Annotated in this window: 50 protein-coding genes and 1 pseudogene (2 of these 51 cut by a window edge); 23 read left to right on the plus strand and 28 right to left on the minus strand. The window is 58.9% G+C overall.

Annotated elements, in window-relative coordinates:
• The 8 genes and pseudogenes from ATI02_RS30595 to ATI02_RS30630 all read right to left on the minus strand — a co-directional run.
• Window positions 1–879 carry the 5' portion of a cryptochrome/photolyase family protein gene (locus tag ATI02_RS30595; RefSeq protein WP_100848248.1) on the minus strand. 660 nt of this gene lie to the left of the window's left edge, so the window shows 879 of its 1539 coding nt (coding positions 1–879); it begins with the start codon at window positions 877–879; its stop codon lies off the left edge, out of view.
• A 28-nt stretch (window positions 880–907) separates the two neighbouring features.
• Window positions 908–1210: a DUF6482 family protein gene (locus tag ATI02_RS30600; protein ID WP_095190122.1), complete on the minus strand. Its 303-nt coding sequence runs from the start codon at window positions 1208–1210 to the stop codon at window positions 908–910.
• A 14-nt stretch (window positions 1211–1224) separates the two neighbouring features.
• Entirely contained in the window at window positions 1225–1935 is a 711-nt protein-coding gene (locus tag ATI02_RS30605; RefSeq protein WP_100848249.1) for an SDR family oxidoreductase, read from the minus strand.
• Window positions 1932–2474 carry a DUF3833 domain-containing protein gene (locus tag ATI02_RS30610; RefSeq protein WP_100848250.1) on the minus strand — a complete coding sequence of 181 codons (543 nt, stop codon included), beginning with the start codon at window positions 2472–2474 and terminating at the stop codon, window positions 1932–1934. Before ATI02_RS30610 ends, ATI02_RS30605 begins: the two co-directional genes overlap by 4 nt.
• Window positions 2475–2599: 125 nt before the next feature.
• Window positions 2600–3154, minus strand: coding sequence for a GTP cyclohydrolase I FolE (gene folE, locus ATI02_RS30615; protein WP_100848251.1), 555 nt, complete (start codon window positions 3152–3154; stop codon window positions 2600–2602).
• A gap of 84 nt (window positions 3155–3238) precedes the next feature.
• A pseudogene (locus tag ATI02_RS32995) lies at window positions 3239–3355 on the minus strand (DUF393 domain-containing protein); the annotation flags it as partial.
• Window positions 3356–3506: 151 nt separating this feature from the next.
• Window positions 3507–4631 carry an alkene reductase gene (locus tag ATI02_RS30625; protein WP_100848252.1) on the minus strand — a complete coding sequence of 375 codons (1125 nt, stop codon included), beginning with the start codon at window positions 4629–4631 and terminating at the stop codon, window positions 3507–3509.
• A gap of 117 nt (window positions 4632–4748) precedes the next feature.
• Window positions 4749–5426 (minus strand): type 1 glutamine amidotransferase domain-containing protein, encoded by a 678-nt coding sequence (locus tag ATI02_RS30630; protein ID WP_095190118.1) that lies wholly within the window; start codon window positions 5424–5426, stop codon window positions 4749–4751.
• Between the two features lie 210 nt (window positions 5427–5636).
• On the opposite strand from ATI02_RS30630, the gene ATI02_RS30635 reads away from it, so the two are divergent.
• Window positions 5637–6221, plus strand: coding sequence for a TetR family transcriptional repressor CurR (locus ATI02_RS30635; protein ID WP_095190117.1), 585 nt, complete (start codon window positions 5637–5639; stop codon window positions 6219–6221).
• Between the two features lie 57 nt (window positions 6222–6278).
• Here the strand turns inward: ATI02_RS30635 and ATI02_RS30640 are convergent, their stop codons facing one another.
• From ATI02_RS30640 to ATI02_RS30665, 6 genes are all read right to left on the minus strand, one after another.
• On the minus strand, window positions 6279–8717 hold the full coding sequence (locus tag ATI02_RS30640; RefSeq protein ID WP_100848253.1) for a TonB-dependent siderophore receptor: 2439 nt from the start codon (window positions 8715–8717) through the stop codon (window positions 6279–6281).
• 99 nt (window positions 8718–8816) lie between these two features.
• Window positions 8817–9785: a FecR domain-containing protein gene (locus ATI02_RS30645; protein WP_100848254.1), complete on the minus strand. Its 969-nt coding sequence runs from the start codon at window positions 9783–9785 to the stop codon at window positions 8817–8819.
• Entirely contained in the window at window positions 9782–10288 is a 507-nt protein-coding gene (locus ATI02_RS30650) for a sigma-70 family RNA polymerase sigma factor (RefSeq protein ID WP_095190114.1), read from the minus strand. The genes ATI02_RS30645 and ATI02_RS30650 overlap by 4 nt, the downstream gene beginning before the upstream one ends.
• A gap of 96 nt (window positions 10289–10384) precedes the next feature.
• Window positions 10385–11308 carry a LysR family transcriptional regulator gene (locus tag ATI02_RS30655; protein ID WP_095190113.1) on the minus strand — a complete coding sequence of 308 codons (924 nt, stop codon included), beginning with the start codon at window positions 11306–11308 and terminating at the stop codon, window positions 10385–10387.
• 113 nt (window positions 11309–11421) lie between these two features.
• Window positions 11422–12132, minus strand: coding sequence for an SDR family NAD(P)-dependent oxidoreductase (locus ATI02_RS30660; RefSeq protein ID WP_100848255.1), 711 nt, complete (start codon window positions 12130–12132; stop codon window positions 11422–11424).
• A gap of 93 nt (window positions 12133–12225) precedes the next feature.
• Entirely contained in the window at window positions 12226–12432 is a 207-nt protein-coding gene (locus tag ATI02_RS30665; protein WP_095190111.1) for a tautomerase family protein, read from the minus strand.
• Window positions 12433–12854: 422 nt separating this feature from the next.
• On the opposite strand from ATI02_RS30665, the gene ATI02_RS30670 reads away from it, so the two are divergent.
• The 9 genes from ATI02_RS30670 to ATI02_RS30710 all read left to right on the plus strand — a co-directional run bounded on the left by ATI02_RS30670 (window position 12855) and on the right by ATI02_RS30710 (window position 29107).
• Window positions 12855–14102, plus strand: coding sequence for an IS256 family transposase (locus ATI02_RS30670; protein WP_095191982.1), 1248 nt, complete (start codon window positions 12855–12857; stop codon window positions 14100–14102).
• Between the two features lie 129 nt (window positions 14103–14231).
• Window positions 14232–14747 (plus strand): Hcp family type VI secretion system effector, encoded by a 516-nt coding sequence (locus ATI02_RS30675; RefSeq protein WP_100848256.1) that lies wholly within the window; start codon window positions 14232–14234, stop codon window positions 14745–14747.
• 127 nt (window positions 14748–14874) lie between these two features.
• Window positions 14875–17799 (plus strand): type VI secretion system Vgr family protein, encoded by a 2925-nt coding sequence (locus ATI02_RS30680; RefSeq protein WP_100848257.1) that lies wholly within the window; start codon window positions 14875–14877, stop codon window positions 17797–17799.
• On the plus strand, window positions 17796–22478 hold the full coding sequence (locus ATI02_RS30685) for an RHS repeat-associated core domain-containing protein (RefSeq protein WP_100848258.1): 4683 nt from the start codon (window positions 17796–17798) through the stop codon (window positions 22476–22478). The genes ATI02_RS30680 and ATI02_RS30685 overlap by 4 nt, the downstream gene beginning before the upstream one ends.
• On the plus strand, window positions 22475–22903 hold the full coding sequence (locus ATI02_RS30690) for an SMI1/KNR4 family protein (protein WP_095188730.1): 429 nt from the start codon (window positions 22475–22477) through the stop codon (window positions 22901–22903). Before ATI02_RS30685 ends, ATI02_RS30690 begins: the two co-directional genes overlap by 4 nt.
• A 100-nt stretch (window positions 22904–23003) precedes the next feature.
• The gene (locus tag ATI02_RS30695) at window positions 23004–23267 is read left to right on the plus strand and encodes a PAAR domain-containing protein (protein WP_095188731.1); all 264 of its coding nucleotides are present in this window, start codon (window positions 23004–23006) and stop codon (window positions 23265–23267) included.
• A 117-nt stretch (window positions 23268–23384) separates the two neighbouring features.
• Complete coding sequence (locus ATI02_RS30700) at window positions 23385–28046, plus strand: RHS repeat-associated core domain-containing protein (RefSeq protein WP_100848259.1); 4662 nt, start codon at window positions 23385–23387, stop codon at window positions 28044–28046.
• The gene (locus ATI02_RS30705) at window positions 28043–28654 is read left to right on the plus strand and encodes an ankyrin repeat domain-containing protein (protein ID WP_100848260.1); all 612 of its coding nucleotides are present in this window, start codon (window positions 28043–28045) and stop codon (window positions 28652–28654) included. Before ATI02_RS30700 ends, ATI02_RS30705 begins: the two co-directional genes overlap by 4 nt.
• A gap of 57 nt (window positions 28655–28711) precedes the next feature.
• Window positions 28712–29107 carry a hypothetical protein gene (locus tag ATI02_RS30710; protein WP_095188734.1) on the plus strand — a complete coding sequence of 132 codons (396 nt, stop codon included), beginning with the start codon at window positions 28712–28714 and terminating at the stop codon, window positions 29105–29107.
• An 86-nt stretch (window positions 29108–29193) separates the two neighbouring features.
• Here ATI02_RS30710 and ATI02_RS30715 read toward each other — a convergent pair whose 3' ends face one another.
• Window positions 29194–29889, minus strand: a complete 696-nt coding sequence (locus ATI02_RS30715; protein WP_238156225.1) for a tRNA (adenine(22)-N(1))-methyltransferase — start codon at window positions 29887–29889, stop codon at window positions 29194–29196.
• Between the two features lie 115 nt (window positions 29890–30004).
• Window positions 30005–31054: an NAD(P)-dependent alcohol dehydrogenase gene (locus ATI02_RS30720; RefSeq protein WP_100848262.1), complete on the minus strand. Its 1050-nt coding sequence runs from the start codon at window positions 31052–31054 to the stop codon at window positions 30005–30007.
• 184 nt (window positions 31055–31238) lie between these two features.
• Here ATI02_RS30720 and ATI02_RS30725 point away from each other — a divergent pair, with 184 nt between their 5' ends.
• A complete protein-coding gene (locus ATI02_RS30725; RefSeq protein ID WP_100848263.1) occupies window positions 31239–32168 on the plus strand; it encodes a Gfo/Idh/MocA family protein in 930 nt (309 codons plus the stop codon).
• A gap of 134 nt (window positions 32169–32302) precedes the next feature.
• On the opposite strand, the gene ATI02_RS30730 is transcribed toward ATI02_RS30725, so the two are convergent.
• From ATI02_RS30730 to ATI02_RS30740, 3 genes are all read right to left on the minus strand, one after another.
• Entirely contained in the window at window positions 32303–32668 is a 366-nt protein-coding gene (locus ATI02_RS30730; protein WP_100848264.1) for a DUF6124 family protein, read from the minus strand.
• 484 nt (window positions 32669–33152) lie between these two features.
• Entirely contained in the window at window positions 33153–33818 is a 666-nt protein-coding gene (locus ATI02_RS30735) for a TIGR02466 family protein (RefSeq protein WP_100848265.1), read from the minus strand.
• Between the two features lie 380 nt (window positions 33819–34198).
• Complete coding sequence (locus ATI02_RS30740) at window positions 34199–35695, minus strand: ApeA N-terminal domain 1-containing protein (RefSeq protein WP_146166098.1); 1497 nt, start codon at window positions 35693–35695, stop codon at window positions 34199–34201.
• A 498-nt stretch (window positions 35696–36193) separates the two neighbouring features.
• Between ATI02_RS30740 and ATI02_RS30745 the strand changes: the two genes are divergently transcribed.
• The 9 genes from ATI02_RS30745 to ATI02_RS30785 all read left to right on the plus strand — a co-directional run bounded on the left by ATI02_RS30745 (window position 36194) and on the right by ATI02_RS30785 (window position 46750).
• The gene (locus ATI02_RS30745; protein ID WP_100848267.1) at window positions 36194–37240 is read left to right on the plus strand and encodes an isopenicillin N synthase family dioxygenase; all 1047 of its coding nucleotides are present in this window, start codon (window positions 36194–36196) and stop codon (window positions 37238–37240) included.
• A gap of 27 nt (window positions 37241–37267) precedes the next feature.
• Window positions 37268–38077, plus strand: coding sequence for a MetQ/NlpA family ABC transporter substrate-binding protein (locus ATI02_RS30750; RefSeq protein ID WP_095188742.1), 810 nt, complete (start codon window positions 37268–37270; stop codon window positions 38075–38077).
• Window positions 38074–38874 carry a methionine ABC transporter ATP-binding protein gene (locus ATI02_RS30755; RefSeq protein ID WP_100848268.1) on the plus strand — a complete coding sequence of 267 codons (801 nt, stop codon included), beginning with the start codon at window positions 38074–38076 and terminating at the stop codon, window positions 38872–38874. The genes ATI02_RS30750 and ATI02_RS30755 overlap by 4 nt, the downstream gene beginning before the upstream one ends.
• Window positions 38871–39542 carry a methionine ABC transporter permease gene (locus ATI02_RS30760; RefSeq protein ID WP_100848269.1) on the plus strand — a complete coding sequence of 224 codons (672 nt, stop codon included), beginning with the start codon at window positions 38871–38873 and terminating at the stop codon, window positions 39540–39542. The genes ATI02_RS30755 and ATI02_RS30760 overlap by 4 nt, the downstream gene beginning before the upstream one ends.
• Before the next feature lie 8 nt (window positions 39543–39550).
• Window positions 39551–41107, plus strand: a complete 1557-nt coding sequence (locus ATI02_RS30765; RefSeq protein ID WP_100848270.1) for a sugar ABC transporter ATP-binding protein — start codon at window positions 39551–39553, stop codon at window positions 41105–41107.
• Window positions 41100–42125 (plus strand): ABC transporter permease, encoded by a 1026-nt coding sequence (locus tag ATI02_RS30770; protein ID WP_100848271.1) that lies wholly within the window; start codon window positions 41100–41102, stop codon window positions 42123–42125. Before ATI02_RS30765 ends, ATI02_RS30770 begins: the two co-directional genes overlap by 8 nt.
• Window positions 42126–42149: 24 nt before the next feature.
• A complete protein-coding gene (locus ATI02_RS30775) occupies window positions 42150–43205 on the plus strand; it encodes a substrate-binding domain-containing protein (protein ID WP_100848272.1) in 1056 nt (351 codons plus the stop codon).
• Window positions 43206–43286: 81 nt separating this feature from the next.
• Window positions 43287–43952 carry a sulfite oxidase-like oxidoreductase gene (locus tag ATI02_RS30780; protein WP_100848538.1) on the plus strand — a complete coding sequence of 222 codons (666 nt, stop codon included), beginning with the start codon at window positions 43287–43289 and terminating at the stop codon, window positions 43950–43952.
• 410 nt (window positions 43953–44362) lie between these two features.
• On the plus strand, window positions 44363–46750 hold the full coding sequence (locus ATI02_RS30785) for a TonB-dependent receptor plug domain-containing protein (protein WP_100848273.1): 2388 nt from the start codon (window positions 44363–44365) through the stop codon (window positions 46748–46750).
• Window positions 46751–46904: 154 nt separating this feature from the next.
• On the opposite strand, the gene ATI02_RS30790 is transcribed toward ATI02_RS30785, so the two are convergent.
• The 6 genes from ATI02_RS30790 to ATI02_RS30815 form a co-directional block, all read right to left on the minus strand.
• A complete protein-coding gene (locus tag ATI02_RS30790) occupies window positions 46905–47366 on the minus strand; it encodes a DUF3574 domain-containing protein (RefSeq protein WP_100848274.1) in 462 nt (153 codons plus the stop codon).
• Window positions 47367–47474: 108 nt separating this feature from the next.
• Window positions 47475–49856 carry a DUF3772 domain-containing protein gene (locus tag ATI02_RS30795; protein WP_100848275.1) on the minus strand — a complete coding sequence of 794 codons (2382 nt, stop codon included), beginning with the start codon at window positions 49854–49856 and terminating at the stop codon, window positions 47475–47477.
• Window positions 49857–49927: 71 nt separating this feature from the next.
• Complete coding sequence (locus ATI02_RS30800; RefSeq protein WP_100848276.1) at window positions 49928–50386, minus strand: metallophosphoesterase family protein; 459 nt, start codon at window positions 50384–50386, stop codon at window positions 49928–49930.
• A gap of 191 nt (window positions 50387–50577) precedes the next feature.
• Window positions 50578–51825 (minus strand): IS256 family transposase, encoded by a 1248-nt coding sequence (locus ATI02_RS30805; protein ID WP_095191982.1) that lies wholly within the window; start codon window positions 51823–51825, stop codon window positions 50578–50580.
• Window positions 51826–51883: 58 nt separating this feature from the next.
• Window positions 51884–52156 carry a hypothetical protein gene (locus ATI02_RS30810; protein ID WP_100848277.1) on the minus strand — a complete coding sequence of 91 codons (273 nt, stop codon included), beginning with the start codon at window positions 52154–52156 and terminating at the stop codon, window positions 51884–51886.
• 84 nt (window positions 52157–52240) lie between these two features.
• A protein-coding gene (locus tag ATI02_RS30815) for an IS3 family transposase (RefSeq protein WP_100846148.1) occupies window positions 52241–53403 on the minus strand; the annotation gives its coding sequence in 2 pieces (ribosomal slippage) (window positions 52241–53148 and window positions 53148–53403; 1164 coding nt in all).
• Between the two features lie 245 nt (window positions 53404–53648).
• Here ATI02_RS30815 and ATI02_RS32210 point away from each other — a divergent pair.
• A complete protein-coding gene (locus ATI02_RS32210; protein WP_157815160.1) occupies window positions 53649–53837 on the plus strand; it encodes a hypothetical protein in 189 nt (62 codons plus the stop codon).
• Window positions 53838–53867: 30 nt separating this feature from the next.
• On the opposite strand, the gene ATI02_RS30820 is transcribed toward ATI02_RS32210, so the two are convergent.
• Entirely contained in the window at window positions 53868–55241 is a 1374-nt protein-coding gene (locus ATI02_RS30820) for a transposase (RefSeq protein ID WP_100845584.1), read from the minus strand.
• 160 nt (window positions 55242–55401) lie between these two features.
• The gene (locus ATI02_RS30825; RefSeq protein WP_100848278.1) at window positions 55402–55764 is read right to left on the minus strand and encodes a DUF6124 family protein; all 363 of its coding nucleotides are present in this window, start codon (window positions 55762–55764) and stop codon (window positions 55402–55404) included.
• A 514-nt stretch (window positions 55765–56278) separates the two neighbouring features.
• On the opposite strand from ATI02_RS30825, the gene ATI02_RS30830 reads away from it, so the two are divergent.
• Entirely contained in the window at window positions 56279–56995 is a 717-nt protein-coding gene (locus tag ATI02_RS30830; RefSeq protein ID WP_100848279.1) for an SAM-dependent methyltransferase, read from the plus strand.
• Window positions 56996–57090: 95 nt separating this feature from the next.
• On the plus strand, window positions 57091–57513 hold the full coding sequence (locus ATI02_RS30835; protein ID WP_238156239.1) for a hypothetical protein: 423 nt from the start codon (window positions 57091–57093) through the stop codon (window positions 57511–57513).
• Between the two features lie 42 nt (window positions 57514–57555).
• Here the strand turns inward: ATI02_RS30835 and ATI02_RS30840 are convergent, their stop codons facing one another.
• A protein-coding gene (locus ATI02_RS30840) for a VOC family protein (RefSeq protein ID WP_100848280.1) crosses the window boundary here: on the minus strand, window positions 57556–57671 show its 3' portion. 340 nt of this gene lie beyond the right edge of the window; only the last 116 of its 456 coding nucleotides appear in the window; its start codon lies off the right edge, out of view; it ends in the stop codon at window positions 57556–57558.

Consider the following 57671-nt stretch of genomic DNA (forward strand, 5'->3'; position numbering starts at 1 on the left):
GCCTGACCAGTAAGCCGACTCCACGTCACTGCACAACTGGCGCAAATCCAGCAGACCGATATTGAGCGCCGCGCTGATCCGCGCATGGAACAGAAAGGGTTCATCGCTGGCCATGGCGTCCTGGTAATCGCCGAACCCGGCCAGGCCATAATCGAGGAAGTAATGCCACAGCGATTGAGCGTCGGCACGGGTCACGGGATAGTTGAAGTCATCCAGAGAACCGTAGTGTTGGCTGAAGCGTTCCTTGACCAGTGCGAGGACTTCGAGGGTGATGGCGTCGTTGGCGAAACCAGTCGGATAGGGGGCTTTCACCCCTTTGGGCAAGGCTTTGCGGTTTTCGGCATCAAAGTTCCAGGCGCCGCCGACCGGCGTGCCGTCGCCATTGATCAACAGGCCGCTCTTGCGGCGCATCTCGCGGTAGAAGTACTCCATGCGCAGCTGTTTTTTACCCGCCGCCCACGTGCTGAATTCGCTGCGACTGCACAGAAAACGCGTATCGGCATGCCAATGAATGGCTAGCTCACAGTCCTGCAGAGACTGCTCCAGGCGCCAGTCGCCGCATTCAGTGACGTGCAGTTCTTCCGGTTGCAGGCGTGTCTGCCAGCGACCTAATTCGCCTGGCACTGATCCGCTATTGAGCGGGTCATCAAGCGTGACGTACTCCACACGCATGCCTCGGGCTTGCAGCGCCTTGGCAAAGTGACGCATGGCACTGAAGATCAGGGCGATCTTTTGCGGGTGATGAGGCACATGGCTGGCTTCCTCCATTACCTCGACCATAAGCACCGCATCCTGTTCGGGGTCGAGCCCCTGCAGTGAAGCCAGGTCAAACGACAGCTGATCACCGAGGATCAGGCACAAGCGATTGACCTTGCTCATTGGCAACATTCCGGCAGCGTGCGGTTCATCAAGTTGCTGTCAGCGAAAAAGGCAGCCGCAACTCTTCGACCGGGCCTGAATCCCGACCGCACATTTCGTCGTGGACACATTGCTGCACCAACACGCAGGGAAATGCCGGAACGGTTTGCAGCAAGTCCCGCAGATGACTGATTGAACGCAGACGCATGGGTTTGGCGGCATCGTCGAGCAAGGTGAACTGGCCGTCATCCATGCGGATGCGCGCCAGATAAAAACCACCTTCCAGCGACAGCAGTTCCAGTTCACGTATTTCGCTGTTGGCGGCGCGTTCGGTGAGCGTTTGCAGATTCATCGATAACTCCTTGCCTACCAGGGTAGGCGTTCTCCGTCGTAGGCAAAGAAATGGCCGCTGTCGGCTGGCGTCAGCCGGTCGATCAGGGTCAAGAGTTCATGGCTGGCAACGCTGGCCGGGCGGGCCGCCGATGCACCGCGAAAAGGTTGCGACAGCGCCGAAACGACCGTGCCAGGATGCAGGCTCAGCAAGCGGCTGTGCGGACGAGTGCGGGCCAGTTCGATGGCCGCGGTTTTGATCAGCATGTTCAGCGCAGCCTTGGAGGCGCGATAGGCGTACCAGCCGCCCAAACGGTTATCGCCGATGCTGCCGACCTTGGCCGAGAGCATCGCCATCGCACCTTGGGGATCAAGCAGTGGCAGGAAGTGGCGCAAGACCATCGCCGGCCCCAGCGTGTTCACTTGAAAGACGGCCTGGAGCGCTGCGTCTTCCAGCGCGCTGTAGCTTTTTTCCGGTTTGATCGCGTCGCGATGGAGCAGCCCGGCGGCATGCACGATCAACTGATACGGCGCTTCTGTCGCCAATTCGGCGGCGGCGCTGGCGATCGTCTCCGGGTGTTCGAGATCAAGTGCGGGAATTGTTTTACGCCCCAGCTCGCGAACTGCTGCGCACCGAGGGTCCTGCTTCAGCCAGTCACAGAATGCCGTGCCGAGCGCACCGCTGGCGCCGATCACCAAGGCGCGGTAGCCGTCGCCCAGGGAGTTCATGCTGAGCGAATCAGTCATTGATTGTCTCCCGCACTCTGGCGACGGAAGAACAAGGTCACCTGGCCGATCTCGACACCGAACTTGGACATGGTGGTGCGGTTGATCAAGGTGTCCTCGTCCATCAGGTACATCCAGTCGTCCATGCTCACCTCATAAACGGAGCCATCGACCGGCAGGCTCAGGATGTAGCGCCAACGCAAGGCGTTGCCGGCCACTTGACCTTCTGCCTCGCCGACCACATCGCCAGCGCGACCGCGCCATTTGCCCGCACCCTCCGGGGTCAGGGTCCAGACGCGGCGTTCGCGAGTGCCATCGCTGTAGAGGAAACGCTCGTCGAGAATCAGGTTATTGCCCTCGCGGCGACTCTCGATGTTGACCTCGAAGCGCTTGACGACTTCGCCAGAGCGTTTTTGAAACATTCCCCAGGCTTTCACCGGTTTGCTGAAGAACTTCTCCAGGTTGAAGGCTGGTTGCTGGTCGGCATAGTGGTCGACATCGACGCTGCCACAGCTCGAAAGGCTGAGTACCAGAGCCAGTAAAACCAAAAAACGGGTCATTGTTTTTACTCCCTGAATACACAAGTCAAGGTGGAGGACATTCCACAAAATTGCTTGTACAGCTATCTATGCTTGTATAGGTTTATCGGTGTATTTGACTCGACAAGCCCGCAACGAAATCAACTTCATCGGCTGATCAGTTGGAGAAACTCCTGACGCGTGCTGGAGGACTCTCGAAAGGCACCGAGCATGACCGATGACGTCATGATCGAATTCTGCTTTTCCACACCGCGCATCATCATGCACATGTGCCTGGCTTCAATGACCACGGCCACACCGGCGGCATCGGTAATTTGCTGGATCGCGTCGGCGATCTGTCTGGTCAGGTTTTCCTGGATCTGCAAACGGCGCGCGAACATGTCGACCACCCGGGCCACTTTCGACAGTCCCAACACCCGGCCAGTGGGGATGTAGGCCACATGGGCCTTGCCGATGAAGGGCAGCATGTGGTGTTCGCACAATGAATAAAGTTCGATGTCGCGAACGATGACCATTTCATCGTTCTGTGACTCGAACAACGCGCCATTGATGATGCCTTCCAGGTTCATCGTGTAGCCGTCGCACAGGAACTGCATGGCTTTGGCGGCACGCTTGGGCGTGTCCCGCAGTCCTTCGTGGTCGGGGTTTTCACCGACGCCGAGAAGAATTTCACGGTACTGATTGGCTAATGATTGAGTCATTCGGATTTCTCGCGGCGTTGCGACAGGACAGGAGTGCGACAACAGTTGTGGCTGGCGTGACAACGACGGCTGCCGTCAGGGTTGGCGCAACTGCTTGATTTCTCGCGCACAGAGCGGGCATTCACCGTCAAAATAAAGCGTCAGCGGCCACGGCTCTGAGTTGTACATTGCGGCGTGCCTTGTATAGGTTTTTGTAAAGATAGGCCGAAAAAATCGAGCTGACAATGGCGCGTCATTTTTTTTGTGAAGAGGGGAAGGCGTTACTTCCAGTCGCCTCTCAGAACGGGGGACGGATGGGCGACGTAAAGCAGTGCTCCCACAGGAGCGGGAGCACTTTGTCGAGATCTTTGCGTCAGGCGGGGTAAGCAGGGTAATCCACGTAACCCTCGGCATTGCCGCCATACACCGTGGCCGGGTTCAGTGCGTTCAGCGGCCAGTCATTGGCGATTCGCGCGGGCAGGTCCGGGTTGGCCATGAACGGTCGTCCGAAGGCGACAAAGTCAGCGAGGCCGGAATCGAGCAACTGCGCGCCAGACTCAGCGTTGTAGCGCCCGGCGTAAATGATCGCGCCGCTGAAGGTGGCGCGCACCGCCTGGCGAAATGACTTTGGCATCGCGGGCGCATTCTCCCAGTCAGCTTCGGCAATCGACAGATAGGCAATGCCCACCTCTTCCAGCACTTTGATCGCTTCGATGTAAGTGGTGTGCGGATCTTCCTCGACCATGCCCAGGTAAGTCCGCGCTTCATCGGTGGTGCTGAACAGCGGCGCGAAACGCACGCCGACTTTTTCCTTGCCGATGCACTCGGCGACACCGCCTACCACTTCGCGCAGAAAACGCAGGCGGTTGTGCAGCGAACCACCGTACTGATCGGTGCGCAGGTTGCTGTGGGCGGAAATGAACTGGTTCACCAGGTAGCCATTGGCGCAGTGCAGTTCGATGCCGTCGAATCCGGCCTCCATCGCGTTGCGCGCAGCCTGGATATACAGCTGAATGAGTGCCTGAACCTCATCGGTGCTCAGTGCGCGAGGAGCGGACGGCGGTACCAGTTCGCCGGTGCCAGGTGCGGTTTCGATGAACACGCTGACTCGATCAGTGGCCACGGCGGAAGCCGACACCGGCGCTGCGCCGTCAGGTTGCAGCGCGGTGTGGGACACACGGCCGACGTGCCACAGTTGAGCGAAGATCACGCCATCGACAGCATGCACGGCCTTGGTGACTTTGCGCCAACCGGCAATTTGCTCGGGCGTGTGAATGCCTGGTGTCCAGGCGTAACCCTGGCCACGGGGTTCGATCTGTGTGCCTTCGGTGACGAGCAAACCTGCGCCGGCCCGCTGCTGGTAATACTCGGCCATCAGCTCATTGGCAATGTTGCCCGGTTGAGTACTGCGCTGGCGGGTGAGGGGCGGCAGGACGATGCGGTTTTTCAGGGTGTGCAGACCCAGTTTGGCGGGATTGAAGTAAACGCTGTTGTTCATGAATGACCTTGTGATGGTTTATTAGACCAGTCGACTATTAATCGGATAAAAAAAACGCCGTGTGACACGCACACGGCGTTCGGGCAGCTCTTTATGAGCAGAGCAGGGCGGCTGGAATCAGCCGAGCATTTTCAACAGTTTCTCGGCAACGGCGGCGGAGCTGGCCGGGTTCTGGCCGGTAACGAGTTGCCCATCGGCCACCACATGCACCTGCCAGTCAGCGACTTTTGAGTAACGGCCACCGAGGCGCTGGAACTCGTCCTCGATCAGGAAAGGCACCACATCCGTCAGGCCGACAGCCGCTTCTTCGGAATTGGTGAAACCGGTGACTTCGCGACCCTGAACCAGCGGCTTGCCGTCTGCCTTGACGACGTGACGCAACACGCCCGGCGCATGGCAGACAAAACCGTGGGGCTTGTTGGCGCGGTCGAAGGCTTCGATCAACGCGATCGACTGCTGGTCTTCGGCCAGATCCCACAGTGGGCCGTGGCCACCTGGGTAGAACACGGCATCGAAATCGTCTGCGTTGACATCCGCCAGGCGACCGGTGTTGGCCAGCGCCTGTTGCGCCGCCGGGTCATTGCGAAAGCGATCGGTTTCGGCGGTCTGCGCGTCGGGCTCGTCGCTTTTCGGATCCAGCGGCGGCTGGCCACCGGCCGGGGACACCAGCGTGACGTCGGCACCGGCGTCCTTGAAGGCGAAGTAGGGGGCGGCGAACTCTTCCAGCCAAAAACCGGTTTTCTTGCCGGTGCTGCCGAGTTGATCGTGCGAAGTCAGAACCATCAAGATTTTCATAGAGCACCCTGGGGTTGATCGGGTGGCGTCGCTGCACAACGGATTTGCGCAGTGGCGACACCGGAAGATGAGTTGTCGGAGCGCAGCATAGAGTCCAATTAGACCAGTCGTCTAGTAATTTTTTATCCGAAGCTTTTTCAGTGACAGGTGTGGCAAACTTGCGTTCCTTTGAAATATACGACTGGTCTATTGTCTGGTACTTTGCGCCCCATGAAACCGACCTACGACGATACCCGCCAACACTTGCTCGACACCGGCCACCGGATGATGGCCGAGAAGGGCTTCACCAGTGTCGGCCTCAATGAAATCCTGCAAACCGCCGGCGTGCCCAAGGGCTCGTTCTATCACTACTTCAAGTCCAAGGAGCTTTACGGCCAGGCCTTGCTCGAGGATTACTTTGTCGGTTATCTGGCTGACATGGAGCGGCGTCTGACGTTGCCCGGGCTGACGGCTTATGAGCGGCTGATGAATTACTGGCAGGGCTGGCAGAACCGTTGCACCCTTGAAGGGCATGGCGATGAGTGTCTGGTGGTGAAACTCAGCGCCGAAGTGGCCGACCTGTCCGAGTCCATGCGCCTCACCTTGCGTGATGGCGCCGAACGAGTGGTGGCTCGCATCACCTTGTGCATCGAGCAGGGCCAGGCTGAACAGAGTCTGCCTGCGGGGGACGCGCGGCACTTGGCGGAAACCCTGTATCAGCTGTGGCTGGGTGCCAGCTTGTTGAACAAGCTGCAACGCACGGGGCAGTCGCTCAATACGTCGATGGCGACCACTCGGCAACTGCTGGCTGTCTGATGTTCAGGTTGATCCGCCGAAGACCAACATCCGGCGGATCGATGTGGCAAAAAGGCCTCAGAACTGCGGCGTGTACTTCACGCTGAACATCACATTGCGCGGGTCGCCGAAGTTGTTGTTGCCGTTGAGCTGGTTGTAGGCAGCGGTGTAGTAGCGCTTGTCGAACAGGTTGTTGGCGTTCACTGCCAGACCGATTTCCTTGCTCAACTGGTAACCGAGCCGCGCACTCCACACGGTGTAACCGGCGACGTCGTAGGTGTGTTCATAACCCAGCGTATGGCTTTGGGTGGTGAAACCCAGGCCGGTGCTGACACGCTCCCAGTCGCCGCTGAACTGGTAGGCACCCCAGACCCGCAGCATGTGTTTCGGCGTCCAGGTACTGAAGACTTTGCCCTCGTTATCGGGATCATCCAGGTACTTGGTAGTGTTGTAGGTATAGCCGGCAAACAGTTGCAGATTGGTCAGGACTTCGCCGCTGATCTCGGCTTCGATCCCCTGGCTGCGGACTTTGCCGGCCGGCGAGGAGCAATACCAGCCGTCGCAGATCATCCCTGACGCGAGGTCGTTGACGGCACGGTTCTCCTGGTCATAGCGGAACAGCGCCAACGACGTGTTGACCCGGCCATCCATCAATTCGCCCTTGAGGCCGACCTCGTAGTTGCTGCCCACCACCGGTTTGAGCGTCTGGCCACTGGCGTCGCGGTTGGTTTGCGGTTCGAACACATCGGTGTAGCTGGCATACACCGCCCATTCGCGGCTCAGGTCGTAAATGATGCCGGCGTAGGGCGTGACGACACCGGTTTCCTTGGCGGTGCTATCCGGCAAGGGCGTAACGACGTCGCTGAAAGCCACTTGGGTCGCGGACTGGTAGTTGTAGTCATACCAGCTCACCCGCGAGCCAAGCACCAGGGTCAACGGTTCGATCGGTTTGACTCGCCAACTGCCATACAGACCTTTTTGGCTGATCTCGTATTTGCTCGGCGTGGCACGGCCGCCCGGCGTATTGAGCAAGCCTTCGTAGCTGATTTGCTGACGGTCGTGGTCGATGCCGAAGATCGTGTCGGTGGCATTGTTGTTGAAGGTTCGGGCGATTTTATCGTCGGAGGTGTACTTGGCGTAATTGCCGCCCAGCATGACTTCGTGCTCCATCGACAAGGCTTCGAAGTGGCCGGTGATGTTGGTATCCAGACCGAGCTTGGTCGCGTCGAAATCGGTCACGAAGTCGGCGTATTGAATACCACTGCCATCGGGCTTGATTCCGTCGCCACTGGTTTGCAGCCGCTGACTTTTGCCTTTGTTGGTTTCACTCATGCGCACGGCGCCGGCCTTGAACGCCCAGTCGTCGTTGAAGCGGTGCTCCAGATCGGTATAAAGCGTGGTGACGTCGATGTCCAAATGGTTCCAGCGTGCGCCCCCGTAGGTGGAACGCGGCACATTCAGCGGTTTGCCGTCGGTGTAGCGCGGCAGGCCGCGGATCATCGGTCGCGACTCGCCGTCGGAGTGGCTGACCGCCACGCCCAGCGTGGTGTCGTCGCTCAGGTCGAAATCCAGTGCGCCGTACAGCGAGTGAGTCTTGCTCCATTCGTAATCGACGAACGACTGGCTCTGGTCTTCGTCGGCGACGAAACGCCCACGCACCGTGCCGGTGGCATTCAGTGGCCCACCGGCATCCAGTTGCAAACCATAGTGATCCCAAGAGCCGGCCTTGCCAGTGATGGTCACGGTCGGGGCGTTCTGGCCGCGTTTGCGCACCAGGTTGACCGCGCCGCCGGGGCTGCCGGCGCCTTGCAGCAGGCCGGATGCGCCGCGCAGCACTTCCAGACGATCGAAGAAGATCAGGTCCTGGGTCGCCCAGTTGCCCAGCGCGTAGGTGTTGCGCGGGATCGGCACGCCGTCGTACTGCCAGTCGTCAATCTGAAATCCACGTGAGGTGAGGATCATGCCTTTGCCGACGCCCTGGACGCCGACCAGACCGGTGGTCTTGTTGGCGGCGTCTTTGAGGTCGGTGAGACCCTGATCATCCATTTGCTTGCGGGTCATTACAGTGACCGACTGCGGGATTTCCTTGAGCGTGTGCGTGCCTTTGCCGATGGTCACAGCCCGTGCGGCATAGGAACCGGAACCTTCAGTGGTGGCATCGAAGCTGCGCTCAACGATGTTGGTGGCTCCCAGTTGCAGCACCGCGTTGCTGGCGCTGGCCGGCTCGACGCTGAAGTTGCCATGCCCCGTGACGCGTAGCTGCAAACCACTGCCCGACAGCGCCTTTTGCAGCGCTTGTTCGGCCGGCATCTGGCCGATCACCGCCGGTGCCTGTTTGCCCTGTACCAGCGATGGTTCCAGCGAAATGATTTGCCCGCTCTGGCCGGCAATCGCATTGAGCGTATTGGCGAGGGGGCCAGCCGGCAGGTTGAAGCTCAGGTCTTGCGCCAGTGCTGAGCTCGCCAGCGTTGTCAGAGCAACGGCGACGGAAAGGGTACGGGGCCACGTGTTGAGCACAACAATCTCCTGTTTTTATGAAAGTGTCAGGAGATAGGAGGGATGAGAAATGAAAACCGGACACAAACAAGAACGATTTTCAAAAAAACTTTTCATCCCTCACTTTTTACTGATCAAGGTCAGCCACGGGCTGTAGCGATTGACGCGAATCGGCAGGGTTTCGGCCAGCGCGCTCAAGGTGCGATCGGCGTCATCCAGCGGGAACACGCCCTGAACACGCAAGCTCCGAACCTCGGGGGCCACGCGCACGAAGCCGCGACTGTAAGGGCGCAGCGCATCGACCACGCGCTCCAGTGATTCATCCAGCACATTCAACTTTCCGTTCAACCAGTCGGCGCGCCGGCGTTCGTCGTCGCTGGCAAAAGTGATCGTGCGCGAGGTAAGGACGACCGCCTGACCTTCACGAACCACTTGCGTGGTGTCATCGAACAAGCGCGCCTGGACCGAATGCTGCAACACCACGAGGCGGCTGGCGTCCGGTTCCTGGGCGACCAGAAAACGTGTGCCCAGTGCTCGCATTTCGCCTTCGGCAGTACGCACGATCAGCGGGCGGCGCGAGTCAGGCGCGACCTCTATCACCAATTCGCCGTGACGCAGGATGACCACGCGTTGTGCATCATCGAAACGCAAATCCACCGCGCTGTCGGCGTTCAGGCTCAGGCGGCTGCCATCGGCCAGATTGAACGTCTGCCGCTGGCCGCGCCGGGTGTGCAGATCAGCCAGCAGCGTTTCACCCAAGCGGGTTTTGCTACCCAGAAACAGACTGCCACCCAGCAGACCGAGGCCTGCAATCACCCGCAAGGCGTCGCGGCGCGAAGCCTGTGGCTGCAATAACACCTGACGAGCCTCACCCGCCTGACCGGGCAAGCGTCGATCCAGCGCGCGAACCGTGTTGAACGAGCCGCCGAGGCGCTCCTGCAAGGTTTCCCACGCCTGGCTGTGCGCCCGATCCTTGGCCAGCCAGGCGTCGAAGCGCTGTTGCAATGCAGCGTCGGGCGTGCCGGCGCGAAGCTTGACCATCCAGTCGATGGCCTGTTCGCTGACCGGGTCCAGGCGTGGCGGGCTCATGGCGCCACTTCGCACAAATAACACTGGCGCAAGGCCTGTTTCATGTAGCGACTGACGGTGCGTTCCGACAGCCCCAGTTTCTGCGCAATCGCCACGTAGCTCAGCCCATCCAGCTGGCTGTAGAGGAACGTGGCCTTGACGATCAACGGCAAGCCGTCGATGGCGCGGTCGATGGCCACCAGCGCTTCGATCAATTGCAGTTGTTCTTCAGGGGAGGGCGCCAATGCTTCGGGCAGGGCCGACAGACGCTCAAGATAAGCCAGTTCCAGCTTGCGCCGGCGATGGCGGTCGAAGATCAATCGGCGCGCAATGGTCGACAGATAAGCGCGGGGTTGCTCGATGCTGTCGGGGTCGACACGCGTCGCCAGCAACTGGCAAAACGTATCGGCGGCGGTGTCTTCGGCATCCGCGTGATTGCGCACCTGCCGGTTGATGTGCTGCAGCAGCCATCGATGATGATCGCTGAAAAAGAATCCCAGCTTGCTGGACGAAGAAGGGTGCACTGGTGGGCTTTCCAGATGTTAGTGAGAATCCCTCTCAATACTACCTGCGTGGCCAGAGCCAGTGCAATCGCTCTCTGGTGTCCGGCGTATTTGTTGCTAAAGCGCCGCCCATTGATCCCGGTATTGCAGGAGGAAATCGACGAAGGCCCGTACGTGTTGCGGCACATAGCGACCGTGCGGGTAGAGCAAGGTGTAAGGCCTTGAGCGACCGCCATAGGGCTGAAGCACCTCGACGAGGCGGCCGTCCGCCAGTTCCTGTTCGACAATGAATCGGTAGGTCTGGAACAGCCCCGCACCATGCTTGGCCAGCGTTACGCCGCCGAGCACATCGTCTGAGCAGGCGTAACCACCGTTGGAAAACACCTCACGATCCTGACCCTTTTCCTGAAACAGCCAGGAGATCCGTCGCCCGCTGCTGGGCAGTTCGAACTGGATGCACTCATGCTGATCCAGGTCTTCGAGCGTCAGCGGCGTACCCGCCTTGTGCAGATAGTCCGGGGAGGCAACCACCACCAGTTGCGCGTCCTCCAGCAGGCGCGCAATCATCGTCGAGTCTGGTTGTGCCCGGACGCGGATCGCCAGATCGTAGCCCTCCGCGACGAAGTCGATGTTGCGATTACCCAAGTGAATATCCACGGTCACTTCGGGATACAGCGCGCGAAACTTCGGCAGCAGCGGCAGGATGCGGTGATGCCCGTAAGTGGTCGGAAGGCTGATGCGCAACCGCCCTGACGCGGTGGTCTGCGCGCCCATGACTTGCTGTTGGGCTTCGACCAATTGCGTCAGCGCCTGGCTGCACTGGACGAAAAAGTTTCGACCTGCATCGGTCAAGCGGATGCTGCGCGTGGTTCTGGTAAACAGCCGAGAGCCTAACCGTTGTTCCAGACGCAAAATCGACCGACTCACCGCTGCCGGCGTCACTCCGGCAAGCTGCGCGGCCGCGGTGAAGCTACCCGCTTCAGCGGCGAGGCAAAACAGTTCGATACTGCCCAATTGCAAGTCATCAAAGTGGCGTTTCATAAGGGAGGACACCGAGGCTCAACAGACATTTCATCCCGGTGTTTACTACATGAAACGGCGCCGCCGGTATACACCGACGGCGCCGTTTCCTTGTTGCAGGGGCAATCGCGCAATCAATGCCCCGCGCTCTGACCGCCATCGACGTGCAGAATCTCACCGGTGACGAAATTCGCACTGTCCAGATAGAGGATCGCTTGCACGATGTCATCGATCTCACCCATATGGCCAACCGGGTGCAGGCTGCCGAGCGCTGCGTGAGTCTCCACGCCATGCATCGGCGTCTTGATGATGCCGGGCGACACGGCGTTGACCCGAATGCCGCGCTTGGCGTACTCGATGGCCAGCGATTTGGTTGCCGCATTGATGCCCCCCTTGGTCAGTGAGGCCAGCACCGACGGTACGCCGTCGATGGCATGATCCACCAGGCTGGTGGTCACGCTGACAATGTGGCCGCTGCTGTGCTTTTCCATCTCGGCAATCGCCCGTTGCGAGATGTGGAAGAAGCCGCTCATGTTGGTGGCCACGACCTGGGCGTAATCTTCTTTGCTGTAAGCGGTAAATGGCTTCGCGACAAAGATGCCCGCATTGTTGACCAGCGTGTCGATCCGACCGAAGCGGGCGACAGCTTCGCGGATAACACGCTCGGCGGTTTCAGGATCAGCGATGTCGCCAGCCACCGTCAGGATATCCGGGTCGGTAGAGGGCTGGATTGAACGGGAGGTCGCGACGACCTGATAGCCGCGCTCACGAAAGCCTTTGACCAGGCCAGCGCCGATGCCTTGCGATGCGCCGGTAACCACTACCACTTTATTGGACGTGCTCATGATGATTCCTCATGTAATCGAAAGAATTGAGGGAACAGATTTTCGAACGCCAGACGTGGTCGATAACGCTGCTGCCTGACGTAACGGCTGGCGTTAATCGATGCGGGTTTTGCGGTACTCCGTGGTGGTCATGCCGGCATAACCCCAGTTGTCCGTGTCGACTTCCTCGATGACGATGTGCGTGAGTTGCGGATCCTTGTTGAGCACCCGCTGCATCGTCTCGGTGATTTCCTTGATCACCTGGGCTTTCTGCTCCCGAGTGACACCGTCACGGGTGATGCGCACGCTGATGAAAGGCATTGGGATATCTCCAGTCGCAAGCCTGTCGGGATGATGGGCTGCTGTTGGAGAGAACTTTAAGAAGTGGCTGACGATTGATAAATAAGGCTTGAGGTACTTCATTTGTGATGCGGTGTATCAAATCGAAGTATTCGGCGAAGTGCGCAAGAAGTTGCGCAGTGCCTTCGGTGTTTTTATCAGTCAAAATCGTTGCAGGCCTTGTGATGCGTGGCTTCCAGCCAAGTGCGCAACTTCTTGCACAGTACTGCGCAAGAAGTTGCGCACTTTTCGTGGTTTGACGTGGTTGAATTTTGGCGATCGCGGCAGACGTTTGTTTAACACTTTGATGGGAAAGGGCTTTTGAGAGTCTGGCACGGAGTTTGATACCTGAGGGGGTGTCAGAAATTTTGTGTTCGGGCATAACATGAGTAAGAGGTGCATGTATGCCAACCAAAAAGAAACCCCTGCGTGACCTACCAAAAATCCCCAAGGAGCTGCTCGAAGAGTTCGGTGAGGGGCTGATTACCGCAGAGGCTATTGAAGACGCTTCTGCGGCCTTCAAGAAGGCCTTGATTGAGCGAGCATTGAGTGCCGAGCTCGGTCACCACCTGGGGTATCCGCCGGGCGCGCAGCGCCCAGAGGATGAAACCAACCAGCGCAATGGCAAAACGGGCAAGACGATTTTGACGGGGGATGGCCCGCTGCGGCTGGAGATTCCCCGTGATCGGGATGGCAGTTTTGCCCCCATTCTGATCCCCAAGCATGAGCGGCGTTACACCGGTTTTGATGACAAGATCATCGCCATGTATGCCCGAGGCATGACCGTTCGAGAAATCCGCGCTTTCCTCTCTGAGCAATACGGGACGGACGTTTCCCATGACTTCATCAGCTCAGTCACGCACGAGGTGATGGAGGAAATTGGTGCGTGGCAACAGCGACCGCTTGAGCCGATGTACCCAGTCATTTTCTTCGATGCGCTGCGGGTCAAGATCCGAGAAGAAGGCCTTGTCCGCAACAAGGCGATTTACTTGGCGCTGGGTGTTTTACCCGATGGAACGCGCGATATTCTTGGTATCTGGATCGAAAACACCGAGGGTGCGAAGTTCTGGATGAAGGTCTTCAACGACCTCAAGACCCGCGGCGTAGAGGACGTGCTGATCGCCGTGACTGACGGTCTCAAAGGCATGCCAGAGGCGCTAAGCGCAGTATTTCCGGCAACAACGCTGCAAACATGCATCGTCCACTTGATCCGCAACAGCCTCGATTACGCGGCGTGGGACAAGCGCCGTGAGCTGGCCAAGGCGCTAAAACCGATCTATCAAGCCATCAACGCAGAAGCGGCTGAGGAAGCACTGGATGCCTTTGAAAATGGCCCTTGGGGTAAGCAATACCCAACGGTGGTGGCGGCCTGGAGACGAGCCTGGGATCGAGTGATTCCATTTTTTGTCTTCCCGCCTGCCATTCGAAAAGTGATCTATACGACCAACGCTATCGAAAGCATCAACGCTCAGCTACGCAAGATCATCAAGACCCGGGGCCACTTCCCGACGGATGACGCAGCGACCAAGCTGATCTGGCTTGGGCTGCGTAACATCACGGCAAACTGGGGCTCGGCGGCTCATGACTGGAAGAGTGCGATGAACCAATTTGCGATTCTGTACGGAGATCGATTTATCAGGCCGACCTGGTAAAACCCGGCCTGCCTGACGGCAGGCCATTACCGGCCCGCACACAAAAAATCTGACACTCTCATACCTGAAGCCCACCCGGACAGGCAATGGTGCCTGTCGGTCATGCGTTTCAAGCAAGGAGAGCACCCCATGGCAACACCAGCGTACATGTCGGTTACCGGCGAAAAACAAGGCCTGATCACTGCCGGCGCATTCACCGCTGACTCCGTTGGCAACACCTACCAGGAAGGCCACGAAGACCAGGTCATGGTTCAGGCTTTCAGCCACGACGTGATCATCCCGCGTGACCCGCAATCCGGTCAGCCAACCGGTCAGCGCGTTCACAAGCCAGTTGTGATCACCAAGGTCTACGACAAGGCTTCGCCTCTGCTGCAAGCTGCTCTGACTTCGGGCGAGCGCATGAGCGAAATCGTTATCCAGTGGTTCCGTACTTCGGCTCAAGGTACCCAAGAGCACTACTACACCACCAAACTGGAAGACGCGATCATCGTCGCCATCAACAACAAAATGCACAACTGCCAGGATCCAGGCAACGCGCACTTCACCCACCTGGAAGAAGTGCAGTTCACCTACCGCAAAATCACCTGGACCCACGAAGTATCCGGTACTTCGGGTTCCGATGACTGGCGTGCTCCAGTCGTTTAATCATGGCTGATGGTTGTCCCGCCCCGGCCAGTGCGGCTGGCCGGGGCGGCTTTGACCTACAGAATTTTTTCGTGCGCCACGCTCCACGGAACCGGCGCCCGTCGCAGCATTGCGCGAGGAACAAGGGATGTTCTCACCGGCCAATCAGCCTCATTTCAACCTGACCGTCGATGGCGTGGAAAACGATTTCCAGGTCTTGTCGTTTACCGGCCGGGAGTCACTCAATACCCCCTTCGAGTTCGAGCTGGAACTGGTCAGCGAAAAGGCCTCGATCAACCTCGAAAGCGTGCTGCACAAACTGGCGTTTCTGCAGCTGTCGCCGAGCGGTAGCGGCATTCACGGGCTGATCTACAGCATCGCCCAGGGCGAGTCGGGCAAGCGTCTGACGCGCTACAAAATCTCCCTGCGTCCGCAACTGGCGTACCTCGCGCATCGCGTGAACCAGCGCATCTTCCAGCAGATGACCGTGCAGCAGATCATCAGCCAGGTGCTGGAAGAGCACGGCATTCTCGCCAGCGATTACCACTTCCAGCTCAGCGCGATTTACCCCGAGCGCATTTACTGCGTGCAGTACGACGAGTCAGATCTCGATTTTATCCAGCGCCTGTGCGAAGAGGAGGGCATTCACTACCACTTCCAGCACACCGCCAGCGGCCACAAACTGACCTTCGGCGATGACCAGACGGTGTTCCCGAAACTCGCGCCAGTGGCCTATCAGCAGGACTCCGGACTGGTCGCCGACAAACCGGTAGTCAAGCGTTTCGGCTTGCGTCTGGCCACCCGCACCAGCCGCACCACGCGGCGCGATTACGACTTCGTCAAACCGAAGATCGAACTGGAAAGCGACGCCAAAAGCAGTGCCCAACCGGACCTGGAAGATTACGACTACCCGGGCCGTTTCGTCGATCGCGACCGTGGCAAGCATCTGGCCAATCGGGCATTGGAACGTCATCGCAGCGACTACCGTCTGGCCGAGGGCAGCAGCGACCAGCCGATCCTGGTCAGCGGGCATTTCCTCGCCCTCACCGAGCATGCCAACCCGACCTGGAATGACCTGTGGCTGCTCACCGAGATCTACCACGAAGGCAAGCAGCCGCAGGTGCTGGAAGAGTCGCTGACCAGCGACACCACAGAGCTCAAGGACGATTTCCATCAGGGCTATCGCAACCGCTTCAGCGCGATTCCGTGGGATGTGCCATACCGTCCGCCGCTCGATCACCCGAAACCGAAAGTCCTCGGCACGCAAAGCGCTGTGGTCTGCGGCCCCGAAGGCGAAGAGATCTACTGCGACCAGTACGGTCGGGTGAAGGTGCAGTTCTTCTGGGACCGCGAAGGCAAGCACGACGACATGACCAGTTGCTGGATGCGTGTGGCGTCGAGCTGGGCAGCGGAAACCTTTGGTTCGATCAATATTCCACGGGTCGGCATGGAAGTGCTGATCACCTTCCTTGAGGGGGATCCCGACCAGCCGCTGATCACCGGTTGTCTGTACCACGGCGCGAATTTGCCGCCGTACAAACTGCCGGATTTCAAGACCCTTGCCACGGTCAAGAGCAAGGAATACAAGGGCAGCCGTGCCAACGAACTGCGCATCGACGACACCACCAGCGAGATCAGCATCGCGCTGCGCAGTGACCACGGTGCGAGTGCGATCAACCTTGGTTATTTGACCCATCCGCGCCCGAGCGGTGGTCAGCCGCGGGGCGAAGGTTTTGAATTGCGCACCGACCGCCACGGCGCAGTGCGTGCCGGTGCCGGCTTGCTGATCACCACCGAGCCGCGCCCGAACGAATCGAAACACCACAAAGACCTGCCGGAAACTGCCGAGCGCCTCGCCACTGCGAGCGATCAGCAAGACGGTTTTGCCGTGCAGGCCAAAGAGCTGCAAGCGCAGGAAGCCGGTGATCAGGATGACGTCGCCAAGGCGCTGCACGCCCAGCACCAAGGCGTACTCGGCTCGGGCCCTGCGAACCTCACCGCCAACGAATTCCCCGAGTTCACCGAACCGCATCTGGTCCTTGCCAGCCCGGCCGGCATCGCCCTGACCACCCCGCGTTCCAGCCACATCGCCACCGGCGAACACCTGGCGCTGAGCAGCACCGGCCACACCAGCCTGTCGATCGGCAAACGCCTGCTCGCCAGCGCCAGTCGTGGCATGCGCCTGTTCGTGCAAAGCATGGGCTGGCGCCTGGTCGCAGCCTCCGGTGACATCGACGTGCGGGCGCTCAAGGACAGTATCAACCTGCTGGCCAAACTCAACATCACCGCCAACGCCGACCGCATCACCATCACCGCGAAAACCGAACTGGTGATCCAGGGCGGCGGCAGTGCAACAACGTACAACGCGGGCGGCATCACCCACGCCACCACCGGCCCGTACACGGCGCATGCGGCGAATTTTGCCTATACCGGGGCGAAATCCCTGGCCGGTGTATTCCCGGAACCGCCGAAACCGGGCAAGGGCAATCTGGAACTGTTCAACCAGTACGCCGGGCGCCAGGGCATCAAGGAAGGCGATTACGAAGTCATCGACGCCTTGGGCAAAAGCATCAAGGGCAAGCTCGACGCCAAGGGTTTCGCCAGCGTCTCTGGCGCCGCACCGGGGCCAGCGCGCGTGTTGTTCGGCAAGGATCCGGCAGACACCTGGAGCGATGGCAGCTACATCGGCAAACCCGAATGGCCGTTGAATCCGCCAGGCGCTGCAGAGGTGCCAAGCCAGGTGCAAGCGATGGTCGCTCAAGTGTTGCCAACCAAGAACTGGGACATGCTGGAGAAGGGCAAGGCAATGGCACAAACAGGGATGAGTGCGATGCAGACCGCGCAGGGCGCAATGCAAACGGCTCAGCAGGTGAAAGGCGCAGTGCAGGGCGGAGTAGCCGGACTGCCGAAACTGGCGAGCGCGGCGATGCCGAGTGCGTCGAGCATCCTCGGCGCGGCGAGCAAGGCAGGCAAGTTGCCGAGCCTGCCGGCGGTATCGCTTCCTGAAACATCAGTAAAAAAACTCGCCCCTGGCTCCGTTTCCAGTCTGCTGCCCGGTGAGGTGCTGTCATGACTACGCCGACATCCGCTGAAAAAAAACGTGAAGCGCAAGTGGCAGTGGTTCCGCTCAACACCATCGACATCAAAGACGTCGGGCGCGGGGCCGCCAAATTTGATGCATGGCTGCAATCCATCAGCGGCGGGGTGGTAACGCTTGAGCGCGTCAAGAACGTTGCCGGTGCGTTGCCTGTGGTCGGCAACATCATGGCCTTGGTTGACGCCCTTGGCGACATCGTCACGCTGGCCAAGAGCAAGCAGCGGCAAATCCTCGACTGGGTCAGCCTGGGCATCAACCTTATTGGTGTGTTGCCGGCGCCGCCAACGATGGCCTCGGCGCGGATGACGTTGCGCCCGACCTTGGGTCTGGTGCGTCAGGAGCTGCGCAACAGTGCAAAGATGTTGCTGGGTGACTCTTTGATCGAGGTACTGATCGGGCATTTGAATGCCAACATCGTCGGGACGATCGACAATTTTGTCGAGCAGGCCAAACCCAAGCTGGCAAGCATTCTTGACGATGCGGGTGAGCTCGGCCAAAAAGCCGTGAACGAGATTGCCAAGGGTCTGGAAACCGTGGTCAATGGCAAGCTCGACGCCAAAGGCGACCTCAGTGCAGCGGGCTCGAAAATGAGTGCGGCCGGAGGGCAGCTGTTACATAACCCCAAGGCGGCCATTGGCAATATTTTCGGCGCGGCCTTCAGTGCTTATAAAGCAGCAGGTAAAGGCGTAGCCAACAGCGCGGCGCAACATCTTCTGCCGGACCGCGCCAAGGCCCTGGTGCTCAGCAACACGTCGATGTTGCGCACATTGGGTGTTGAGCTGCGAACCCAGTTGAAAAAGCTTGGCGACCCCTCTGTGCAGCATTCCATCGGTTGGCTGTTGCAGATGCTCGCCGGAGCCGTCGTGACGTGGCGCAAGCGCCGCAAGCATGGCCAGAGTGCCAGTGTCAAACCCGGGGCCACCAGCAAGGCAGAGCAGCGCGCCGGCAAAGGTCAGTTGGAGCTGCAGAGTAACCAGGCGCCGGCGCGGGCGGACGCCAGTGGCTGCAAGAATGGTGTGCCGACGGGGACGACCCGGGACATCAGTTTTGCACGGGGAACGGAAACCCTGACGCACACGGATTTCAGTCTTCCGGGGGTTTTTCCAATCAAATGGAACCGCACCTATTACTCAAGTCTGGGGGCTTATGACCACAGCGAACTGGGTGCCCGCTGGTTAACGGAGTTCACCACGCGCTTCGATTGCGTGGACGATGGTTTGTTGTTTCATGCCGCGGATGGACGCAGTCATGCGTACGCCTTGCCGAACATTGGCAAAGCCCACTACGACCCTGTTGAAAACCTGACACTGATTCGTTCCGGTGAACATCAGTTACTGCTCTGCAGCGGTCTCGGGCGCAAGGAGTCTTACGTTCGCCGCGGATCGCGCTACGTACTCAGCGGGATCGAGTTGCGCAGCGGTGCCGGGATCATGCTCCACTACGAACACCGCCATGCTGATGAACCGGTACTCTCGGACCTGATCACTTACCAGGGCGATGTCAGCAAGGTTCACTTGCATCTGGGGACTTTGATTGATGATTGCGGGCGCGTGATCGGTCTCTGGGAAATCCGTGACGGCGCGCCCCAGCGACAGCTTTGCGCTTATCGTTATGACGCGGCGGGTGATCTGGTTCAGGCACAGGACGAATTCGGTTCGGCTTGGGATTATCAATATTCGCGCCACTTGATTACGCGTTACACCGACCGGACGGGACGCGGCATGAACCTGCAGTGGCAGGGGGACGGAACCGACGCCAGAGCGGTGCGCGAGTGGGCAGACGACGGTAGTTTCGATACCCGCCTGGAGTGGGATGAAAACATTCGTCTGACCTACGTGACAGATGCTCACGGCAATGAGACCTGGCACTACTACGATATTCTTGGCTACACCTATCGTATCCGTCATCCGGATGAGCGCTCGGAATGGTTGTTCCGTGACGAAGCGAAGAACCTCGTGCGTCACGTGCATGCCGATGGCAGCGTTGACCGCTTCAGTTACGACGAGCGCAGCAATCTTGTCGAACACCTGCGCGCCGATGGTTCGACCGTGCATTACGCCTATGACGATCAGGACCAGTTGATCAAAATCAGCGATGCCGAGGGTGGGCTGTGGTCAAGGGACTATGACGACTGCGGCAATCTGGTGGAGGCTGTCGATCCGCTCGGCAACGTGACCGAGTACGCCTATTCCCCAGCCGGCTTGCTCGAAGCGGTCACAGATGCCAACGGTGCGCAAAACCGGCTCGAATACAACGAAGCCGGTCAACTGACCAAATACATTGACTGCTCTGGCAAGGCGAGCGAGTGGGCGTACAACAGTCTTGGGCAGATCATCAGTTTCACCGACGCACTTGGGTACAGTACCGAATATCGGTACGGCAGCGGTGAACTGGAACTGATCATTCACCCGGACAAGACCGAAGAACGCTTCACTCGAGATGCCGAAGGCCGTTTGCTCGCGTACGTCGATCAACTGGGTCGCTGCACGACCTGGTGCTACAGCGCTGCCGGACTGATCAGTGAGCGGGTGGATGCAGCCGAGCAGACCTTGCGCTTTCGTTGGGACCGTCTCGGCAGACTGACCGCCCTGGAGAACGAAAACGAGCAGCGCGCACAGTTCGACTATGACCCTGTAGGTCGCTTGCTTCAGGAAAGCGGCTTCGACGGGCAGGTCACACGTTATCGCTACGATGCCGACAGCGGCAAGCTGGCCTCGGTCATCGACGGGCAAAGGATTACCCAGGTCGAATTCGACCCGATGAATCGCTTGATTACCCGTCGCGCGAGTCAGGCAGGCCAGACGCAGGAGGAAACCTTTTCCTACGATGGAAACGGCAATCTGATTTCAGCCTGCAACGCCGACAGTCGCTTGCAGTGGTTTCATGACGCGGCGGGCAATCTGCTGCGTGAGCACCAACATTATCTGCACCTCGAACAGGCCAACGTTGCAGTCTGGCAACACGAATATGATGTGCTCAACAGGCGTGTGGCGACGCGGCGTCCTGATGGTCATCGGGTCAGTTGGTTGACCTACGGCAGCGGCCATGTCCTCGGTATTCGGGTCGATGAACATGAGTTGGTCAGTTACGAGCGAGATGACTTGCACCGTGAGGTCACCCGCTATCAAGGCAACCACCTGCAGCAAACCCAGAAATGGACGCCGGTCGGCTACTTGCAGGAGCAGGTACTCGGCCGAGCAGACGACAAGCGCACGTTGCTCAAGCGTGAGTACCGATACGACGCCGCAGGACAGTTGATTCACATCGATGATACGCGGCGCGGTCCACTGGACTACCAATATGATCCCGTGGGACGTTTGCTCAAAGCGCAGAGCCGGTTGGCTGTCGAGACTTTCGCCTTCGATCCGGCTGGCAACCTGCTCGACGAAAGAGCCCAGCAGGTCCGACGTCCCCTTGATCAGGATCCGTTGCAGGGCAGGCTGGCGGGCAATCTGTTACGTCATTGCGCAGGCAGCCATTATGAATACGACGAACGTGGCAATCTGATTCAGCGTTGGTGCAACGAAAGCATCAGTCGTTTGCGCTGGGATCTATTCGACCGCCTGGTGCATTTCGACGATGCACGCCTGGAGGTCGATTTTGCTTACGATGCGTTGGGACGACGTCTGTACAAACACTCCAGAGCGCACTTCAAGGAGCATGCCGAAGCCGGTTCGCTGTGGAATCTGAACGAATATGCACGCCGCCAGCGCGACTTGCGCTGCGGGTTCACGCTCTATGGCTGGGATGGGGATAACCTGGCCTGGGAAAGCAGTCCAGGTCAAGGCGACGGTGACGCGGGTCGCACCGTTCATTACGTTTATGAGCCAGGTTTGTTTGTACCCGTGGCGCAAGCCAGGCGACACCAGTACATCGCGTTGTCCAGCCTGGCTGATCCATCGGGCGACTACCGTCTGGAAGACGATCCGCTGTGGAGCCGCACGCCAAAGGCACCGCCAGTAGACGGGCTTGCCTGGTACCAGTGCGACCATCTGGGAACTCCGCAGGAATTGACTGACGAAAATGGCGACATCGCCTGGAGTGCCCAATACAGTGCGTGGGGCGAGATCCGGGAGCAGAGCCAGGCGTCAGGGCGACAACCCGGGCTGAGTAACCCGATCCGATTCCAGGGGCAGTACCATGACCATGAAACCGGCCTTTATTACAACCGTTTCCGCTATTACGATCCGGCGGTGGGACGCTTTATCTCCAAAGACCCGGCGGGTTACGAAGGTGGGCTGAATCTTTTCGTTTATGCGCCCAACCCCCTGGGCTGGATCGATCCACTGGGACTGGCGCGATGCCCTTGTCTGGACGGGGGAAGTTTCCGTGATATGGACGCCAAACGGCAGGCTGACGAAGTCGGCCACCACATGCCTCAGAATGCCTATAACAAAACCATCGGCGTATCGCGCAACGATGGGCCGGCCGTTTTGATGACAACGCAAGCGCATGCGCAAACACGCACGTTCTCGGGAAGAGGCAAAGCCTCGATGAGAAAGGACGGTGAGGATAATCTATTGGCTCGCCAGCGCCTGGCACAGGACGTAAGAGACCTCAGAGCGCTTTATGGCACCAAGTGCAACAGCGCCTCGTTGAAGGCGATTGCCTACGCGAAAACAAGACCCGAATATCAAAAGAGAAAGCCATTATGAATGTCAAAGATCTGGTCCTTCCGAAGGCTTACAGCGCCTTCGCTTCCAAGTATCAAACGGTAGACGGCTTTTGTAATCTCAGGCTGAAAAACCAGCAAGATGCGTTCGACGAGACGCTGGAGACCGAGCTCGCGCAGGTGTATGTGAGCGAGTCACAGTTGCGGGAAAAATCCGAGGCGCTCAATAAAGATTTTGTCTGTGATGGTTATTACGGTGAACCTGGCGATGTCAGTGATGAGCCGGGTGCCATTGCCGACATCACCGACTTCTCAAACATTATCTGTTTTGGCATGGCGGGTGACGGCAGTGCGTTTTGTTTCGACTACAGGGGCGATCGCAAGCATCCGAGCGTCATCTGGTGGGAAGATGATCATTGGCGAAAAATCGCCGACAGCTTCGAAGATTTTATCGCCCTGTTTTCGTGATTCAAAGTTGAGCAACTGAAAACTCGCAGCGGCGGTCTCGCTGCCTGTCGGGTTTGAAGTCGAGATCGGCGACCCGTTCGACCGTCAAAGGAGTGACAACATGAAAGATGCAATCCGCTTGGGCGACTCCACTACGCACGGTGGCAAAGTCCTCGAAGCGTTCTCCCGGACCGACCTCAACGGCAAACCGATTGCCGGGCTCGGTCACAAGGTCAGTTGCCCTTTGTGCAAGGGAATTTTCCCGATTGCCGAGGGCAGCAGCACCTACACCGTCGATGGCACTCCCATCGCGCTGGACGGCATGAAAACCGCTTGCGGGGCCGCGCTGATTGCCAGTGGCCCGAAAGGTGCGGTCATTAGCTGAACCGGTGAAATTCAATAGGGAACCAGATCTGCGCTCCGGGACGTGTGTCCCCCGGTTGCCGCAGGTCTGCGTCTTCAATAATTGCCCGAGGCATGCTCGGGCCTGTTGGACGCTGTCATGACGACTCAAGCTGCTGCGGTAAAACGTGAATCCCAGGTTGCGGTAGTCCCGCTCAATCAGATCCAGGTCGTGGACGTCGGGCGTGACGCGGCGAAGTTCGATGCCTGGCTGCAAGAGGTCAGCGGCGGCTATGTGACCCTGGAACGCATCAAGTATGTCGCCGGGGCGTTGCCGATCGTGGGCAACATCATGGCTTTGGTGGATGTCCTGAATGACATCGCGGTCTTGTCCCGCAGTGCGCAACGCGACCCGCTCGACTGGGTCAGCCTGGGTATCGATCTGATCGGGGTGATCCCGGTGCCGGCCAACATGGCCGCCGCTCGCATGAGCTTGCGCCCCATGCTGTATCTGATACGCGAGGAAATGAAGATCGCCGGCAAAGCGGTGCTCGCGGATGCCGTGATCAATGTCGTCACCGGGCACCTTAACGCGACCATCGTTGGGGAAATCGATCAGTTCGTGAAAACCGCGCAGTCCTCGTTGCCCGACTTGCTGGACAAGGCAGGGCACAAGGGGGAAGAGTTCCTGAAGCAAATCGCCAAGGGCCTGAACGCGGTGGTCGACGGCGAGTTGGATGCGGCACAAGACCTCGACAGAGCGCAGAAAAGGGTCAGCGGCGTAGGCGGGCAACTGCTTCACGACCCCACCAAGGCCATCAGCAATATTTTTGATGCGGCCTGCGATGTCTACAAGGCTGCGGGCAAAGGCGCGGTCAACAGTGCGGCGAAGCTCCTCGTGCGCAAGGATGCGCAGAAGCTGGTGCACCGGCAGACGGCGCAACTGACCGCCATGGGGCCTGAGCTGCGGGCGCAGTTGAAAAAGCTGAGCAATCCGAATATGCAGTTTTCCATCGGCTCGCTGCTGGTCATGCTGGCCAAAGCCGTCGAGGTGTGGAGGGCGCGCAACCGGCGTGGGGTGCCCGGCAACGTCAGGGTCGGCGGTACCACTCAGGCCAGGCATCAAGGTGCGGCCGGCAGGGTCGAGGCGAGGAAAACTGAAGTGCCGGTCAGAGCAAGACCCAGCGCTGACAAGAACGGTACCTGTTCCAGTACGTGCAAGAGCATCAGTTTCGCCACGGGTTCTGAAAGTCTGACCCACGCTGACTTCAGTTTGCCCGGCCCATTCCCGATCGACTGGATCCGTTGCTACAGCTCGGATCTGCACGCCTACGATCAGGAGGCGCTGGGCGCGCGCTGGATTACGCCCTTTTCGACACGCTTTGAGAGGGTCGATGAAGCCCTGTCGTTCTACGATGCCGATGGTCGCAGCCATTCCTGGCCGCTACCCAAAGTCGGGCTGTTTCATTACGACGCTATCGAAAACATCACGCTGGTGCGCAGCAGTGAAGATCAGCTTTTACTGTGCCGCGGGTTTGAGCGCAAGGAAACCTACGTCCGCCATGGCCAGCGTTATGTGCTGAGCAATGTCTCGATGCGCAGCGGTGCCGGGATCATGCTGCATTACGAGCACAGCCACGGCGGGCAATCGGTGATTTCGGACCTGATCACCTATCAGGAAAACGACGTCAGTAAGGTACATTTGCACCTCGGTACGATGCTCGATGACCAAGGTCGACTGGCAGGAATCTGGGAGATTCGCGACGGCGTTGCGCAACGGCAACTCTGTGCCTATCAGTACGACGCCGCTGGCGATCTGATTCTCGCTCAGGACGAGAACGGGGCGGCATGGTCGTACCAGTATCAACATCATCTGGTGACCCGATATACCGACCGCACGGGTCGCGGCATGAACCTGCAATGGCAAGGGGTCGGCGCCGACGCGAAAGCCATTCGCGAATGGGCCGACGACGGCAGCTTCGACACGCGCCTGGAGTGGGATGAAAACATTCGTCTGACTTACGTCACGGACGCACTCGGCAACGAGACCTGGCATTACTACGACATCCTTGGCTACACCTATCGCATTCGGCATGCGGATGAGCGTTCGGAATGGCTATTGCGTGATGACGCTAAAAACGTCATTCGACATCTGCACACCGACGGCAGCACTGATCGTTACAGCTACGACGAGCGGGGCAATCTGCTCGAACACATTCGCGCCGATCACACCGTGCTGCACTACGCCTACGATGATCAGGATTTACTGATCAAGACCCATGACGCCGAGGGTGGCCAATGGCAGCGCGAGCATGACGACCACGGCAACCTCGTTGAAACGGTTGATCCGTTGGGTAACAAAACCCGATACGCCTATAACAAGGCGGGGCTGCCAACGGCGATCAAGGACGCCAACGGCAATGAAAAAACCCTGGCCTACAACGCTGCCGGGCAAATGGTGGAGTACGTCGATTGTTCGGGTAAATCCAGCGTCTGGGACTACAACGAACGGGGGCAGATGGTGTGTTTCACCGACGCCGCTGGAAACGTCACAGAGTACGAATACAAGGCCGGGCATCTGGCGCTGATCAAACACCCGGACAAGACCGAGGAACGTTTTGAGCGCGATGCCGAAGGTCGGCTGTTGGCGCATGTCGATGGTCTCGGTCGCTGTACCACGTGGAGCTATAGTGCTGCTGGTGCGGTTGCCGAGCGAGTTGATGCAGCGCAACAGACGCTGCGTTATCGCTGGGATCGGCTGGGGCGGTTGCAGGCACTGGAAAACGCCAACGGACAACGCGCACTTTTTCACTACGACCCGGTAGGCCGTCTGCTGCAAGAAACCGGCTTTGATGGTCGTGATACCCGTTACCAATACGACCCCGAGACAGGACGTCTGGCCCAGGTCTTCAACGGCGAACGCGTGATTTCCTTGAGCTTCGACGCGATGGGGCGGTTGACCGAACGCCACGCCAGCCTGGGCGACCAGTCGCAAAGCGAAACCTTCGATTACGATGGTAACGGCAATCTGATCATGGCCATCAACGCTGACAGCCGGTTGCAGTGGTTTCACGATCTGGCCGGCAATCTGTTGCGTGAACACCAGCACTACCTCGCACTGGAAAAGCCTGCGGTCGCGATCTGGCAGCACGAGTACGATGCGCTCAACCAGCGTGTTGCTACCGTTCGCCCGGACGGCCACCGCGTCAGTTGGCTCACTTATGGCAGCGGACATCTGTTGGGGCTGCGCCTCGATGAGCATGAATTGATCGGCTACGAACGCGATGCGCTGCACCGTGAAGTCGCCCGCCATCAAGGCAACCGCTTGCTGCAAACTCAGCAGTGGAGTCCGACCGGACGTCTGCAAGAGCAATTGCTGGGGCGCAGCGAGGACAAGTCCACACTGCTCAAACGCGACTACGCCTATGACGCCGCCGACCAATTGACCCGTATCGATGACAGCCGTAGAGGGGCCCTCACGTATCGCTATGACCCTATCGGGCAACTGCTCAGCGCGACCACTCGGCAAGGCCTGGAAACGTTCGCCTTCGACCCGGCGGGCAACCTGCTTGATGCTCATGTCAGCGAAGTCCGCCGACCGTTGGACCAGACTCCCGCGCGTAGCACCCTGTTGGATAATCGGCTGCGTGAATTTGTCGGCAGCCACTACGATTACGATGATCGCGGCAACCAGATCCGGCGCTGGCATAACGGTCAGCGCAGCGACCTGCACTGGGACCTGTTTGATCGGCTGGTGCATTTCGAAAACCCGCAGCTGAGCGTGGATTTCGCCTACGACGCGTTGGGCAGACGTCTCCACAAAAACTCCCGCGCCCATTACAAACAGCGGCCTGAGGCCGGTTCACAATGGAATCGCAATGAACATGCGCGCCAACAACGCGAGCTTGGTTGCGGCTTCACACTGTATGGCTGGGACGGTGACACTCTGGCGTGGGAAAGTAGCCCGGCACACCTCGATGGCGGTGCCGGTCGCACCGTGCACTATATTTTCGAGCCCGGATCCTTTGTTCCGGTTGCTCAAGCCCTGCGCCATCAACCGATCGACCTGATCGGTCAGGTGCATGACAGCGACGAGTACAGCGTTGAAGATGATCCATTGTGGAACCACAAGCCGATCGCTCATCCTTTTGATGTGTTGGCGTGGTATCAATGCGATCACCTCGGCACACCACAGGAACTGACTGACCAGCAGGGCGACATTGCCTGGAGCGCCCACTACAAGGCCTGGGGGGAAATCGACGAACATCGCTCGGCACTGGCGCAGCGTCATGGGTTGACCAACCCGATCCGCTTCCAGGGCCAGTACCACGACCATGAAACCGGCCTGCACTACAATCGGCATCGCTACTATGATCCAGGCGTCGGGCGTTTTATCAGCCAGGACCCGATCGGTCTGGCGGGCGGATTGAACCTGTATGCCTATGCGCCGAACCCGGTTGGCTGGGTCGACCCGTCAGGGCTGACGGCGAAAAAAATTGCCTGCTATGCGAAATTGACAAAAATCGAAGACAAAACCCGGCTTCTTAGCCATGAGTTCAGCAAATACAATCCGATTGAGGATGCCAAGGGCGGACATGTGCATAAGCATGGCGTGACTGTTCCGGGTGGGCACTACAAGGAAATTCGAGATCTTCAGAGAGGGATTAAAAATTCCTTGAAAGACTATTCAGACAGCGAATGCAATTGCCAATGCCTGGGTATCAAGGCCAAGCCGGTGCTTGATCGGGCAGAAGGCTACGCGAACAGGCATGTCGTCGTTCCGCCAGGCGTGGCGCCGATTCGTATAGGGAGCAACCGATGATCAATGAAGAACAGCTAGTGGATCTTTATGAAGCCGGCGATGCGCTGGCTGGCGGAGATAGCAGTGCAATGCAACGTTTGCTTGCGCACATAAAAAACGGCGAGTCGTACAGCGAAATCCCGGTGTTGTTCTACGTCGCTGAAAACGTGGAGACACTCGATTTTCTCGCGGAAAATGGCGTGGATTTTTTTCAGAAAAGCAACCTCGGCGGTGGCAGCCTGCTGCATCGCGCGGCGCTGGAAAGTGATGATTCTGTCTTCACCTGGGTGCTCGACTGGTACAAGGCCCATAACTTGATCGACACCCCTGATGACGCCGGCGTCACGACATTGTCGGCGCTTTTGAAACTCGGCCCGGTAGAGCGTGCACGCCGATTGGTCGACGCCGGAGCAAGCGTTGACTCAGTGGCAGACAACGGCCTGACCCCGGCGCGACAAGCGGTTTTCCATATGGGAGAAGACGCGCAGGCCATTGAAGGTCTGCAGATACTTCTAGCGCATGGATGGACCGTGGGTGCGGACGAGGCCGCCTATTTGGCGGACGCAGCGCGAAGCATCGAGAGGCCCGTTCTTGCCCAGTGGATTGAAGACAATCTGCACGCTCGGTGATGTGCTTGTTCACCTGATGATTGACTGACCCAGGCTCTTTCTTTTAAAGGAATAAACATGAAAAACACTGCTTTGATCCTCGCAATGACCGCCGCTTTCGGCACCTTCAACGTCGCCCACGCAGAGGGGCCGGACGCCGCCACTTTGAAAGGCATGTACGACACCGGGCGCAACATGTCCGGGCTGATCAAGCATTGTGTCGACAAGGGCTTCCTGAAAGCGGACAGCACGGAAAACGCCAACAAAATGGTGGCTTACGTGGCCGGTATTCCAGGGGGAATGGACAAGAGTGGGGGCGACAAAAGCGAAGCCCAGGGTCGCAAGGGTGAAGTATTGACCGAAGGTGAATACAAAAACCTGGAAGCCAGCTTGCCAGCGAATCTGGATCTGAAACAGTGGTGCGAACAGGCGGATCAAGGCATGCGTCAGGGGTTGAAGCAAATCGGTTTGTAATCCCGTGTTGATTTGACTCAGCGCATTAGAAAGACGCTCGCAGATCGCGAGCGTTTTTTATGTCATCGACCGCTGTGCCTCTCCTGTCAAGCCAACAGCTCGGCAATCCATTGCGCCTCGCGAGCAACTTCTTGCACTTTCGCCTCGGGCAAAGCCTGCTGCGCTCGAGTGAAGTGACTCAACGTCTGCTGCTTCAGACGTAGCTTGCGTTGCCATTTGTCCAGGAACGCCGGGCTGCGAGCCTGCATCTGCAAGGGGCCGAAGTACAACTCCTGATCGGTGTAGCTCACGGATTCTGCGCGTTCGGCGACAATGATTTCATAGTCGAAAAGGTTCTCCCGCAGCACTTCCTCGCTGAGGATGCGGTAGCCGTTATTCATCAGCCATTGGCGCAGTGGCTGCTCGCCGCCGTTGGGTTGCAGGATCAGGCGTTCTTCGCCGCTCAAACGCGCTTTGCCGCTGTCGAGGATGTCGCGGATCGTCTCGCCGCCCATGCCGCAGATACTGACGGCGGTGACCCTGTCGCCAGGCTCGATCGCCGCCAGCCCATTGGCCAGACGCACGGTAATGTGTTGCTGCAGATCGTTGTCGCGCACCGTGCGCTGAGCCGAATGAAAGGGCGTCAACGCCACCTCACCGGCCACGGCCGCTTCAATCACACCACGCCGCATCAACGCCACCGGCAGATAGCCGTGATCCGAGCCGATATCGGCCAGCCGTGCGCCGGCTGGCACATGCGCCGCCACGCGCTCCAGGCGCGTGGACAATGTTTGTTCGTTCAACGACAACCCCTGTTTTGCCCAAACCTGCGGCGTCGATAGCCGCAAAAGGGGTGCGACTCTGGCGAGCAACACGGCGCCTGTCAAATTCCGCCGACAAAGATCACGGCGCGAACCTTCAGCCAGCCAGCGTCGCGTTGTCGATCACGAAGCGATATTTCACGTCACCCTTGAGCATGCGCTCGTAGGATTCATTGATCTGGTCAGCGTGGATCAGTTCGATGTCGGAAACGATGCTGTGCTCGGCACAGAAATCCAGCATCTCCTGCGTCTCGGCAATGCCGCCAATCATCGAACCGGCAATCGTGCGGCGCTTCATGATCAGGTTGAACACGTTTGGCGAAGGATGCGGCGAGGCGGGCGCCCCCACCAGCGTCAACGCGCCATCACGCTTGAGCAGCACCAGAAACGCATCGAGATCATGTGGCGCTGCGACGGTGTTGAGAATGAAGTCGAAGCTCTTGGCATGCGCGGCCATCTCTTCGGCATTGCGTGACACGACAACTTCATCGGCGCCCAGTTGTTTGGCCGCTTCGCGTTTGGATTCGGAAGTGGTGAACGCCACGACATGCGCGCCCATGGCATGGGCCAGTTTGATGCCCATGTGACCGAGACCACCGATGCCGACCACGCCGACCTTCTTGCCCGGCCCGGCCTGCCAGTGACGCAGCGGCGAGTAGGTGGTGATGCCGGCGCACAGCAGCGGTGCGACGGCCGCCAGTTGCGCTTCGGGATGGCGGATGCGCAGCACGTAGCGTTCGTGCACGACGATGTTTTGCGAATAGCCGCCGAGGGTCCAGCCGGGGGCGTCCGGCGTCGGGAAGTTGTAGGTGCCGATCATGCCGTCGCAGTAGTTTTCCAGGCCGGCTTCGCAGTCATCGCAATGTTTGCAGCTGTCGACGATGCAACCGACACCGACCAGATCACCGACTTTATAATCCGCGACATGTGCGCCGACGGCCGAGACGCGTCCGACAATTTCATGGCCCGGTACGCAGGGGAATTGCGTGCCGGCCCATTCGGCGCGCACCTGATGCAGGTCCGAATGGCAAATGCCACAGAAGGCAATGTCGACCTGCACATCATGGGCGGCGGGCGCGCGGCGATTGATCTGCATCGGCTCAAGGGGTTTGTCGCCAGCGTGGGCACCGTAGGCTTGTACGAGCATGGGAACGTCCTCAATGGATTTGTCGGAGGACTATCTTTGCGGTTTCGCGCGGCGCTGGAGTAGTGCATTCCTGTGCAATGCTTGCCTGATCCTGCGAGGCCTTGTGACGTTGCGCAGACAGACGATGGCAGTGTTTGCAGGTAATCTGCCGGTTCGCTGACTAAAACAAAAACAGGAGTCATTGATGCAACCGATCCGTCTCGGCCTGGTGGGCTACGGCAAAATTGCGCAGGATCAACACGTGCCGGCGATCCTCGCCAATCCCGGCTTCCAGTTGGTGTCCGTCGCCACGCAAGGCCAGCCCTGCGCCGGTGTAGAGAATTTTCAGTCGTTGAGCGAGTTGCTCGAACACGGCCCGCAGGTTGATGCGATTGCGTTCTGCACGCCGCCGCAAGGGCGTTTCGCACTGGTGCAACAAGCGCTGGCTGCCGGCAAACATGTGCTGGTGGAAAAACCGCCGTGCGCCACATTGGGTGAGGCGATGGCGTTGGTGACGCTGGCTGAGCACCAAGGTGTCAGCGCGTTGTTCGCCTGGCATTCACGTTACGCCCCCGGCATCGCCGCCGCCCGCGACTGGCTCGCGAGCCGCACCCTGCAAAGCGTGCAGATCGACTGGAAGGAAGACGTGCGCAAATGGCACCCCGGCCAGACCTGGATCTGGCAACCGGGCGGCCTGGGCGTTTTCGATCCGGGCATCAATGCCTTGTCGATCGTGACGCACCTGCTGACGCTGCCATTGTTTGTCGAATCCGCCGAACTGCGCGTGCCGGGCAACTGCCAGTCGCCAATTGCCGCGTCGATCAAAATGTCTGACGCGCGCCACCTCGATGTGCGCGCCGAGTTCGATTTCGACCATGGTCATGATGAGTTATGGAGCATCGAAGTTCGCTGCGCCGAAGGTGTGTTGCGACTGGATAACGGCGGCGCGTTGTTGAGCATCGACGGGGTGCGTCAGACCGTGTCGGAGGAGGGCGAATACGCCGCGGTGTATCGGCATTTCCAGCAGTTGATTGGCGACAAGGCCAGTGATCTGGATCTGCAGCCATTGCGGTTGGTGGCGGATAGTTTCTTTGTCGGCAGTCGCGTGTCGGTCGCGCCGTTCTACGACGCCTGAACCCGCTGCGGTTCATCGTCACCCCCCTGTAGGAGCTGCGGCACACTGCGATCTCTTGCTCTTGAAAGCCCGGACAGCAAAAGCGTCCGGGCTTTTTATTGCCCCGCTCAAACGCATATCAGCGGAGCTTGCGACTACTCAGGCAAGCGCAGCTTATCCAGCAGTCGATTGGCCAACAGCTCGTTCAACATGATCACCTGTTGCAGCGCCAGCAACGGTTTGCGCTCCGGGCCGCCCACCGAGTTGGCGATATTGCCGGCCATGGCATGGGCGTATGAAAGCGATTCGCAGGCCTCGACCAGCAGGGTTTCGTCATCCAGCGTGGGGTCGACGAGGAACACTGGGCGAAACCTGGGCGAGCCTGGCGGGGCTCCCAGTGCTTCGGGTTTGAGGTAGTAGTCGAGGGCGCGGTCGGTGGCTTCTTTGACCTTTTGCGGGTCGAGCGCGGGGTCGTGGGGGATTGCATCGGTTTGTGGTGGGTTGGGTGTGATTTTGAACATGATAAAGGTCCTACTTAATAAATTAAGGAACCATCACTCTCGCTACCAAACGAGGGGTGGTGGCCATACGCGGGTTGGTAGACCGGTCTAAGTAGGAAACCCGGCGCTCACGAGTGAGCCCCACGCATGGCCACCATAAAGGGTGGTGCCAAACGACTACTATAGAAGCGGGCTACCAAACCCGATCACTGTTATGCAGTGACAGGGAAACGATATAGCCCGCCCCATAGCCGTGTAAGCCGGCGGATTCTGGCGTACGCGTAGGTAACGGCGCAAGGCGTTGTAGGCTCTGTGGCGTAACGGGTTGTGTAATTTAAACGTGCTTGCAGGACTGCGTTTACGGGCCGAGCATCGCGCAGTCCATCCGCTGTTTTGAGGTTGTCTGGCTTACCGCTTTCGCGAGCAGGCTCGCTCCTACAGTTGGAGTGCATACCTCCGAAAGAAAATGGTCGCATCGCAGCTCCCGCAGGGGAGGTTCAACCACTCAGGCGCCAAAGTTGAACGCTATGGAAATCCTCGGCCTCGTCCCCTCAAAGCGCTGCACTAAATGCATCAGCCACGACGGGAACATCAGGAAGGTTCCACTTTGGGCGGCACAGGTCGTGCTGAAACCAGCGGTCAGACAGTCTTCGACGCGCATACGCAGGGCAGGGTTGTAGGTTGAGGCGACCATGCCGCGCGGGTCGAGGAATTCCAGATCACCGCCGACGGCCGGGTCGTCTTCGCGGCCGCCAGCGTCGACCCAGTAAACCCCGGACCAGAATGCACCGGGATGGCCATGCAGTGAGTTGCTGTGGCCGGCCTGATTCACGTTGGCCCAGGCGTTGAGTTTCCATGCGAATGCCGGTTCGGTCAGGCCGTATTGCTCGCTGTGAACGGCGGTCAGTTGCCCGGCGAAGTCGGTGGCGAAGCGCACCAAGGCATCACAGGCGTCGCCACCCCATGTCGAGAAGTCGTTGCTGGACTGCCAGCCACCTTCATTGCTGCGCTGCGTGCCGCACAGGTCTTGCGCCATGCGCTGGGTGATGAGGGTTTTCAGCTCGGCGTTGAGGGTTTCTGCATGGGGGTATTGGAGACTGGCCAGAGGTGTTGCGAACAGCCGGCGGATCATGATCAGCTCAGGATCCACCAGAGTAGTGCTCGACTGCATTGCGAGATTTCCAGATCGTGGCAGGTGCAAAAACTATATCGGGGGGGCTGCCAAAGCGATGTAAACCATTGTTAAAAATCAGGGTATTGATGTTAAAGGCCTTCGAGCGACTATGGCTTGATCACAGCCAGCAGACGATCACTGATCGCGTCAGTAACAACCATTAATTCAATGCAGTTCTCATATCGGACCGGCGCGACGTACACCGAGTATCCAGCCGATCCGGCAATTGCGCTTTAAGACCGGTTTTCCCTGCCTGCAATTCCTGCCGCTGGCGAAATAGAGTGCCTGCGTTACGCCCGACACTCTCAGGATTGCGCACCTGATCGCCGGTAACGAAAATGTTCTACCGGCTATCCTGACCTTCGTTCAACGGACGTTTAAGAGGGCGTATCGTCTCCATCTTGTGGTGCTGCTGTTGAACTGTGGGTCTTTAAATTGGCGAGAAGTTCAGCGATGTCTACATCGGGAAGCAAGTCAGCTCCGATTAAGTATTCCTTGAGCTGGAGCGAGTTCGGCGTGCCATAAAGCATGTGCTTGATGTGCGTCGAGTCGAAGCCTGTCAGGCTGAGGATTCGCAGGAGGTAAAGGGTGGAAAGTGCATCAGTTTTTTTCAGCAATTCACTGATGAAATACTGATAATCCCCCGGCTTCCTTTCACCACCGTGATGAGACAGGTCATTTCGAAGGTCGGCGCAGGCGCGGGTAAATTTTTTGAGTTTTGTGTCATCAAGCCCGATAGCCACGGGCTTTAACAGGTTGTAGAGCCTGTCTGCCAGTGGCCGTTCCACGCTACGCTGCTCTAATAGCCCCGTTAACCATTTACGATCACTACGGTTGAGTTGTTCGCCGTTTTCTGCAACGAACTTCTTCAGTCGCTGAATTTTTTCCGTAAGTTTAGGGTCGTCACAGCTTGACGCGTTGACGCGGCGATCCAGCGCTTCCAGCCCCCACACAAGATTGACAAAGCGATGCTCTACATAAAGGGGCTTGTTGCGGCGGGTTCCCAGATAAAGGCTGATGCCCGGGCCTAAACGTTTTCGTTGGTCTATCCAGTTTTCCAGCAGGGTTGCAAACGTCTCGCGGATCATAATGAACGGCAGTAGCATTTCATGCCATTTTACCGGGCTGTCGGCCGGTGCGTTGCGGCGAAAATAAAAGACGGCCGTAGTGAGTTCTCCATGTTCTTCCCAGAATAATTTCGGCCACCTGAGCGTTAAATTTGAATTCGTAAGAATCAGCAATAAATCCTGGACGGCACGGTACCAGTCCAGTGCATCCTCGCTTGTCATCGCTGTTGTTGGCGTGAACGCCAGTCTTGAAGACATGCCGGCATTGATTGAATGGGCCCACATGTCGGGTTCGTAACCGGTGAAGTCATGAATAACTTCAAGCGTTCCCGATGAGGTGATCAACGACTCATCCGGATTTAGCGCCAGCCTGGCTTCGATTGCCTCGCCACCACCATCACTACTCTTTGATCGATCAAAGGTGATTTTCCCGGGGCGTATCCACTGCTGTAGATCATCCAGGGACACACTGATCTTATCGATGCTTTTAAAGGTGGGTGGCCTTTGGGAGATAAAACATTCACGGGCTATAAACGTTTCATGTGAATTGTGCCCCGTGTGCCCACCGACGGCAGCCAGCCCCTTGAGCAATACATATTGGCCGCTGGCTTTCAAACAACCCAACAGGGAAATGGACTCCGCAAGGTTTTCACCAAAAACTCCGCCGAGTCCGCTTCGCCCTGGCAACGTCTCGTGCAGTTCAAGTTTGATCAGTCCGCTTGAGTCTATCGTTAATAAGCCGGCCGTCCTCTGCGTCTCAGAATCTTCATTTGCCCACCAGAAGAACCCCTGGTCTTGAATTTCCATGTGCATATACTTTTCCGTAACTGGACCGAAATGGGTACGCCAAGTGCTCTCGTCGGCTGGGTAAGAGGCCGCGCGCTGCAACGCAGAGAATGATTGCTTCAGGTGCTCTGCGCCACCGTTGCAGGGCGTACACGTTACCAGCGATTGTTCTTGCGAGTTACACCGACCTGAAACATCGAGTCGAACTCAGTTTTGAACGCACTAAAGCTCGGCTCCTTTTACCGTCGCCCCCTCTGGGGCCTGTTGGATGTTTCGGGAGGGCTGGGGTGAGGGGGCAGCCATCTACCTGACACTCCACGCACCTGCCAAACACCCTCAACCCAAAAAGCATCCGGCCTAAGCTAATGCAAAAAAGGTATTTGTTAGCCGTTTTATATATCGATTAGTTTTGATTCACCAACGAATCAAAGCATCAAACCGATAGACCTCCGATTGCCATGACGGCACACGCTGAATCGATCAAAGGCTCTTCAGGTTTGGTTCACACGGGAGTGAATCATGCCGCGTACCCTGGACATCACTGCATTACCGACGCTGGACCTTTCGTTGTTCGAAGGCACGGCGCAACAGCGTTATGAATTTCTTGAAAACCTGCGTCACGCCGCGCGCGACGTCGGCTTCTTCTATCTCACCGGTCATGGCATCGACAGCGCTTCGCTCAAGCAAGTGCAGGATCACGCCCGGCAATTCTTCGCCTTGCCCGACAGCGAAAAAACCGCCGTCGGCATGATCAACTCGCCGCACTTTCGCGGCTACAACCGCGCGGCTTCCGAGATCACCCGCGGCCAACCTGACCAGCGCGAACAGTTTGATCTGGGCGCCGAGCGTGAAGTCTTGCCTTTGCAAGCGGACAGCCCGTTCTGGGCGCGGCTGCAAGGCCCGAATCAATGGCCGGCGGCGCTGCCGGAACTCAAACCCTTGCTACTCGATTGGCAGCAGGCGATGACGCACATGTCGTTGCGCCTGCTGCAAGCGTTCGCCCAGGCACTGTCGCTACGGGCAGACGCTTTTGATCAGTTATACGGCGACAAACCCAATGAACACATCAAGCTGATGCGCTATCCGGGCCAGCCGGTCGATGCGAGCAATCAGGGCGTCGGTGCGCACAAGGATTCCGGTTTCCTCAGCTTCCTGTTGCAGGACGAACAGGCCGGTCTGCAAGTGGAGATCGAAGAGGGCCGCTGGATCGATGCGCTGCCCCGGGAAAACACGTTGGTGGTGAACATCGGCGAATTGCTGGAGCTGGCCACCAACGGTTATCTGCGCGCCACCGTGCATCGGGTTGTCTCGCCGCCCGAAGGCAGCGAACGCCTGTCCATCGCCTTCTTCCTTGGCGCGCAACTCGACGCCACGGTGCCGCTGTATCCCTTGCCCACCGCGTTGTTGCGTGAAGCGCGCGGGCCGGCCAGTGATCCGCTCAACCCCCTGTTTCGCGATGTCGGCTGGAACTACCTCAAGGGTCGTTTGCGCTCGCATCCCGATGTGGCGCAACGGTTCTATGCCGATGCGCTGCTGCCGCCAGCACCCGCTCGCAAAACCGCCTGATTCATCACTCGCTCAAGGATTTCGCCCATGTTGAAAAAAGCAGGTTTGACCCTGGCCGTCCTCGGCGCGCTGGTGACCTCGTTTGGTGCTCAGGCGCTGGAGCCATTACGTGTCGCTGCCGACCCGGTGCCCCATGCGCAGATTCTGGCGTACGTGCAGAAGATCGACCCGCAACTCAATCTGAAAATCATCGAGATCCCCAACGGCGTGAACTCCAACGAGCTGCTGGTGCATGGCGATGTCGACGCCAATTACTTCCAACACCTGCCGTATCTGAAGTCTCAGGAGCAGGCCCTCGGCGAGAAACTCGCCGTCGCGGCCACCGTGCATATCGAACCGTTGGGCATCTACTCGCACCGGCATAAAAGTTTCGCTGATGTGCCGGCAAAAGGCACCGTCGCCGTGCCCAACAACGTCACTAACCTGAGCCGTGCGCTGTACCTGTTGCAGGACAACGGCCTGATCAAACTCAAGCCCGGTTTCAACAATCCGGCAACGGACCAGGCGACGCCCAAGGACATTGCCGAAAACCCGAAACAGTTGAAGATCCTGGAGATCGAATCACCGCAGATTCCCCGCTCGCTGGACGATGTCGATCTGGCGGTGATCAACGGCAACTATGCGCTGGACGCCGGACTGGTGCCGGCCAAGGATGCGCTGGGCCTGGAGAAGGCCGAGCACAACCCCTACGCCAACATTCTGGTGACCACACCGAACTTGCAGAGCGACCCGCGCATCGCGCAACTGGCCAAAGACCTGACCTCGCCGCAAGTGGCCAAGTACATCACCGATAACTTCGCCGGCTCGGTGATTCCGGTGGCGGACGCGAAGCCATGATCATCGTCGAGCAGTTGAGCAAGACCTACCCGTCAGCGCCGGCGCCTGCCCTGGATCAGGTGTCGCTGAGCATTCCCGACGGTGCGGTCTACGGGATTCTCGGGCGCAGCGGAGCGGGCAAATCGACGCTGCTGCGTTGCCTTAATCTGCTCGAACGACCGGACAGCGGTCGGATTCTGCTGGACGGTGTCGACCTCAGGGCGCTGTCCGACAAGGCGTTGCGCCAACAACGGCAACGCATCGGCATGATCTTTCAGGGCTTCAACCTGCTGCACTCGCGCAATGTGTTCGACAACATCGCCGTGCCGCTGGAAATCGCCAACGTCGGCAAGCCGTGGCGCCATGTGCGGGTTCGCGAATTGCTGGCGCTGGTCGGCTTGAGCGACAAGGCGCAGGCCTTTCCCTCGCAATTGTCCGGTGGCCAGAAACAGCGGGTGGGCATCGCCCGGGCCCTGGCGGCGGAACCGGCGTATTTGCTGTCGGACGAAGCCACCAGCGCCCTCGACCCGGAAACCACCGAATCGATTCTGGAGCTGCTGCGCGATATCAACCGGCAACTGGGCCTGACCATCGTGCTGATCACCCATGAACTGGACGTGGTCAAGTCGATCTGCGATCACGCAGCGCTGATGGCCAACGGGCGGTTGATCGAGGCCGGCCCGGTGCCACGGCTGCTGGCTGATCCGCAATCGACACTCGGCCGTTCGCTACGGCCCACCTGCGGATTGCCGTTGGGTCATGACTCGCCCGGCCTGAGCTTTCTCAAGCAATACGGCGCGCGGGCGGCGCAGTCATGAATCGCTCGATCAATTGGGATGAAATCCTGCAACTGGTGCTCAACGCCACCGGTGAAACCGTGTACATGGTCTTGCTCGCCGGGCTGTTCACGCTGTTGATCGGCCTGCCGCTGGGCGTGTTGCTGTTCATCAGCCGCCGCACCGGACTGGCGCCGATGCCACGCTTCAATGCGGCGCTGAGCGGGCTGGTCAATCTTGGGCGTTCGTTGCCGTTCGTGGTGATGCTGATTGCCCTGATCCCGCTGACCCGGTTGGTGGTTGGCACGACACTGGGCAGCACCGCTGCGGTGGTGCCGATCACCATCGGCGCGTTTCCGTTCTTCGCGCGCATTGTCGAAAACGCCCTGGACGAAGTCGACAAGGGCCGCATCGAAGCGATCCTCGCCATGGGCGGTGACATTCGCCATGTGATTTTCAAAGTGCTGTTGCCCGAAGCGCTGCCGGCGTTGCTGGCGGGGATCACCCTGACGCTGGTAATGCTCATCGGTTTTTCCTCGATGGCGGGGGTGATTGGTGGCGGCGGGCTCGGCGATCTGGCCATCCGTTATGGCTATCAACGGTTCAACAATGAAGTGATGGTCGCCACCGTGGTGGTGCTGGTCATTCTCGTTCAGGGCGTGCAAAGCCTGGGCGATCGGCTGGTGCGTTCACTGGCCCATCGACGTTAAGGAATTTTATGAGTGCACCTGTCGCTGTGGCCCCTGAGCCGCTGATTCGGGTACGTGAGGTCAGTAAGGTTTTCGGTTCGAACCGGGCACTGGATCGGGTCAGCCTGGAGATTTATCCCGCCGAAGTGGTAGCGCTGCTGGGCGTCAATGGTGCGGGCAAATCGACGCTGGTGAAGATTCTGGCTGGCAGTCAGCGCGCGGATGGCGGCGAGATACTGGTGGACGCTCAGCCGCGCCATTTCAGCTCGCCGTTGTCGGCGCGAAGGGTCGGAATTGTCGCGGTGCATCAGCAGATCAATGAAGGCATTGCACCGGGTTTGAGCGTGGCGGAAAACCTGCTGCTCGATGAGCTATGCCGCCCTGATGCCGACTTCTGGCTCAATCGCAAACGTCTGCTGGAGCGCGCCGCGAACATTGCCGCAGGGCTTGGGTTGAGCTTGCCGCTGGAGCAGCCGATCGAGCATCTGGGCCAGGCCGAACGGCAACTGGTGGTGCTGGCCCGGGCGTTCGCTTTGCAGCCACGCTTGCTGATTCTGGACGAGCCGACCGCTGCCTTGTCGGATGCCGAAGCGCAGCGCTTGTTTCGCTTGATCGATACGTTACGCAGTCGTGGCGTGGCAATTCTGTACATCTCCCATCGGTTGTCCGATCTGCAGCGGGTGGCGGATCGCGCCATTGTCCTGCGTGATGGGCGGCTGGCGGGGGCGTTCACGGCGCGGCAATTGCCCGAGGCGGTGCAGGCGATGCTCGGGCAGGCGCTTGCGCAACACACTTACGTGCCGCGTGTGGCCGGGCGGGAAGTGCTGAAACTCAGTGCGATGAAAATCCTGCCTCGGTCGAACGCGTTTGACCTGAGCCTGCACGAAAACGAAATAGTGGTGCTGACCGGGTTGCTCGGCGCCGGGAAAAGCGAGATTGCCGAGGTGCTGTTTGGCCTGCGATCCGCTGTCTCAGGCACCGCGCAACTGGAGGGCGTTGACTGGCGCGCCGGCTCCCCCCGTGAGGCGATTCGCAGCGGCGTGTTCTTGGCCGCCGAAGATCGCGCCAGTCAATCGCTGGTGCCTGATTTTTCCTTACGTCGCACCCTGACTATGCCGTTTCTTGAACGCTTCACTCGCGGCGGTTTTATCCGCAATCGCGCTGAAGCCGCTGCGGTCGAGGCGCAAGTGGCGGCGCTGGGGATCAAGACCGCGGGCATCGATGTGCCGATGACCGCGTTATCCGGCGGCAATCAACAGAAAGTCGTGTTGGGCCGCTGGTTGCTCGGGGAAGGGCGGGTGCTGATCCTCGACGAGCCCTTTCAAGGTGTCGACGTGCGCGCCCGTCGCGAGATCGGCCAGTTGCTGCGCGACAGCGCCAAAGGCCGCGCGACGCTGGTGATTTGCGCCGATGTTGATGAAGCCCTGGAAATTGCCGACCGCATCCTGCTGGTGCGCGATCACGCGGTAGTCGCCGAATATCCGCGTGCCGGCCTCAACCGCGCCACGCTGGTCGCCGCACTGGCCGGCACCGACGCTGTTGAAAATCCCCTTCAAGCCACGCCAAGGAGCAGAGCGAGTGCCTGATTCGAGTTCACTGATATCGACCGTGCCGGCCCCCGCCGAGCGCTTGCTGCAAGCCTTGATTCGCTATGGCCTGTTGTGGCTGCTGGCGCTGATCGTGGTGTTTTTCAGCGCTGCGGAGCCTGCGTTTCTGCGCGTCGGCAATCTGTTCAGCATCCTGCAATCGGTGTCGATCGTGGCGCTGCTGGCCCTTGGGGTGACCCTGACCATGGCCGTCGGCGGCGTGGATTTATCGATTGGCGCAGTGGCGGCGATGAGCCTGATGATCGCCAGTTACGTGATGGTCGTGCTCGGTTGGGGCGCGGTGCCCGCGGTGTTGATCAGTCTGGCGGGTGGCGCACTGGTCGGGCTGCTCAACGGCTGGCTGATCGTCAAGCTGCGGGTGCCGGACATCCTCGCGACGCTGGGCAGCATGTTTCTGGTGATCGGTGTGCAACTGATTCCCACCGGCGGCCGTTCGATTGCGGTGGGCATGACCTTGCCCAATGGCGTGGAAACCGAGGGCACCTTCAGTGCGGCGTTTCTGGCGCTGGGACGCGGGCGATTATGGGACGTGGTGCCGGTTCCGGTGCTGATCACGGCGGTGGTGGCGCTGGCGGTGTGGCTGTTTCTGGAGCGCACGCGCATTGGCCGGTTGTTCTATGCCATTGGCGGCAACGAGCAGGCCGCGCGACTGGCCGGCGCACCGGTGCAGCGCTTCAAATTGCTGGCCTACGTGTTGTCGGCACTGCTGGCGTCGCTTGGAGGTTTGTTACTGGCCGCGCGATTGGGGCGCGGTGATGTCAGCTCTGGCAACGGCCTGGTACTGGATGCCTTAGGCGCGGCGCTGATCGGTTTTGCCGTACTCGGCGCGAATAAGCCCAACGCCTTTGGCACCTTGGTCGGTGCGCTGCTGGTGGCCTCGTTGCTCAATGGCCTGACCATGCTCAACGCGCCTTATTACGCGCAGGATTTCGTCAAGGGACTGGTGCTGGTGCTGGCCCTGATGTTCACCTTCGGCCTCGCGCATCGGGCGCGTTGAGCCGCTTTCAGTCAAGGAAGTTGTATGCACGGTTCAATCAGACAGTTCGCCCGCCATTGCCTCGCGGGGGCCTTGCTCTCGGCGTTGGCCCTTAACGCCCAGGCCACGGTATTGCCCGGCGCGCCGGCACCGTTCGATAAAGGTCAGGTGCAGATCGCACTGGTGGGTTATCTGTTTTCCGGGGATTTTCCCGAGGCGTATTTGCGCGGGGTAGAGCAGCAGACCAAAGCGCTGGGCGCCAGTCTGCGTGTATTCGATGCCCGGCAGCAGGCGGCGAGTCAGGGCGAGATGATCGATCAGGCGATTGATCTGGGCGTGGACGGGATCATCGTGCAACTCGGTCTGGCGGAAACCCTCAAGGCGCCGATTGATCGGGCCATCGCCAAAGGCATCAAAGTGGTCGCGTTCGATGTCGATCTGAATTCGCCGCAGGTGACTCAGGTCGAGCAGGATCACCATGCGCTGGCGCGGCTGGCACTGGATCAGGCGCTGAAGGACAACGGCACGCAGTTCGATGCCGGGTATGTGTACATCAGCGGGTTTACCCCAATGGAGCGCCGCGACGAGATCTGGAGTCAGGTCAAGAAGGCCAATCCGGGCATCGTCGAGAAGGCGCGCTTCGGCACGCTGAATCCGCCGATTGCCAACTCGGTGGCGGATCAGGCCAGCGCCGTGCTGCGGGCGAATCCGGGGATCAGCGTGATATTTGCGCCGTTCGATGAGTTCGCCAAAGGCGCAAAAATTGCCGTCGACGAGGCGGGGCTGGCGAGCCAAGTGAAGATCTACAGTGCGGATATTTCTACCGCCGATATCCAGATCATGAAAGAGCCGGACAGCGCCTGGGCGGCGACGGCGGCGGTCAATCCGCAAGTGGCCGGGGCGATCAGCGTGCGCAGTCTGGCGATGTTGATTGCCGGGGAGAATCCGGGGCACCAGGTGCTGGTTCCGCCGACGCTGATCACCCGCCAGCAGTTGCTCGATCTGGATGTGAAGAACGTGCGCGATCTGGCACAGAAACTCCCGGCGTTCGGCGATACCGACAATGTGGCGCGGGCTGAGTGGATACCTGTGGCCCAATAAAAATCAGATGACAGATCCGCCGTCTTCGTGAGCAGGCTCGCTCCCACAGGGTCAGGTTTCACTTTTGAGTTTGGGGTGAACATGCACAACAAAGCTGCACGATTGCGCAAAACCCGCTCTCCGAAAACAGATCCTGCATTCGGCGGGCGGTTGCCTCCCGGTCAGGTGCTGACCGAGCGCTTCCCGATCCTGCATGAAGGCGACGTGCCGGAGTATGACTTGGCGAACTGGTCGCTGCGTCTGTTCGGTTCGCTGAACAGCGCGGTCGAGCTGCGCTACACCGACCTGCAAGCGCTGCCGCAACGCCAACTGCAATGCGATATCCACTGCGTGACACGCTGGTCGAAGTTCGACACGCAGTGGCGCGGAGTGCATCTGCAAGACCTGTTGCAAGCCTTCGATATCCAGCCGAAGACGGCGTTCGTCATGGCCCACGCCGATCACGATTACCAGACCAACCTTCGGCTTGACGACTTGCTGCATCCGCACACCCTGCTGGCGACTCACTACGCAGGCCAACCGTTAACCGAGCAACACGGCTGGCCCCTGCGGCTGGTGGTGGCGGGGCGGTACTTCTGGAAGAGTGCCAAATGGCTGCGGGGGCTTGAGTTTGTCGAACACGAGCAAGCGGGTTTTTGGGAGCGTAACGGCTTTCATCTGCAGGCCGATCCGTTTGCTGAGCAGCGCTTCAGTGCACAAGCGTTGGACATTGCCGAAGATGCGTGGCTGGAAAAGGACTTCGATTGAATGTAATGCATCGGTCCCTGTAGGAGCTGCGGCACGCTGCGATCTTTTGACTTTGTCTTTTAACAGCAAGATCAAAAGATCGCAGCGTGCCGCAGCTCCTACAGGGGTCTTACTTAGTTGGTTAAAGTGTTGGTCCAGCAACACTTGTGTTGAACTAAAAACACTCCTTTAGAGCGATCTAACCTAAGTGTTATTGGTTCTTTTGCGAAAGCCATCCGCTCCTCTAGCATCGGGCTTCAAGGGGAAAATATTCACTCTGGGGGGTACTGCGCTTCACCGCTATTTAACGTTTCAACAGCCTTCGCTGCCTTCCGCTATCTAAAACTACAGCAGACATTGCCGCGCTTTGATTGCCGACGACTTATTGCCGGTAACGGCCGGGTATTAGCTGCGATTCAAGGAGCTGTTACATGCATTACCGTTCCCGTTCATTACTGGCCGCTGCAGTTGTCAGTGCAATCTGGCAACTACCCGCAAAAGCCGAAGATACTTCCACTAGCGTCGAAAACGAATCCCGACTGGGCACTGTTCTGGTCACCGGTACGCGCGGTACTTCGCGCACGGTGCTGGACTCCCCCGTGCCGGTGGATGTGCTGACCGCCGAAGACCTGAAAACTGCCGGCGCGGCTGACGGCGAACTGGGCGCGGCGTTGCAGACATTGCTGCCATCCTTCAGCCTGCCGCGCCAATCCAACTCCGGCGGCGCTGACCATATCCGCGCCGCACAACTGCGCGGCATGAGCCCGGATCAGGTGCTGGTGCTGGTCAACGGCAAGCGCCGCCACACGTCGGCGGTGGTCAACGACTCTTCGAAAATCGGACGCGGCACCGCACCGGTAGACTTCAATTCGATCCCCATCAGCGCGATCAAACGCATCGAGGTGCTGCGTGACGGCGCGGGTGCGCAGTACGGCTCTGACGCGATTGCCGGGGTGATCAACATCATCCTAGACGACGCCCCGGAAGGCGGCGAAGTGTCCACCAGTTATGGCGCGTTTCACACCCGTCAGGACGCCATCGGCAAGACCACCACCGACGGCCAGAACAGCGTGACCACCGCCAAGCTCGGCACGCACCTGGGCGAGGAGGGCGGCTTCATTCGCGGTGGTACCGAGTACAAGGATCGCAACCCGACCAACCGTGCAGGCTTCGACGGTTTCGCCGACACACCCGGCCAGCGCAACTACGTGATGGGCGACGGCCTGGCGCGGGACGTCAACCTGTGGTTCAACAGCGAGCTGCCGCTGACCGGCGGCAAGGCCTACAGTTTCGGCACCTATAACCAGCGCCATACCACGGGCGCCGCGTTCTATCGTTACCCCTACGAACAACCGCAGTTCTATCCCAACGGTTACTTGCCACAATCGCTGGGTGACAACCAGGACATCTCGGCCACCGCCGGTTTCAAAGGCTTGATCGGCGATGAGTGGGATTTCGACAGCAGCATCACCCATGGCCGCAACCGCTTCGAATCGTCAACCCGACGCACCCTCAACGTCAGCCTCGGTGAAGACTCGCCGACGAAGTTCGACACCGGCGAATACGAGTTGCGCCAGACCACCAGCAACCTCGATTTCAGCCGCGAGCTGCGCCTCGGCGAGCGCTCGTTTGTCCTCGCGGTCGGCGGTGAGTATCGCTATGAGAACTACCTGACCTATGCCGGCGACGAGGCGTCCTACATCGGCTCCGGAGCGGATGGCGCCAACGGTCTGCGCCCGAGCGAAGAGTCGGATCTGGATCGCAACGTGTTCGGCACATACGCCGAATTGTCGGGCGACGTCACCGACCGCTTCTTCGTCGACGCCGCCACCCGTTGGGAACATTACGACGACGCCGGCAGCAAACTCACCGGCAAGCTCAGTGGTCGCTATAAACTCACCGAGCAATGGGCGCTGCGCGGCGCGGTGTCGAACAACTTCCGCGCGCCGTCGCTGGCGCAGAGTGGTTTCCAGAACACCACCAGCAACTTCGGTGATGGCGGCACGCTGACCGACATCCGCGTGCTCTCGGTCAACGACCCGATCGCACGCGCCCTTGGTGCAGAAAAACTCGACCCGGAAACCTCGAAAAACTTCAGCCTCGGCCTGACCTTCCAGTTGAACGATCGCTTTGATGCCTCGCTCGACGTCTTCCGCATCGACGTCAAAGACCGCATTACGCTGTCCCAGCGCATCGGCAGCGACGCCCTGGAAACCTTCATCAACGATAACTACGGCGTCGCCGGCGTCCATGACGTCAACTTCTTCACCAACGCCGCCGACACCAGCACCCACGGCGCCGAATTGGTGCTCAACTACCACCAGCCGTTCTACGAAGGACAACTGGGCCTGACCACCGCGTACACCTACAACCACACCAAAGTCACCAGCACCAAAGGCACACCGTCGCAACTGACTGCACTGGGGATCGGCAACGATGCGCTGGTCGGCGTTGAGGAAACCAACACGTTGACCGACGCCGCGCCGAAGGATCGCTTCATCTTTTCCGCGAACTGGGCGAGTGAACACTGGGGCCTGCTTGGCCGTTTGACTCGCCAGGGCGAAACCACGCGGGTGTTTGATTTCGGCGATTCGCAACCGGAGCAAACCTACGGCGCGGTGTGGCAACTGGACGCCGAAGTGACCTACAAATTCACCCCGAAATTCAATGTCGCCGTGGGCGGCAACAACCTCACCGACAATTACCCGGAGCGCTCGGGCTCGGCCATCAACTACGGCGGCAACCTGCCGTATGACGTGCTGTCGCCGATCGGCACCAACGGCGCGTACTACTACGCCCGCGCGACCTATGGGTTCTGAAAAAGGGCAGGGGCCGGGCCGGCATCTGCCGGTGTTTGATCACGCTGGGTAGGGTGATCACCACCGACATCCTGAAAACCGCGCCGACCGTGGCGCTCAACGTCGGGCCCTCTCTCCAGCCCTCTCCCAGCGAGAGAGCTGGAGAGAAGGGCTCTTAAAAAGACACCGCTGCCGGTTGCGAAAGACGCAACACCGACAAATCCCCGGTAATCCGCTTGTACGCCAACCTAATCGCCTCAATGCTGCCCTCATTCTTCGCGCTGTTCTCATGCAAGACCACAATCACCTTGGTGCTCAGCCGCTCAGGCTCTTTAGCCCCATGGTCCTTCCACTGCCCATACGCATCGAAAACAGTGAACCCGTCGGGAAAGCGCGGCGTGACTTCCTTATCGAGGAACTCGCGCCAGCGCGCAGGGCTGACCGCCCCTTCCTTGCCATCCAGCGAACCCACCGAAAAGTACAACTCGGTACGCGTCCACTGCGCCTGCGCCGGGCGCGTGGCGTCGCCTTGCAGGGTTGAGCTGACGGGATCCTTGGTATGCACGGAAACGGGCGGGGGCGTGGCACAACCGGCGACTGCAACGAACAGTGCCGCCAGTAAAAGACGTTGAGGCATGTAACTTCCTTATTGGACGTAGAGGTGGCGTCCTGAGTATAAGGTCGCTTTCTGACTGGCAATAAAGACCTAAAAAGCAGGCTGATAGGCGCTTGCGGAATAACCCTCTCATGCAGCCGGCGGCGTCGCCAAGGCAATCCCCGCTGCGCCCAAACGCTTGAGAATCTCGAACAGCAGATCACTCTTGGTCACCCCGACAATCCTTGGGCTGCCCACATATCCCGTGATGGTCAGCGTAATCCCCTCCGGCGACAATTTGCTGAAGCGCACAAACGACGCCGGTTTATCGAGGATGCTTTCGTTCTCTCGATACGTGTTGAGCAGCAGGTCTTTCACCTCTTCGGGATCGATATCCAGCGGGAACACCAACTCAAGCGACGCCACCCCCTGAGCACTGCCGCCCAGGGTGACGTTGCGCAGGTTCTGCGAGATCAGTTGTGAGTTGGGCACGATCACGATCGAGCGGTCGCTGAGCTGGATCTCCGTGGCGCGCACGTTGATCCGCCGGATATCGCCCTCGACGCCGCTGATGCTGATCAAGTCGCCGACCTTTACCGGTCGCTCCGTCAACAGAATCAGGCCCGAGACGAAGTTCTTTACGATCTCCTGCAAACCAAAACCGATCCCCACCGACAGCGCACTGACGATCCACGCCAGATTGGTCCACTGCACGCCCAGCGACGACAGCGTCAGCAGAATCACCGCCGCATAACCGATATTGGAAAACAGCGTGCTCAACGACGCGCACATGCCCGGATCCATATCGGTCTTGGGCAGAAACTCATTGTCGAGCCAGCGGCTCAAGGCGCGGATCAGGTAGATGCCGATCAACAACGCCAGCACCGCGTTGAGCACATGCCCAGGCACGATGTTCAACTTGCGCAACCCGGCGCCGCCGAGGATCGCCATGATGTTGCTTAGTAACTGGCCGAACGTGGTGCCGATACCGCCGACAAACAGCGCAATCACCGCCAGCAGCATCAGCCCGGCGCGACTGAAACCGGACAGCAGAATCGAGATCTGATCCAGCCGCCGATCACCGATCCCCAGCAGCTGCTTGAGCGCCTTGCCGCTCGAATGTTTGGGCGAAAACACATACTCGCAGCCATCCTTGATGACCTGGATCAGCAAGTAAAAACCCGACAACACAATGTAGCCCCACACCACCTCATAAGTGATAAACCGCGCCAGCGACACATAACCCGTGAGCAGCGCAATCGTTGAAACAAACATCGAAACGCTGACGACGGTGTAAATCACCCCGGCAAACGTGTTGCCTGCCGCCGAGGGATCGTTGGCCGCGATCAGCGCCTTGCGCACTTTGCTGACGCGCAGCAGCATCGTCACGATGATCGCCATGACCACCATCGCGATCACGCCACGCCCGGCCAGCACAATCTGACTGCTCATGCCGGTGGCGTTGCTGACTTGCACCAGTGTCACCAACACCAGTAGCGCGCCGGAGATAATGCGCGGGTAGGGCTCCAGCGCGAGCGCCACCGGATCGGCAATCGCCGGCAGCCGCCACGACGGATGCTTGGTCGACAGCAGCGCACGGCTCAGCCCGGTGATCAGCACACAGGCATACACAACCTTTTCAAACTCTTGGGAAAACGTCTCCAGCATCGGCGGCAACGGCGCATGCCGAGTGCAGGCATAGAACAGGATTTGCAGGGCAATCCCCGTGGTGACAATGGTCGCCAGCGCAGAAGCTGCCGCCAACGCACTGCGCCGCACACGCCCCTCCGGCATGCGATGTATACACAGCCACGTCAACCCACGCTCCGCCAAACGCCGCCCGAACGTCCAGATCGCCAGCGCCAACAACAGCAGCACGCTGGTAAAAAAACGCTGCCCCGGCGCCCAAACCGTGGCCCACGTGTTGCCCACCTGACCGATAAAAAAGCTCAACCGCTGCCGATCATCCTGCCGAGGCTTGACCAGCGGTGACCAGAAATCCGGGCTCAACATACTGTTGGTGCGCAGCGTCAGCTCACTCTCCAGCAACGTGCGCCGAATCCCCGCAATCTGCGTAATCAGGTCCGCCGCACTTTGTTTCAACGCCGCCAGATTCTTCAGCGTCGTATCCACCTTGTTCTTTTGCTCTGCCAACAACGCCCGCTGCGCGACGATATCCGCCTGCTCCGACGCCACCCCCGTATCCGGGGCCGCCCCTAATACCCCTAGCTGCACCGCCAGTTGCGCCTGCTGCGGCAACAACGACGCCGACAACCGATCGACATCCAGAATGAACGCCTGCACCCGATCCTGCGGCCCTTCGAGCTGGTTGTAATTATTCGCCGACGAGATCTGTTGCTTGAGCCCGTCGAGGCGCAGTTGCAGGCCTTGCAGGTCACTTTGACTGATCACCGGCAGCGGCGCGGCCGCCGCCTGCGAAGGCGCCGGCAGATCCGCCGCCCACAGCGAAGAACCGCCAGGAATCAGCAGCGTGAGCGCGATAAACAACAGCGACTTCAATGTGTTGCGCATGGACGGACGGGCTCGAATTGATCACACAGTCTATGAGGTTAGGTGATCAAAGCGCCGCAAGAGGAAAAGTTTCAGGGCAGCAGGTGGATTAGCTGGGGTTCCAGCGCGTCAGGGGTGACGTCGAGCAAAGCCAGCGTGACCGGCAGTTTGAAACGCCGGCGGCCGGCGCTGCCGGGGTTGAGGTACAGACGATCACCGCGCCATTCGATCAGCGGTTTGTGGGAGTGACCGGTGATGATGAGTTTGACGGTGCTGCTGAGCAGGGCCGGGACGTCGGCGATGTCGTGGGTGAGCAGGGTTGGCCAACCGTTCAGCGTGAGGGCGAGGTGATCGGGGAGGGTGGCGGCCCAGGGAAGGTGCAGGTCGTTGTTGCCGCGTACGGCGTGGGTGGGGGCGATTTGGGAAAGTTGCTCCAGGATTTCGCAGCTGCCGATATCACCGGCGTGGAGGATGAGGTCGACGCCCTGGATCGCGGTCAGGGCTTCGGGGCGGAGGAGGCCGTGGGTGTCGGAGATGATGGCGGTTTTCATGGGGGGAGATTAGCAGGGAATGAGGGGCTGCTTTCGGCCGATTCTGTTGAAAAAGTCCACCTTGGTTTCCATGGCAGAAAAGTACGCGTCTGAGATTGAAATCCTCACTTTTGGCTGAGGCTTCCGGGCTCGAGAGTGTCAGATTTTTTGTGTGCGGGCCGGTAATGGCCTGCCGTCAGGCAGGCCGGGTTTTACCAGGTCGGCCTGATAAATCGATCTCCGTACAGAATCGCAAATTGGTTCATCGCACTCTTCCAGTCATGAGCCGCCGAGCCCCAGTTTGCCGTGATGTTACGCAGCCCAAGCCAGATCAGCTTGGTCGCTGCGTCATCCGTCGGGAAGTGGCCCCGGGTCTTGATGATCTTGCGTAGCTGAGCGTTGATGCTTTCGATAGCGTTGGTCGTATAGATCACTTTTCGAATGGCAGGCGGGAAGACAAAAAATGGAATCACTCGATCCCAGGCTCGTCTCCAGGCCGCCACCACCGTTGGGTATTGCTTACCCCAAGGGCCATTTTCAAAGGCATCCAGTGCTTCCTCAGCCGCTTCTGCGTTGATGGCTTGATAGATCGGTTTTAGCGCCTTGGCCAGCTCACGGCGCTTGTCCCACGCCGCGTAATCGAGGCTGTTGCGGATCAAGTGGACGATGCATGTTTGCAGCGTTGTTGCCGGAAATACTGCGCTTAGCGCCTCTGGCATGCCTTTGAGACCGTCAGTCACGGCGATCAGCACGTCCTCTACGCCGCGGGTCTTGAGGTCGTTGAAGACCTTCATCCAGAACTTCGCACCCTCGGTGTTTTCGATCCAGATACCAAGAATATCGCGCGTTCCATCGGGTAAAACACCCAGCGCCAAGTAAATCGCCTTGTTGCGGACAAGGCCTTCTTCTCGGATCTTGACCCGCAGCGCATCGAAGAAAATGACTGGGTACATCGGCTCAAGCGGTCGCTGTTGCCACGCACCAATTTCCTCCATCACCTCGTGCGTGACTGAGCTGATGAAGTCATGGGAAACGTCCGTCCCGTATTGCTCAGAGAGGAAAGCGCGGATTTCTCGAACGGTCATGCCTCGGGCATACATGGCGATGATCTTGTCATCAAAACCGGTGTAACGCCGCTCATGCTTGGGGATCAGAATGGGGGCAAAACTGCCATCCCGATCACGGGGAATCTCCAGCCGCAGCGGGCCATCCCCCGTCAAAATCGTCTTGCCCGTTTTGCCATTGCGCTGGTTGGTTTCATCCTCTGGGCGCTGCGCGCCCGGCGGATACCCCAGGTGGTGACCGAGCTCGGCACTCAATGCTCGCTCAATCAAGGCCTTCTTGAAGGCCGCAGAAGCGTCTTCAATAGCCTCTGCGGTAATCAGCCCCTCACCGAACTCTTCGAGCAGCTCCTTGGGGATTTTTGGTAGGTCACGCAGGGGTTTCTTTTTGGTTGGCATACATGCACCTCTTACTCATGTTATGCCCGAACACAAAATTTCTGACACCCCCCCGGGCTCAGATTTCACGTAGCAACGTGCAAAAGTTGCATTTTCCCCGGTCAATATCCGGGCAGTTGAGAGGAGCGACTTTTTCAACACAATCGGCCAGAAGCAGACATTTGCGATTTCTTTCATGGGCCCCAGCATCAACTTCGTGGTCAGCGACCATGCCGAACTGCATCGTCTCTGGTTCTTTCAACACAAGATTCAATTCCACCACGTTGACGAGGCTTCCGCTGAGTTTAACGGATAAAGGCACGCGGGCCAGCTTCAGTTTTGTCAGTTCCATATCCGGCACTTCCGTATATCGCTTCGCAGGTAGAGGTGTCGCAGTGGGCGCGACGGCTCGGAGTAGGTGGTGTACTTGTAGTGGTCAACTAATCCCGGACACGACGTTAAGTTTTTTCTCGGCCTGAGCTGGGGCCAGTCCGTTGTTGAATTGGTGCGGTCTAATCCAGTTGTACCGATGCATCAGGTAATGACTGATGTCGCGGTGCGCTTCTTGAGCTGTCATGTAGCCCACGGTCGGTATCCATTCAGTTTTCAAGCTGCGAAACACACGCTCCATCGGCGCGTTATCCCAGCAGTTTCCACGACGGCTCATGCTTTGGCGCATGCGGTAACGCCAGAGCCGTTGGCGAAACTGGCGACTGCCATATTGCGAGCCCTGATCCGAGTGAAACAGAAGCCCTTGAGGCCTGCCACGCTGTTCGTAAGCCATGTCCAACGCCTTGATGACCAGATCCGCATCCGGCTTGTTCGACAGCGCCCAGCCCACCACTCGGCGCGCGTAAAGATCCATAACGACAGCCAGGTAATGCCATTTCCCTTGAGCCCAGATGTAGGTGATGTCGCCACACCAGACCTGATTCGGCGCCGGCACATCAAACTCTCGATTCAATATGTTCGGAATGTCAGGCCGCTCAACCGTCGCTTGTTTGTAGGCATGTGATCCAGGTTGTTTACTGACCAACTCCAGTTCCCGCATCAGGCCTCGCACCTTGAACCGCCCAATTTGCTCGCCGTCTTCCTGCATCATCGACACGATGCTGCGGCTACCGGCGGCGCTTCGACTTTGCGTAAACAGTTCGTTAACCAGGCTGCGCAACCGAAGCCGCTCAACGTCTGGAGTTCGGCGCCTGAGACGATGGGCGTAGTAACACGAACGAGTGACGTCAAAGACTGCGCAAAGCCAATCAACCGGCTCTTGGGGGCTCAGTTGATCAATCAGCGCGTGCGCTCGTGCTCTTCCGACATCAAGAGCGCGGTAGCCTTTTTTAAAATGGATTTCTCCCGCTCAAGTCGAGCGATTCGAGCTTCCAATTCCTGGATTTTCTGTTGCTCTGGCGTCAGCGCTTTACTCTGCGGAGTAACGCCAGTGCGCTCCTGCTGAAGCTGATTAACCCAGCGGCGCAACGCGGACTCAACCACACCAAGCGAGCGGCTGGCTTCGATATGGCTATAGCCTTGATCGAGCACGAGGCCTGCGGCCTCGCGTTTGAATTCAGCGGAAAAAGAACGACGTTGTTTGGTCATCAGACACCTCTATCTGGCGAGCATTCTCGCCTAAATGGGTGTCCGGTTTCATTAGACCACTACAGCGTCAGCCATCACTAAAGACGGCGACAGTTCTATCAGAAAGAAAAAGCCTCTGGCCTAGAAACTTATCCTCCTGGCAAGAATGCCAAGCCTAATCGGTAGGGCAATCTAAGGCCCCAGCTTCGCTGTGGGGTATTTCGCCAAGCTGCACCGGTGTTTGTGTGGTCACTCACTGATTTTCGATGCTCACTTTGATGCCTGCTTGGCCGGAAGGTACCGCTCTCAAGCGTCCGCTATTGGCCGATTCTGTTGAAAAAGTCGGATTTTCAAATGGCCTGAACTCAGGCACGACCACCACCGGAGAACCTACTCACCACATTGAGTGGTTTTTCGGCCCTTCGGTGACCTTTGCTGCTCTGTTATTGGGTTAATTTGAGGTTTTTTGCTTGGTGCAGGCGCACCTATCCCGTGACTGGTGGCCCTTGAGATGAAAATTTGGCCAGCCGTCGCAGGTTCTGCACCGCAGCGGCCAGCGTGAATTCATCCGTCGCGCCACTCATGCCACGTAGCCGCAGGCGATCCAATTTCAGGATGCGCTTGAGGTGGGCAAACAACATTTCGACCTTTTTACGTTCGTGGCGAGAGCGCTGATATGCCGGCGTTGCTGCAATGCGCCGAGCCACATCGCGAGCGGCTTCATGGACGCTGCGAGCGATCTTGCGGAACGCAGTGTTCGGGCAGCACTTGGCTTTCATCGGACACGTAGCGCAATCGGTCTGCCGGGATCGGAAGATGATGGTGTTGGCTTTGGTGACGTGTGAACGCTCGTTTTTGAAGGCTCGCCATTCGCTGCGCAATGGGTTGCCGGCTGGGCAGCGGTATTCCTCGGCCTCTTCATTCCAGTGGAAATCGTTACTCGAAAAGCTGTCGTTCTTGCGCTCAGTTTTGTCCCACACCGGCACATGCGGCTCGATGTCTTTTTCCTCCACCATCCAGGCCAGCATCGGCGCGGTACCGTAAGCGGTGTCGCCAATGAGGCGTTCCGGCTTGATGTCGAACAGCGCTTCGACCCGTTCGATCATCGTCTTGGTGCTCTCGACTTCTGCGGTTCGATGAGCCGGTGTGGGTTCCACATCCATGATCACGCCGTGCTCGGTATCGATCAGATAATTCGTGGAGTAAGCGTAGAAAGCTGGGCCGCCTGGAGCAGCGGTCCAACGGGCCTGAGGATCCGTCAGCGACAGGCGCTTCGGTAGCGTTTCGGCCAGAGCCTCTTCATCGAGCGCCTCAAGATACTCACGCACGGCGCGAGTGGTCAGGGATGGATCGCTCCAGTTGACCTGTTCATCTCCCGGTACGCCGCGCTGCCGACTCGCATCCGCCTTGATGATGCTGGCGTCCACGGCAAAGCCTTCACCTTTGACCAAGCCTGCGTCCATGCAACGACGCAGCACTTCATTGAACAACCAGCGAAACAGATCACTGTCCCGAAAACGGCCGTGTCGATTTTTGGAAAAGGTCGAGTGGTTGGGCACTTCATCTTCAAGGCTCAACCGGCAGAACCAGCGATACGCCAGGTTCAAATGGGCCTCTTCGCACAACCGTCGTTCGGAGCGGATGCCATAGCAGTAGCCGACGATCAGCATGCGGATCATCAGTTCAGGATCAATCGACGGACGTCCAATCGGGCTATAGAAATCGGCGAGGTAATGGCGCAGGTCACTCAGATCGAGACACTGATCAATGCTGCGCAGAAGATGATTGGCTGGGATGTGATCTTCAAGGTTGAACGAGTAAAACAGCCGCTCCTGCCCACTCGATAACTGTCCCATCATGCTCTGTGATCCCCCGCCGGCCAATGAAGCAATTTTGCCGCAGGTCAGACAGGGGAGCTACTTTTTCAACAGAATCGGCCGAAAGCGAACGGCTGTCAAGGTCAAAAAAACGGCCGTGCTCAGTGGCGACAAGCGATCCGTCGCCACTGAGCGGGAGGGACTACTGGACTACATCAACCCTATCCAAAGCCCGATTCACCGCCAATTCCCCAAGCATCACCACCTGCGCAATGCCCAGCAAAGTCTTGCGAATCGACCCATCTACATGCCCGGCAACATCCCCGAGCATGACACTCGCCGAGGACAGTGATTCGCAGGCATTCGCCAGCAACGACTCGACGTCTGTCTCTGGATTAACCGAAAACATCGTGCTGGGTTTATACGGCGCAGCACTGATCGCTGCCGCAGGTTTGAGGTAATGGTCGAGCGCGCGTTCTGCCGCGTCGTGGAATTTCCTGGAATCGGCTGATTCGTACGGGGAGGCCGGGTCGGTTTCCGGCGGGTTTGGCGTTATTTTGCACATTTCTTCTTTTTCCTGTTGTGTGGCCGCCGCTCCGAGCTACTAAACAGGGGGTGGCAGCTGTACGCAGGTTAGTAGACCGGGGAAAAGAAGAAAGCCGGCGCGCCCGAGGGCGCCCTACGCACAGCCGCCATCAATTGCAGGTATGCAAATACCTGACTGAGGGGAGCTTGTGCACTTTCATTTACCACGGGCTACTAAACCCGATCACTGGGAATCAGTGACAGGAATCAAGTTACCGATGGCCCTCCAGGCGCACAAGCCGGCGGATTCTGGCGTAGTCGTAGGCAACGACGCAAGGTGTTGTAGCCTCGATGGCGTAACGCGAGGTGTCTTTTAAACGCCAGGGCAAATGCTGTTAAACATACCGGCCGAAACGTTGATGACATCCGAGAAACTACGCCCGATAACCGCGCTAAATCCGCATTCCCCAAAGGAATGCCCCACATAAAATCTATGCATTTTTCTTATCCAGCTCCCCGGCGTACCTTGCTGCAAAGACAAGGAGAATCGCCCATTGAACTCATCCGCCGCCAACCCCGCCGATAAATTCGACACCTCCCGCGCCAACGAATACGCCAGGCAAAGCCGCATCGCTCTGGCCGGTTATGACGCTTGTCACGATCTGGCGGCATGTATGTTGGCTGCCAGTCTCGGCCAGTCGCGCTCGGCAAAAATACTGGTCGTCGGTGCTGGCGGCACCGCGCAGGAAATCATCGCAATGGCCGCGCTGGAGCCGGGTTGGCGGTTCACGGCGGTTGATCCTTCCGAGCCGATGCTGCAGGCGGCGACGCAGTCATTGCAGGCTAACGGATTGCTCGACAGAACCGAGGTGCGCCTTGGGCACGTTGATGACTTGCCAGCTGACGAGTTATTCGATGCGGCAACGTTGATTGGAGTGCTTCACCATCTGAATGGCGACGGGCCGAAGAGCGATATTCTGCGATCGATTCAGGCTCGCCTGAAGCCGGGTGCGCCGCTGATCGTCGCGGGCAATCACTACGCTTATGCCAGCCAACCGTTATTGCTGGCGGCATGGGGGCAGCGCTGGCGGCAGCAGGGCGCCAGTGCGGACGAGGTGGAGGCCAAGCTTGGCAAGATTCTTCAGGGCGCCGATCCGCCGCATTCCGAGGCGGCGGTTCAGGCGTTGTTGCATGAGGCCGGGTTTGGTGATGCGACGCGGTTTTTCAGCAGTCTGTTCTGGGGGGCGTGGCTGACGTGTAAAGCGCTCTGAGCCAAAATTGCCCAGCGCTGCATTTTTACTCTGATCTATAGTCACTTGGGTCGGCCATCAGCCCGGCCAATGCCACCCGCGAAGGAGCGCGCGACTTGATCACTCGACTGCAAGCTCTCAAGTTGATTCAGATAGCCGTCGCACTGCCGGCCTACACCGTGCCCGCAACCACCACGATCGGTTTTACGCTCTGGGCCGTGATAACGCTGCCGATCAATCTGTTCACCGGGCAATTTTCATCAGCGTGGCTATGGGTGTTTCTGGGCGTGACGCTGCTGTCGTTTTCGCAATGGGCCTGCTGGAGCATTTTTGCTGACGGGCTGGAGGATGATCCCCCCGTCCGACATCTGCCGCTGCTCTTGCTGGGTATGTTGATTACGTTGCTCATGGGGGCCGTCGCCTGGATTACCTTTCACGCAAGCCTTGGCGGGTTGATGTGTGGCTCACAGGGGATCGCAGCCTGCCTGCTTCTGGTCATCAATTTGATACGGAAGAAATCGAGTTCGTTTGAACCGTGAAACACGCTGCAGACGATGCTTTGACGGCTGTCCAGCCATCACTCAAGCAAACGCACCCGCGATAAACGCTTCCAGCGACTTCTCTTCCAGAATTTCGATAGAGAAGTGACCGAAGCGTTTGGGCAACCAGATAATCCGTGTCCCGGAAGGGGATTGCA

The organism is Pseudomonas baetica, assembly GCF_002813455.1.
In the GTDB taxonomy this organism is placed as follows: domain Bacteria; phylum Pseudomonadota; class Gammaproteobacteria; order Pseudomonadales; family Pseudomonadaceae; genus Aquipseudomonas; species Aquipseudomonas baetica.

Bases quoted from the DNA above. Each gene is read 5' to 3' on its own strand.
- ATI02_RS30805 (WP_095191982.1), bottom strand. From the start codon at position 51,825: ATGCCAACCAAAAAGAAACCCCTGCGTGACCTACCAAAAATCCCCAAG.
- ATI02_RS30755 (WP_100848268.1), top strand. From the start codon at position 38,074: ATGATCATCGTCGAGCAGTTGAGCAAGACCTACCCGTCAGCGCCGGCG.
- ATI02_RS30605 (WP_100848249.1), bottom strand. From the start codon at position 1,935: ATGACTGATTCGCTCAGCATGAACTCCCTGGGCGACGGCTACCGCGCC.
- ATI02_RS30600 (WP_095190122.1), bottom strand. From the start codon at position 1,210: ATGAATCTGCAAACGCTCACCGAACGCGCCGCCAACAGCGAAATACGT.
- ATI02_RS30780 (WP_100848538.1), top strand. From the start codon at position 43,287: ATGCACAACAAAGCTGCACGATTGCGCAAAACCCGCTCTCCGAAAACA.
- ATI02_RS30695 (WP_095188731.1), top strand. From the start codon at position 23,004: ATGAAAGATGCAATCCGCTTGGGCGACTCCACTACGCACGGTGGCAAA.
- ATI02_RS30750 (WP_095188742.1), top strand. From the start codon at position 37,268: ATGTTGAAAAAAGCAGGTTTGACCCTGGCCGTCCTCGGCGCGCTGGTG.
- ATI02_RS30785 (WP_100848273.1), top strand. From the start codon at position 44,363: ATGCATTACCGTTCCCGTTCATTACTGGCCGCTGCAGTTGTCAGTGCA.
- ATI02_RS30720 (WP_100848262.1), bottom strand. From the start codon at position 31,054: ATGCTCGTACAAGCCTACGGTGCCCACGCTGGCGACAAACCCCTTGAG.
- ATI02_RS30725 (WP_100848263.1), top strand. From the start codon at position 31,239: ATGCAACCGATCCGTCTCGGCCTGGTGGGCTACGGCAAAATTGCGCAG.
- ATI02_RS30625 (WP_100848252.1), bottom strand. From the start codon at position 4,631: ATGAACAACAGCGTTTACTTCAATCCCGCCAAACTGGGTCTGCACACC.
- ATI02_RS30665 (WP_095190111.1), bottom strand. From the start codon at position 12,432: ATGCCTTTCATCAGCGTGCGCATCACCCGTGACGGTGTCACTCGGGAG.
- ATI02_RS30810 (WP_100848277.1), bottom strand. From the start codon at position 52,156: ATGGAACTGACAAAACTGAAGCTGGCCCGCGTGCCTTTATCCGTTAAA.
- ATI02_RS30610 (WP_100848250.1), bottom strand. From the start codon at position 2,474: ATGACCCGTTTTTTGGTTTTACTGGCTCTGGTACTCAGCCTTTCGAGC.
- ATI02_RS30705 (WP_100848260.1), top strand. From the start codon at position 28,043: ATGATCAATGAAGAACAGCTAGTGGATCTTTATGAAGCCGGCGATGCG.
- ATI02_RS30660 (WP_100848255.1), bottom strand. From the start codon at position 12,132: ATGAGCACGTCCAATAAAGTGGTAGTGGTTACCGGCGCATCGCAAGGC.
- ATI02_RS30745 (WP_100848267.1), top strand. From the start codon at position 36,194: ATGCCGCGTACCCTGGACATCACTGCATTACCGACGCTGGACCTTTCG.
- ATI02_RS30685 (WP_100848258.1), top strand. From the start codon at position 17,796: ATGACTACGCCGACATCCGCTGAAAAAAAACGTGAAGCGCAAGTGGCA.
- ATI02_RS30645 (WP_100848254.1), bottom strand. From the start codon at position 9,785: ATGAGCCCGCCACGCCTGGACCCGGTCAGCGAACAGGCCATCGACTGG.
- ATI02_RS30655 (WP_095190113.1), bottom strand. From the start codon at position 11,308: ATGAAACGCCACTTTGATGACTTGCAATTGGGCAGTATCGAACTGTTT.
- ATI02_RS30690 (WP_095188730.1), top strand. From the start codon at position 22,475: ATGAATGTCAAAGATCTGGTCCTTCCGAAGGCTTACAGCGCCTTCGCT.
- folE (WP_100848251.1), bottom strand. From the start codon at position 3,154: ATGACTCAATCATTAGCCAATCAGTACCGTGAAATTCTTCTCGGCGTC.
- ATI02_RS30765 (WP_100848270.1), top strand. From the start codon at position 39,551: ATGAGTGCACCTGTCGCTGTGGCCCCTGAGCCGCTGATTCGGGTACGT.
- ATI02_RS30710 (WP_095188734.1), top strand. From the start codon at position 28,712: ATGAAAAACACTGCTTTGATCCTCGCAATGACCGCCGCTTTCGGCACC.
- ATI02_RS30675 (WP_100848256.1), top strand. From the start codon at position 14,232: ATGGCAACACCAGCGTACATGTCGGTTACCGGCGAAAAACAAGGCCTG.
- ATI02_RS30800 (WP_100848276.1), bottom strand. From the start codon at position 50,386: ATGAAAACCGCCATCATCTCCGACACCCACGGCCTCCTCCGCCCCGAA.
- ATI02_RS30795 (WP_100848275.1), bottom strand. From the start codon at position 49,856: ATGCGCAACACATTGAAGTCGCTGTTGTTTATCGCGCTCACGCTGCTG.
- ATI02_RS30730 (WP_100848264.1), bottom strand. From the start codon at position 32,668: ATGTTCAAAATCACACCCAACCCACCACAAACCGATGCAATCCCCCAC.
- ATI02_RS30760 (WP_100848269.1), top strand. From the start codon at position 38,871: ATGAATCGCTCGATCAATTGGGATGAAATCCTGCAACTGGTGCTCAAC.
- ATI02_RS30700 (WP_100848259.1), top strand. From the start codon at position 23,385: ATGACGACTCAAGCTGCTGCGGTAAAACGTGAATCCCAGGTTGCGGTA.
- ATI02_RS30635 (WP_095190117.1), top strand. From the start codon at position 5,637: ATGAAACCGACCTACGACGATACCCGCCAACACTTGCTCGACACCGGC.
- ATI02_RS30630 (WP_095190118.1), bottom strand. From the start codon at position 5,426: ATGAAAATCTTGATGGTTCTGACTTCGCACGATCAACTCGGCAGCACC.
- ATI02_RS30735 (WP_100848265.1), bottom strand. From the start codon at position 33,818: ATGCAGTCGAGCACTACTCTGGTGGATCCTGAGCTGATCATGATCCGC.
- ATI02_RS30820 (WP_100845584.1), bottom strand. From the start codon at position 55,241: ATGATGGGACAGTTATCGAGTGGGCAGGAGCGGCTGTTTTACTCGTTC.
- ATI02_RS30790 (WP_100848274.1), bottom strand. From the start codon at position 47,366: ATGCCTCAACGTCTTTTACTGGCGGCACTGTTCGTTGCAGTCGCCGGT.
- ATI02_RS30775 (WP_100848272.1), top strand. From the start codon at position 42,150: ATGCACGGTTCAATCAGACAGTTCGCCCGCCATTGCCTCGCGGGGGCC.
- ATI02_RS30825 (WP_100848278.1), bottom strand. From the start codon at position 55,764: ATGTGCAAAATAACGCCAAACCCGCCGGAAACCGACCCGGCCTCCCCG.
- ATI02_RS30670 (WP_095191982.1), top strand. From the start codon at position 12,855: ATGCCAACCAAAAAGAAACCCCTGCGTGACCTACCAAAAATCCCCAAG.
- ATI02_RS30680 (WP_100848257.1), top strand. From the start codon at position 14,875: ATGTTCTCACCGGCCAATCAGCCTCATTTCAACCTGACCGTCGATGGC.
- ATI02_RS30740 (WP_146166098.1), bottom strand. From the start codon at position 35,695: ATGGAAATTCAAGACCAGGGGTTCTTCTGGTGGGCAAATGAAGATTCT.
- ATI02_RS32210 (WP_157815160.1), top strand. From the start codon at position 53,649: ATGCTCACTTTGATGCCTGCTTGGCCGGAAGGTACCGCTCTCAAGCGT.